The sequence below is a fragment of the Pyxidicoccus trucidator genome, assembly GCF_010894435.1.
Classification (GTDB): domain Bacteria; phylum Myxococcota; class Myxococcia; order Myxococcales; family Myxococcaceae; genus Myxococcus; species Myxococcus trucidator.
In genome coordinates this window covers 1-57,671 of record NZ_JAAIXZ010000006.1, presented here as the reverse complement: position 1 = coordinate 57,671, position 57,671 = coordinate 1, and the positions used below count along the sequence as shown (strand labels likewise).

At 70.2% G+C, this 57,671-nt stretch carries 41 protein-coding genes and 1 pseudogene (1 of these 42 running past the window's edge); 23 read left to right on the top strand and 19 right to left on the bottom strand.

The annotated features are described in order from the left end of the window. The 4 genes from G4D85_RS18550 to G4D85_RS18535 all read right to left on the bottom strand — a co-directional run. On the bottom strand, positions 1-833 hold the start of the coding sequence (locus G4D85_RS18550) for a serine/threonine protein kinase (RefSeq protein ID WP_240359394.1). The gene continues 1,189 nt to the left of window position 1, outside the view; the window shows 833 of its 2,022 coding nt (coding positions 1-833); it begins with the start codon at positions 831-833; its stop codon lies beyond the left edge, outside the window. Between the two features lie 353 nt (positions 834-1,186). Beyond that, complete coding sequence (locus tag G4D85_RS18545) at positions 1,187-2,647, bottom strand: glutamate synthase subunit beta (RefSeq protein WP_164013764.1); 1,461 nt, start codon at positions 2,645-2,647, stop codon at positions 1,187-1,189. Between the two features lie 2 nt (positions 2,648-2,649). Continuing rightward, positions 2,650-7,221 carry a glutamate synthase large subunit gene (gltB, locus tag G4D85_RS18540; protein ID WP_164013761.1) on the bottom strand — a complete coding sequence of 1,524 codons (4,572 nt, stop codon included), beginning with the start codon at positions 7,219-7,221 and terminating at the stop codon, positions 2,650-2,652. Positions 7,222-7,635: 414 nt separating this feature from the next. Beyond that, a complete protein-coding gene (locus tag G4D85_RS18535; protein WP_164013759.1) occupies positions 7,636-10,155 on the bottom strand; it encodes an RCC1 domain-containing protein in 2,520 nt (839 codons plus the stop codon). An 84-nt stretch (positions 10,156-10,239) separates the two neighbouring features. On the opposite strand from G4D85_RS18535, the gene G4D85_RS18530 reads away from it, so the two are divergent. The 5 genes from G4D85_RS18530 to G4D85_RS18510 all read left to right on the top strand — a co-directional run bounded on the left by G4D85_RS18530 (position 10,240) and on the right by G4D85_RS18510 (position 16,409). Continuing rightward, complete coding sequence (locus tag G4D85_RS18530; RefSeq protein ID WP_164013757.1) at positions 10,240-10,728, top strand: NUDIX hydrolase; 489 nt, start codon at positions 10,240-10,242, stop codon at positions 10,726-10,728. A gap of 191 nt (positions 10,729-10,919) precedes the next feature. After that, the gene (locus G4D85_RS18525; protein WP_240359358.1) at positions 10,920-11,714 is read left to right on the top strand and encodes an energy transducer TonB; all 795 of its coding nucleotides are present in this window, start codon (positions 10,920-10,922) and stop codon (positions 11,712-11,714) included. Between the two features lie 22 nt (positions 11,715-11,736). Continuing rightward, positions 11,737-13,197, top strand: a complete 1,461-nt coding sequence (locus G4D85_RS18520) for a PepSY-associated TM helix domain-containing protein (protein ID WP_164013753.1) — start codon at positions 11,737-11,739, stop codon at positions 13,195-13,197. Positions 13,198-13,348: 151 nt separating this feature from the next. After that, complete coding sequence (locus G4D85_RS18515; protein WP_164013750.1) at positions 13,349-15,682, top strand: TonB-dependent receptor; 2,334 nt, start codon at positions 13,349-13,351, stop codon at positions 15,680-15,682. A gap of 46 nt (positions 15,683-15,728) precedes the next feature. Then, positions 15,729-16,409: a Fe2+-dependent dioxygenase gene (locus G4D85_RS18510; RefSeq protein ID WP_164013748.1), complete on the top strand. Its 681-nt coding sequence runs from the start codon at positions 15,729-15,731 to the stop codon at positions 16,407-16,409. 52 nt (positions 16,410-16,461) lie between these two features. On the opposite strand, the gene G4D85_RS18505 is transcribed toward G4D85_RS18510, so the two are convergent. The 3 genes from G4D85_RS18505 to G4D85_RS18495 form a co-directional block, all read right to left on the bottom strand. Then, positions 16,462-18,180 (bottom strand): DEAD/DEAH box helicase, encoded by a 1,719-nt coding sequence (locus G4D85_RS18505; RefSeq protein WP_240359357.1) that lies wholly within the window; start codon positions 18,178-18,180, stop codon positions 16,462-16,464. A 104-nt stretch (positions 18,181-18,284) separates the two neighbouring features. Beyond that, entirely contained in the window at positions 18,285-19,124 is an 840-nt protein-coding gene (locus tag G4D85_RS18500) for a metallophosphoesterase (RefSeq protein WP_164013744.1), read from the bottom strand. 224 nt (positions 19,125-19,348) lie between these two features. Beyond that, positions 19,349-22,099 (bottom strand): phospholipase D-like domain-containing protein, encoded by a 2,751-nt coding sequence (locus G4D85_RS18495; RefSeq protein ID WP_164013742.1) that lies wholly within the window; start codon positions 22,097-22,099, stop codon positions 19,349-19,351. A 141-nt stretch (positions 22,100-22,240) separates the two neighbouring features. Between G4D85_RS18495 and G4D85_RS18490 the strand changes: the two genes are divergently transcribed. Then, complete coding sequence (locus tag G4D85_RS18490; RefSeq protein ID WP_164013740.1) at positions 22,241-23,131, top strand: formylglycine-generating enzyme family protein; 891 nt, start codon at positions 22,241-22,243, stop codon at positions 23,129-23,131. Positions 23,132-23,222: 91 nt separating this feature from the next. Here G4D85_RS18490 and G4D85_RS18485 read toward each other — a convergent pair whose 3' ends face one another. Genes G4D85_RS18485 through G4D85_RS18460 form a run of 6 tightly spaced genes read right to left on the bottom strand, consistent with a single transcriptional unit; the run spans position 23,223 to position 29,149 of the window. Next, complete coding sequence (locus G4D85_RS18485) at positions 23,223-24,233, bottom strand: MlaD family protein (protein ID WP_164013729.1); 1,011 nt, start codon at positions 24,231-24,233, stop codon at positions 23,223-23,225. Next, positions 24,226-24,984: an ATP-binding cassette domain-containing protein gene (locus G4D85_RS18480; protein ID WP_164013727.1), complete on the bottom strand. Its 759-nt coding sequence runs from the start codon at positions 24,982-24,984 to the stop codon at positions 24,226-24,228. The genes G4D85_RS18485 and G4D85_RS18480 overlap by 8 nt, the downstream gene beginning before the upstream one ends. An 8-nt stretch (positions 24,985-24,992) precedes the next feature. Then, the gene (locus G4D85_RS18475) at positions 24,993-25,739 is read right to left on the bottom strand and encodes an MlaE family ABC transporter permease (protein WP_164013725.1); all 747 of its coding nucleotides are present in this window, start codon (positions 25,737-25,739) and stop codon (positions 24,993-24,995) included. After that, positions 25,736-26,509, bottom strand: a complete 774-nt coding sequence (locus G4D85_RS18470; protein ID WP_164013724.1) for an MlaE family ABC transporter permease — start codon at positions 26,507-26,509, stop codon at positions 25,736-25,738. The genes G4D85_RS18475 and G4D85_RS18470 overlap by 4 nt, the downstream gene beginning before the upstream one ends. Beyond that, entirely contained in the window at positions 26,506-27,204 is a 699-nt protein-coding gene (locus G4D85_RS18465; protein WP_164013722.1) for an ABC transporter ATP-binding protein, read from the bottom strand. The genes G4D85_RS18470 and G4D85_RS18465 overlap by 4 nt, the downstream gene beginning before the upstream one ends. A 1-nt stretch (position 27,205) precedes the next feature. Continuing rightward, positions 27,206-29,149 carry a putative metal-binding motif-containing protein gene (locus G4D85_RS18460; protein WP_164013720.1) on the bottom strand — a complete coding sequence of 648 codons (1,944 nt, stop codon included), beginning with the start codon at positions 29,147-29,149 and terminating at the stop codon, positions 27,206-27,208. A gap of 200 nt (positions 29,150-29,349) precedes the next feature. On the opposite strand from G4D85_RS18460, the gene G4D85_RS18455 reads away from it, so the two are divergent. Genes G4D85_RS18455 through G4D85_RS18445 form a run of 3 tightly spaced genes read left to right on the top strand, consistent with a single transcriptional unit; the run spans position 29,350 to position 35,113 of the window. Further along, the gene (locus G4D85_RS18455; protein ID WP_164013718.1) at positions 29,350-30,768 is read left to right on the top strand and encodes a TolC family protein; all 1,419 of its coding nucleotides are present in this window, start codon (positions 29,350-29,352) and stop codon (positions 30,766-30,768) included. Between the two features lie 5 nt (positions 30,769-30,773). Next, complete coding sequence (locus G4D85_RS18450) at positions 30,774-31,988, top strand: efflux RND transporter periplasmic adaptor subunit (protein WP_164013716.1); 1,215 nt, start codon at positions 30,774-30,776, stop codon at positions 31,986-31,988. Then, entirely contained in the window at positions 31,985-35,113 is a 3,129-nt protein-coding gene (locus tag G4D85_RS18445; protein WP_164013714.1) for an efflux RND transporter permease subunit, read from the top strand. The genes G4D85_RS18450 and G4D85_RS18445 overlap by 4 nt, the downstream gene beginning before the upstream one ends. 67 nt (positions 35,114-35,180) lie before the next feature. Here the strand turns inward: G4D85_RS18445 and G4D85_RS18440 are convergent, their stop codons facing one another. Continuing rightward, positions 35,181-36,251: a right-handed parallel beta-helix repeat-containing protein gene (locus G4D85_RS18440; RefSeq protein WP_164013712.1), complete on the bottom strand. Its 1,071-nt coding sequence runs from the start codon at positions 36,249-36,251 to the stop codon at positions 35,181-35,183. 255 nt (positions 36,252-36,506) lie between these two features. Between G4D85_RS18440 and G4D85_RS18435 the strand changes: the two genes are divergently transcribed. The 3 genes from G4D85_RS18435 (at position 36,507) to G4D85_RS18425 (ending at position 39,999) form a co-directional block, all read left to right on the top strand. Next, positions 36,507-37,934, top strand: coding sequence for a CHAP and LysM peptidoglycan-binding domain-containing protein (locus G4D85_RS18435; protein WP_205525598.1), 1,428 nt, complete (start codon positions 36,507-36,509; stop codon positions 37,932-37,934). Between the two features lie 102 nt (positions 37,935-38,036). Next, a complete protein-coding gene (locus tag G4D85_RS18430; RefSeq protein ID WP_164013710.1) occupies positions 38,037-39,344 on the top strand; it encodes an amidohydrolase family protein in 1,308 nt (435 codons plus the stop codon). A gap of 190 nt (positions 39,345-39,534) precedes the next feature. Beyond that, on the top strand, positions 39,535-39,999 hold the full coding sequence (locus tag G4D85_RS18425; RefSeq protein ID WP_164013709.1) for a DUF2267 domain-containing protein: 465 nt from the start codon (positions 39,535-39,537) through the stop codon (positions 39,997-39,999). 37 nt (positions 40,000-40,036) lie between these two features. Here G4D85_RS18425 and G4D85_RS18420 read toward each other — a convergent pair whose 3' ends face one another. Together G4D85_RS18420 and nhaA are read right to left on the bottom strand one after the other, a co-directional pair. Continuing rightward, positions 40,037-41,734 (bottom strand): ABC1 kinase family protein, encoded by a 1,698-nt coding sequence (locus tag G4D85_RS18420; RefSeq protein ID WP_164013707.1) that lies wholly within the window; start codon positions 41,732-41,734, stop codon positions 40,037-40,039. 24 nt (positions 41,735-41,758) lie between these two features. Further along, positions 41,759-43,111 (bottom strand): Na+/H+ antiporter NhaA, encoded by a 1,353-nt coding sequence (gene nhaA, locus G4D85_RS18415; RefSeq protein WP_164013705.1) that lies wholly within the window; start codon positions 43,109-43,111, stop codon positions 41,759-41,761. Positions 43,112-43,262: 151 nt separating this feature from the next. Here nhaA and mutS point away from each other — a divergent pair, with 151 nt between their 5' ends. The 6 genes from mutS (at position 43,263) to G4D85_RS18385 (ending at position 50,997) form a co-directional block, all read left to right on the top strand. Further along, positions 43,263-46,028: a DNA mismatch repair protein MutS gene (gene mutS / locus G4D85_RS18410; RefSeq protein ID WP_164013703.1), complete on the top strand. Its 2,766-nt coding sequence runs from the start codon at positions 43,263-43,265 to the stop codon at positions 46,026-46,028. A gap of 109 nt (positions 46,029-46,137) precedes the next feature. Continuing rightward, positions 46,138-47,160: a DUF3616 domain-containing protein gene (locus tag G4D85_RS18405; RefSeq protein WP_164013701.1), complete on the top strand. Its 1,023-nt coding sequence runs from the start codon at positions 46,138-46,140 to the stop codon at positions 47,158-47,160. 178 nt (positions 47,161-47,338) lie between these two features. Then, positions 47,339-47,704, top strand: coding sequence for an ArsR/SmtB family transcription factor (locus tag G4D85_RS18400; protein WP_164013699.1), 366 nt, complete (start codon positions 47,339-47,341; stop codon positions 47,702-47,704). Beyond that, positions 47,701-48,168, top strand: a complete 468-nt coding sequence (locus tag G4D85_RS18395; protein WP_164013697.1) for an SRPBCC family protein — start codon at positions 47,701-47,703, stop codon at positions 48,166-48,168. The genes G4D85_RS18400 and G4D85_RS18395 overlap by 4 nt, the downstream gene beginning before the upstream one ends. A gap of 92 nt (positions 48,169-48,260) precedes the next feature. Next, positions 48,261-49,025, top strand: a complete 765-nt coding sequence (locus tag G4D85_RS18390; protein ID WP_164013695.1) for a DUF3592 domain-containing protein — start codon at positions 48,261-48,263, stop codon at positions 49,023-49,025. 85 nt (positions 49,026-49,110) lie between these two features. Then, complete coding sequence (locus G4D85_RS18385) at positions 49,111-50,997, top strand: N-acetylmuramoyl-L-alanine amidase (RefSeq protein WP_164013693.1); 1,887 nt, start codon at positions 49,111-49,113, stop codon at positions 50,995-50,997. A 99-nt stretch (positions 50,998-51,096) separates the two neighbouring features. Here G4D85_RS18385 and G4D85_RS18380 read toward each other — a convergent pair whose 3' ends face one another. Next, the gene (locus G4D85_RS18380) at positions 51,097-51,294 is read right to left on the bottom strand and encodes a hypothetical protein (protein ID WP_164013691.1); all 198 of its coding nucleotides are present in this window, start codon (positions 51,292-51,294) and stop codon (positions 51,097-51,099) included. 359 nt (positions 51,295-51,653) lie between these two features. Between G4D85_RS18380 and G4D85_RS18375 the strand changes: the two genes are divergently transcribed. Then, on the top strand, positions 51,654-53,297 hold the full coding sequence (locus tag G4D85_RS18375) for a tetratricopeptide repeat protein (RefSeq protein ID WP_275900303.1): 1,644 nt from the start codon (positions 51,654-51,656) through the stop codon (positions 53,295-53,297). Positions 53,298-53,482: 185 nt separating this feature from the next. Beyond that, complete coding sequence (locus G4D85_RS18370) at positions 53,483-53,842, top strand: hypothetical protein (RefSeq protein WP_164013687.1); 360 nt, start codon at positions 53,483-53,485, stop codon at positions 53,840-53,842. Between the two features lie 63 nt (positions 53,843-53,905). Here the strand turns inward: G4D85_RS18370 and G4D85_RS18365 are convergent, their stop codons facing one another. Both G4D85_RS18365 and G4D85_RS18360 read right to left on the bottom strand, forming a co-directional pair. Continuing rightward, positions 53,906-54,298, bottom strand: coding sequence for a hypothetical protein (locus G4D85_RS18365; RefSeq protein WP_164013684.1), 393 nt, complete (start codon positions 54,296-54,298; stop codon positions 53,906-53,908). A gap of 149 nt (positions 54,299-54,447) precedes the next feature. Further along, positions 54,448-55,491, bottom strand: a complete 1,044-nt coding sequence (locus G4D85_RS18360; protein WP_164013682.1) for a DUF4253 domain-containing protein — start codon at positions 55,489-55,491, stop codon at positions 54,448-54,450. Positions 55,492-55,509: 18 nt separating this feature from the next. Between G4D85_RS18360 and G4D85_RS50320 the strand changes: the two genes are divergently transcribed. From G4D85_RS50320 to G4D85_RS18350, 3 genes and pseudogenes are all read left to right on the top strand, one after another. Then, complete coding sequence (locus G4D85_RS50320; RefSeq protein WP_275900298.1) at positions 55,510-55,632, top strand: hypothetical protein; 123 nt, start codon at positions 55,510-55,512, stop codon at positions 55,630-55,632. A 114-nt stretch (positions 55,633-55,746) separates the two neighbouring features. Beyond that, entirely contained in the window at positions 55,747-56,634 is an 888-nt protein-coding gene (locus tag G4D85_RS18355; RefSeq protein ID WP_164013680.1) for a hypothetical protein, read from the top strand. 101 nt (positions 56,635-56,735) lie between these two features. Next, positions 56,736-57,545: pseudogene (locus G4D85_RS18350) on the top strand (RCC1 domain-containing protein); the annotation flags it as partial. Positions 57,546-57,671: the final 126 nt, after the last annotated feature.

The window sequence follows — 57,671 nt, the reverse complement described above, 5'->3', positions numbered from 1 at the left end:
CGGTCGAGATCGGCCTGGAACTCCCGACAGCTGCCGTAGCGCTTGTCGCGCTCCTTGGCGAGTGCACGAGAGAGGATGTGCACCAGCTGTTCGGGCACTCCCTGGCGGAAATTGCGAACGTCCGGCAGGGGGCTATTGAGGACCGCGTGGATCAGCCGGACATCGTTGTCGCTTCGGTAGGGACGGTTTCCGGCCACCAGCTCGAACAGCACCACCCCGAGCGCGTAGATGTCGATTCGAGCGTCGATGGCCTCTCCCATCAGATACTCGGGAGCCATGTAGGGCACCTTCCCCTTGAGCACGCCACTTTGCGTGCGGTGCCCTGCGTTGCTGGCCTTGGCAATGCCAAAATCCAATATCTTCAGGCCGCCCGTCTTGGAGGCAAAGATGTTGTCGGGGCTGATGTCTCGGTGAATCAGGCGCAGCGGCTTGCCTGTCTCAGGGTCCGTCAGCTCGTGAGCGTAGGCCAGCCCCTCGCAGGCCATCGCTACCAGTCGGGCGCAGAGGGGAAAGGCAATGGGGGTGCGCTGGTGGAACGCACGTCGCTTGAGCGTGCGGAGATCCACGCCGTCCACGTACTCCATGGCAATGAAGTACGAGTCGCCCTCCATTCCGAAGTCGAAGATCTGGACGATGTTGGCGTGGTTGAGTCTCGCTGCCAGCTTCGCCTCGGCGAGGAACATCTCGACGAACTGCGGATCCTCGGCCAGGTGGGGGAGGATCCGCTTGACGACCACATGCTTCTCGAAACCCAGAGGGCCTGAGGACTTGGCGAGGAAGACTTCTGCCATGCCACCTGTGGCCAGCTTGCGGAGCAGCTGGTATTTGCCCATCTGGTCCAACAATGTGCCCTCCGGCCAGGGCCGGAGACCGCCAGGTGGCTCCGGTGGCGGCGTAGTAGCAGAGCACGGCCGACGGGAACAACGTTCACTCTTGAGACCTGCGAGCGGAGCCTGGGATCAGGTGGGATTGGAATCCAAGCTCCCGGAACTCGTCACGACGCGGAGCGCATTTCTCCGGGTCTTGGCTGACCCTGTTCTATTGCATTGTGAGCGGGGCGGCCGGATTTGACGTCTGGGATTTCGGGCGGAACAGACCACCGGCGAAACCGGGTGCTCACCCGATTCCGCCGGCGAATCCGTCGCTACTCCTCGCTACAGGCTTGCATCCAGGGCCCTGCGCTCCATCAGAACGCGCAGTCCGCGCCCCGGGTCGGCAGCGCCGACCGGCCACCGGCCAGCCACGCGTCGACGGCCTTCGCCGCCTCGCGGCCGTCCGACAGGGCCCAGACGATGAGGCTTGCGCCCCGGCTCGCGTCGCCCGCGCAGAACACGCCGTCCGCCGAGGTGGCGAAGCGCGCATCCACCTGCACGGTGCCGCGGGGCGACAGCTTCACACCCAGCTCCTCCACCAGCCGCCCCGGCTCCGGGCCCGTGAAGCCCATGGCCAGCACCAGCAGGTCCACCTCGTGCGTCGTCTCGGAGCCGGGCACCTCGACGATGCGCGGCAGGGCGCCGGGCTCGCGGTGCACCTCCACCTGCACCGTGTGGAGCGCCTCCAGCCGCCCGTCCGTTCCGCTCAGCCGCTTCGTCTGCAACGCGAAGGCGCGCTCGCCGCCTTCCTCCTGGCTCGACGAGGTGCGGAACACCACCGGCCACCGGGGCCACGGGTTGCCCGCGGCGCGCACGGCGGGCGGCGCCGGCAGCAGCTCCACCTGGACCACGCTCTTCGCGCCCTGCCGCAGCGCCGTGCCCAGGCAGTCCGAGCCCGTGTCGCCACCGCCCAGAATCACCACGCGCCGGCCCGCCGCATCCAGCCGCGCGTCCTTCTGTCCCTGGCCCGCGACGAGCCGGTTCTGGTGCTCCAGGTACTCCATCGCCTGGACCACGCCGGACAGCTCGCGCCCGGGCACCTCCAGCTCCCTCGGCCTGCGCGCGCCCATGGCCAGCACCAGCGCGTCATGCTTCGAGCGCAGCTCCCGGAAGCTCAGGGCTCCGCCCACGTCCACGCCATTGACGAAGGTGATGCCCTCCGCCTCCATCACCGCGAGCCGCCGGTCCAGCACCGACTTCTCCAGCTTGAAGTCGGGAATGCCATAGCGCAGCAGCCCACCGGGCCGCGCGTCGCGCTCGTACACGGTGACGGTGTGCCCTGCCGCGTTGAGCTGCGCCGCCGCCGCGAGTCCCGCGGGCCCCGAGCCCACCACGCCCACCGTCTGTCCGGTGCGCCGCGTCGGCGGCTTCGGCTTCACCCAGCCCTCGGCGAAGGCTCGCTCGGCGATCTCCTTCTCCATCTGCTCAATCGTCACCGCGTCCCGGTCGATGGCCAGCACGCACGCCGCCTCGCAGGGCGCGGGGCACAGGCGGCCGGTCATCTCCGGGAAGCCGTTGGTCCGGCTGAGCAGCTCGTACGCCTCGCGCCAGCGGCCCCGGTACACGGCCTCGTTGAAGTCGGGGATGAGGTTCCCCAGGGGACAGCCCTGGTGGCAGAAGGGCACGCCACAGTCCATGCACCGGCCCGCCTGACGCTTGGACTCCTCGGGCGCGAGGGGAAGGTGGAACTCCTTCCAGTCCCCCAGGCGCTCGTCCTTCGCCCGCTTGGGCGCGTGCTCGCGGGGCCACTCCATGAATCCCGTTGGCTTTCCCATGCTCAGGCCCTCCCGCCGGCGCCGGCCGTCTGTTGAAGCTGCTCCGCGAGTTGCTCCGTCGGCCGCCTGGCCGCGCGCCGTGCCTGGAGCACGCGCTTGTAGTCCGTGGGCATCACCTTCACGAACCGCGGCACCATCAGCTCCCAGTTGTCCAGCACCCGCTTCGCCAGCGTGCTGCCCGTGTGGCGCAGGTGCCGCTCCACCAGGCCGTGCACGAGCCAGATTTCGGACTCGTCCACCAGTGACTCCAGCTCCACCATCTCCAGGTTGCACCGCTGCCGGAAGGTGGCCTCCCGGTCCAACACGTACGCGGTGCCGCCGCTCATGCCGGCCGCGAAGTTGCGCCCGGTGGGGCCGAGCACCACCACCACGCCGCCCGTCATGTACTCGCAGCCGTGGTCGCCCACGCCCTCCACCACTGCCTGCGCGCCGCTGTTGCGCACCGCGAAGCGCTCACCCGCGAGCCCCCGCAGGTACACCTCGCCGCCCGTGGCGCCGTAGAGCGCGGTGTTGCCCACCAGCACGTTCTCCTCCGGCACGAAGCGCGCGGCCTGCGGCGGGTAGACGATGACGCGCCCGCCGGACAGGCCCTTGCCGACGTAGTCGTTGGCATCGCCCTCCAGCTCCAGCGTGACGCCGGCCACCAGGAAGGCGCCGAAGCTCTGTCCCGCCGAGCCCTTCATCCGCACGTGGATGCGCCCGTCCGGCAGCCCCCGGCCTCCGTGCCGCCGGGCAATCTCGCCCGACAGCATGGCGCCCACCGCGCGGTGCGTGTTGCTCACCGGCTGCGTCAGCAGCAGGGGCGGCCCGCCATCCAGCACGTGGCGTGCGTCGCGCAGCAGCGTGTGGTCCAGGTGGTCCGACACGTCCTTGCTGCGCGGCACCTTGCAGTGACGCGGCTCGCTGGCCGGAGCGGCGGGGGCCGCCAGCAGCGCGGACAGGTCCACCCGCTTCGCCTTCCAGTGGTCCACCGCCGGACGCTGCCGCAGCAGGTCCACCCGGCCCACCAGCTCCTCCACCGTGCGCGCGCCCAGCCCCGCCATCTTCTTGCGCAGGTCCTCCGCGACGAGGAGGAAGTAGTTCACCACGTCCTCGGGCTTCCCCTGGAAGCGCCCGCGTAGCTCCGGGTCCTGCGTGGCGATGCCGGCCGAGCAGGTGTTGAGGTGGCACTTGCGCAACATGATGCAGCCCACCGCCACGAGGCTCGCGGTGGCCATGCCGAACTCCTCGGCGCCCAGCAGCGCGGCCACCAGCACGTCGCGCGCGGTGCGCAGGCCACCATCCGCCTGCACCCGGATGCGCGAGCGCAGGCCGTTGTGCACCAGCACCTGCTGCGTCTCCGCCAGCCCCAGCTCCCACGGCAGGCCCGCGTGCTGGAGGCTCGACAGCGGCGACGCGCCCGTGCCGCCCTCGTACCCGGAGATGACCACCGCCCCCGCGCCCGCCTTCGCCACGCCCGCGGCGATGGTGCCCACGCCCACCTCGCTCACCAGCTTCACGCTGACCCGCGACTGGGGGTTCACCGACTGCAAGTCATAGATGAGCTGCGCCAGGTCCTCGATGGAGTAGATGTCGTGGTGCGGGGGAGGGGAGATGAGCGTCACGCCCGGCGTGGACCAGCGCACCTTGGCAATCCGCTCGTCCACCTTGTGCCCGGGGAGCTGGCCGCCCTCGCCGGGCTTGGCGCCCTGGGCGACCTTGATCTGCAGCTCGTCCGCGTTGACGAGGTACTCGGTGGTGACGCCGAAGCGCGCGCTGGCCACCTGTTTGATGGCGCTGCGGCGCGAGTCCCCATTCTCGTCCGGCGTGTAGCGGCGCGACTCCTCGCCACCCTCGCCGCTGTTGGAGCGCCCGCCGAGCCGGTTCATCGCAATGGCCAGCGTCTCGTGCGCCTCCGCGCTGATGGAGCCGAAGGACATGGCCCCGGTGACGAAGCGACGTGCAATCGAGAGCGCCGGCTCTACTTCCTCCAGCGGCACCGGCGTGCGGCCCTCCGTCACCACGTCCAGCAGGCCGCGCAGGTTGCTGTGCTCGCGCGTCTCGTCGTCCGCCAGCTTCGAGTACTCCGCGAAGAGCGTCGCGTCGTTGCCCTTCACCGCCGCCTGGAGCTTCGCAATCGTGGCCGGGTTCCACTTGTGCCGCTCGCCCAGCCGGCGCCACCGGAACTGGCCGCCCACGGGCAGCAGGCCGACCTCCGCGTCTGCCTCGGAGCCGAAGCCGCGCGTGTGCCGCTCCCGTACCTCGCGCCCCAGCTCCGGCAGCCCCACGCCTTCCACGCGCGAGGACGTGCCGGTGAAGTGCCGCTCCACCAGCGAGCGCTGGAGCCCCACCGCCTCGAAGAGCTGCGCGCCGCGGTACGACTGCAGCGTGGAGATGCCCATCTTGGACATCACCTTCAGCAGCCCTTCCTCCACGGCGTGGATGAAGCGCTCCTGGGCCTTCTCCGCGTCCACCGCCAGCTCGCCCGAGTCCGCCATGGCCCGCAGCGTGTCCAGCGCGAGGTACGGGTTCACCGCCGAGACGCCATAGGCGAAGAGGCACGCGAAGTGGTGCACCTCGCGGGCCTCCGCCGTCTCCAGCAGCAGGCCCGTGTACATGCGGATGCCGTCGCGGACCAGGCGCTGGTGGACCGCGGAGACGGCGAGCAGCGCGGGAATGGCCCCGTGCGCCGCGTCCACGCCGCGGTCGCTCAGCAGCAGGATGCTGGCGCCCGCGTCCACCGCGTCCACGGCCGCCGTGCACAGCCGCTCCACCGCCACGTCCAGCGCGCCCTCGCCCGCGTCCAGCGGGTAGAGGAGCGACAGGCGCTTCGTCTCGAAGAGGCCCTCGCCGTGGATGACGCTGAGCCTGGCGAGCTGCCCGTTGGTGAGGATGGGGCCCGGGAGGGACAGGCGGTGGCACTGCTCCGGCGTCTCCTCGAAGGTGTTGCTCTCCGGCCCCAGCGCGGTGGCCAGCGTCATCACCAGCGACTCGCGCAGCGGGTCGATGGGCGGGTTCGTCACCTGCGCGAAGAGCTGGTGGAAGTACGAGAAGAGGCTCGGGGCCTGGTCGCTGAGCACCGCCAGCGGCGTGTCCGTGCCCATGGAGCCCACCGGCTCCTTGCCCGTCTCGGCCATGGGCGACAGCACCGTGCGCACGTCCTCGGCGGTGAATCCGAAGGCGCGCTGGAGCCGCCAGAGCTCCTCGCCCCGGAGCCGCTCCGGCGCGGGGATGGAGGGCAGGTCCTCGAAGGTATAGACGTTGCGCTCCAGCCAGCGGCGGTAGGGCCAGCGCGTGGTGATGTCACGCTTGACTTCCTCGTCCTCGAGGATGCGCCCCTCGGTGGTGTCCACCAGCAGCATGCGGCCCGGCGTCAGGCGGCCCTTGCGGCGTACCTGCGAGGCCGGCACGTCGATGACGCCTGCCTCCGACGCGAGAATGATGCGGTCATCCTCGGTGACGAGGTAGCGCGCGGGCCGCAGGCCGTTGCGGTCCAGCGTGGCGCCGATGAGCTGCCCGTCCGTGAAGGCAATCGCCGCGGGGCCGTCCCACGGCTCCAGCAGCGCGGAGGAGTACTCGTAGAAGGCGCGGCGCTCGTCGGCCATGTGCGCGTCGCCCTCCCACGCCTCGGGAATCATCATCATCAGCGCGTGCGGCAGCGTGCGCCCGCCGAGGTAGAGCAGCTCCACCATGTTGTCGAACTGCGCCGAGTCGCTCTTGCCGGGGACGATGATGGGCTGGAGCGGCTCCAGGCTGCCGCCCAGGCGCGCCGTCTGGAGCAGCCCGCGCCGCGCGTTCATCCAGTTCCGGTTGCCGCGCAGGGTGTTGATTTCGCCGTTGTGCGCGATGAAGCGGAACGGCTGCGCCAGCTCCCAGGTGGGGAAGGTGTTGGTGGAGAAGCGCGAGTGCACCAGCGCCAGCGCGCTCACGAAGTCCGGCTCCCGCAGGTCCAGGTAGAAGCGGGGCAGGTCCACCGGCAGCATCAGCCCCTTGTAGATGAGCGTCTCCGACGACAGCGACGCCACGTGGAAGCGGCCCGTCGGGGCCACGCCGCGCGCGGTGACGCGGTTCTCCGTCAGCTTGCGGATGCGGTACAGCTTGCGCTCGAAGGCGCTGGGCACCACGCGCCGCCGCGCGATGAAGACCTGGCGGATGACGGGCGCGGCCTCGCGGGCCACGGGGCCCAGGTGCTCCGGGTCCACCGGCACGTCGCGCCAGCCGAGGACTCGCTGGCCCTCCTCGGCCACCACCTCCTCGAAGGCCGCCTCGCACGCCGCGCGCGCCTCGGGCTCGGGCGGGAGGAAGACCTGTCCCACGCCGTAGTGGCGACGTGGGGGGAGCTCGAAGCCGAGCCCCGGCACCACGCGCTCGAAGAAGCGATGGGGGAGCTGCACCAGGATGCCCGCGCCATCTCCCGTCCGGGGGTCCCTGCCCGCGGCCGCCCGGTGGCTCAACCGGTTGAGCAGCTCCAGGGCGTCCTCGACGATGCCTCGGGAGCGCTCGCCGCGCAGGTGGGCGACGAAGCCCACGCCGCAGGCGTCATGCTCGGTATCAGGCTCGTAGAGGCCGTACCGGCCGGGGAGGATTGCGGACATCAACTTCCCCCTTTCCCGCTGACGCGGGCAGGTATGTGGATGACGCATCATGCTAACGCGTCGCGTTGGATAAAGGTAGGGAAGACACGTCCGTTCAGGCCGTCGGGTGGGGGACCGAGTGGTCTGGCGGACCCCGGGGAGGGGTGGGCGTCTTCTTCCGGGCAGGAGGCCTGGACGAATGGCGCGGGGTGAGGCCCACGTCGTGGGTTTGACAGTCCTCCGCCCCGTGGCATTCCGCCGGGGCGGGAGGCGGCCCACGGCTGGTGCCGTCGCCGCACCGCGCAAGGAGCGCTCGGCGGCCCGGGCCCCCGCGCACGAGGGCCTCACTCCCATGTCCACCCCGGGGAGCGCGCGCGGAGTTCAGCGCGGCTCACCCGGGGAGGGCGAGGTGGTTGCGTCAGCCGCCGCGAGCGCTCAAGGGAGCAGGGCGGGGGCGGGGATGGGATTGGAGGCAGAGGTGCCGTCCCCGACCTGCCCCAGCGAGTTGGAGCCCCAGGCCAGGAGGGTGCCGTCACCCCGCCGGGCGACGGAGTGGTTCCTGCCAGCGGCGACGGCGGTGATTCCGGAGGCCCCGGAGTGCCGGACGGGGATGGGGCGCTGACTGCCGCTCCCATCACCGAGCTGCCCCGCGCCATTGCTCCCCCAAGCCCAGACGCCGCCATCGGCGCCCACGGCCAGACTGTGGGTATAGCCGGCGAAGATGGCGGTGATGCCCGTCAGCCCGGAGACCTGGACGGGCGAGGCACGCTGGGTGGTGCTTCCATCGCCGAGCTGGCCGGCGTTGTTGAAGCCCCAGGCCCAGACGGTGCCGTCGTCGCGCAGGGCCAGGGTGTGCCCCAGCCTGGCGGCGACGGCGGTGATGCCCGTGAGGCCGGGCACCTGGGCGGGCATGGCCTGGTTGCCGCCAATCGTCCCATCCCCCAACTGGCCGTTCTCGTCATTGCCCCACGTCCACACGGTGCCGTCTTCCCGCACGGCCACGCTGTGGATGAGCCCCGTGGAGATGGCCACGACGCCCGTCAGCCCGGAGACCTGGACCCGGGTGTCGCGCTCCTCCGTCGTCCCGTCGCCCAGCGCGCCGGTGCTGTTGTCCCCCCAGGCCCAGACGGTGCCGTCGTCGCGCAGGGCCAGCGAGTGGAGGCGGTCCGTCGCCACGGCCCGCACTCCCGTCAGCCCGGAGACCTGGACGGGGCTGGCGCTTCGGGGGTTCGCGGAGTTGCTTCCCCAGGTCCAGACGGTGCCGTCGTTGCGCACGGCCAGGGTGTGGTCCCCGCCAGCGGAGACGGAGACGACTTCCGTCAAGCCGGGCACCTGCACTGGCTGGCTGCGAACGCGGACGCTGGTCGCGTCGCCCACCTGCGAAGCCGTGTTGCTTCCCCAGGCCCAGACGGTGCCGTCGTCGCGCAGGGCCACGGTGTGATGGTCACCCGCCGCGAGCCGGGTGACGTCCGTGAGCAGCGCCACCGGCACGGGAGTGAAGCGGTTCGTGGTCCTTCCATTGCCAAGCATGCCCCCGCTGTTGTCCCCCCAGCCCGGGACGGTGCCGTCTTCGAGGAGGGCCAGGTTGTGGGCGATGCCCGCGGAGATGGCGGTGACACGCGTGAGTCCGGAGACCTGCACGGGGGCGGGGTGCACGCCGGCGGGCACCGCGTCGCCGAGTTGACCGGTGTCATTGCTTCCCCACGCCCAGACGGTGCCGTCCCCTCGAAGGGCCATCGAATGACCACCGCCGGCGTCCGCGGCCAGCACTCCCGTCAGCCCGGACACCTGGACGGGGGCCTCGACACCGAAGCTGGCGGGAGCCCCGTCGCCAATCTGCCCCGCGCCGTCGAGTCCCCAGGCCCAGAGGGTGCCGTCGTCGCGCACGGCCAGGCTGTGGCCGAAGCCCGCGGAGATGGCGGTGATGCCCGTCAGCCCTGTCACCGGGACGGGGGTGAAGCTCCAGAGGGGGCCTTCCGCCCCATTGCCGAGCTGGCCGTAGCCGTCGGTGCCCCAGACCCAGACGGTGCCGTCCTCACGCAGCGCCAGGGAGTGTTCGGTGCCGGCGGAGATGGCGGTGACGCCGGACAGCCCGGACACCTGGACGGGCGTGTCGCGCTGGGTCTGCGTGCCGTCGCCGAGCTGGCCGACCTGGTTGCGGCCCCAGGCCCAGACGGTGCCGTCCTCACGCAGCGCCAGGGAGTGGTGGGTACCGGCGGAGATGGCGGTGACGCCGGACAGCCCGGACACCTGGACCGGGGAGGCGCTCTGGGTGGACGTGCCACCGCCGAGCTGGCCATATGCATTGCTGCCCCAGGCCCGGACGATGCCGGTCGTGTCCAAAGCCAGGGAGTGGGTACCGCCAGCCGCCAGCGCCGTGGTGCCAAACAACCCGGCGACCTGCACGGGCGTGGGGCGCGTGGCGGTGGTTCCGTCCCCGAGCTGGCCGTGCGAGTTGTTTCCCCAGGCCCAGACGGTGCCGTCCTCGAGTCGAGCCAGGGAGTGCGCGTCGCCGCTGGCGACGAGGAGGGCCCGGCAGCGGGGGATGGACACGGCAAAGGCCCTGGAGACGGAGTCGGTCTTCGTGTCGGTGGCCGTGACGCTGATGGAGGGGTCGCCGTCTCCGCGGTCAGCGCAGTCCGGTGCAACCCACCGCACCTCGCTGGTGGTCTCCGTGTTGCTCGGGGGCAGGAAGCTGCCTGAGGAGGACTTCCAGGTGAAGCGCAGGGAGCTCGCGCCGGCGTTCCGCACCGCCACCCGGAAGGTGATGCTCTGCTGGACGCGCACGCTGGTGGCGGACTGCGTGCCCTCGTCGAACGTGAGGAGGCGGGGATTCCGGTCCGGTGGAGGAGGGGACGTGTCTTCGTCTCCACAGCCCACTGCGAGGGTGAGCAGAAGCACGGCCAGACACCGCGGGGACCGCGGCTTCTTCCACGACCACAGCTTCTGGTGCATTGATGCCTCCAGGGACAGCGATGACGCCCGGCCACGAAGCAGCGCTTTATATTCAATTGCAACTGCCACCGCGAGGAGCGCCGAATGCCGTACACCCCCATCATCGGCACGCTCGGCTACGTGATGTCGCCGGACGGCCAGCGCGTGCTCCTCATCCATCGCAACGCGAGGCCCGACGATGCGCACTACGGCAAGTTCAACGGCCTGGGCGGGAAGATGGACCGCGATGAGGACGTGGCCGCCTGCATGCGCCGCGAGATTCGCGAGGAGGCAGGCATCGAGTGCGTGGAGATGTCGCTGCGCGGCACCATCTCCTGGCCCGGCTTCGGCAAGCAGGGTGAGGACTGGCTCGGCTTCATCTTCCGGATCAACCGCTTCGAGGGCACTCCGCTGGAGCGCAACCCGGAGGGCTCGCTCTCCTGGGTGGCCGTGTCGGAGCTGCCGCGGTTGAACCTGTGGGATGGAGACCGGCACTTCCTGCCGCTCGTGTTCGACGCGGACCCGCGCCCCTTCCACGGCGTCATGCCCTACGCCGGTGGACGCGCAGTGAGCTGGTCCTTCACCCGGCTGTAGCCCGCCGGAATTCCAGGGCTTTCAGCCAAAAGAGACTGGTGGCGCACGACAGCCGGGCCCGAAGCCCGCGCGGGCCCAAGTCAGCCGTTGACGGGTGGCCTGCCGAGGGGATATCCATCGCAACGGTGAAAGTGAGAACGATTCGCAATTTCGATTACTCGGCGGTGGTGGCGGAAAGTGCCGCCCCGGTCGTGCGGGCGAAGTCGTCCTCAGGGCTGTTCCGCATGGGCGAGTCGCCCGCGGGAGAGGGGACCTGGGAGCGCTGGGCCCCGGCTGTCCTGCTCGCCGTGGCGGTGCACGCGGGCCTGCTCGGGCTGGCGGTGGCGTTCCCGTCCTCCCAGCCGGAGAAGGCGCCCACCGCGCCGGAGCCGGAATTGGTGTTCATGACCTTCGCTCCCCCGCCGCCCGCGCCTTCCGCCGGTGCCTCCGCCGCGCCCGTGGAGAAGCCGACGCGCGCCCGCGCCGCGCGGCCGACCGAGCGTCCGCTGACGGTGCCCGTGCCCAAGCCGGTGCCCGAGCCCGTGGAGACGAAGCCCGAGCCGGTGCCGGAGCCGCCCGTCGATGTCGCGCCGGTGCCGGACGCTCCGGCCGCCGAGCCCACGGGCGTCGGGGCCGTCGTGGGTGGCGTGGTGGGCGGCGTCGTGGGTGGACAGCAGGGCGGGGTGTTGGGGGCTTCGGGCGGGACGGGCGAGGCGGTGGGGCTGAAGCAGGTGTCGCGTCCGCCGGGCGTGCTGAAGCAGGTCACCCCCGAGTATCCCCGCCGCGCGCGCTCGGATGGCATCCAGGGGCGGGTGGTGGTGCGCATCATCATCGGGACGGACGGGCGCGTGGAGCCCGAGAACACGCGGGTGATCCGCTCCGTGCCCGCGCTGGACGCGGCGGCCATGGACGCGGTCAACCGGTGGCGCTTCTCGCCGGCCATCGGCCGTGACGGCCGGCCGGTGCGCGTCATCATCGAAGTCCCCGTCGAGTTCTCCCTGAAGTGAAGCGCCAGCACGAGCCACTCCCATGACCAGCACCTTTCGCAAGATTCTCTTCTGGATCCACCTGGTGGTCGGCCTCGTCGCCGGGCTCGTCATCGCGGTGATGTCCGTGACGGGCGTGGCGATTGCGTTCGAGCCGCAGCTGCTCGAGTGGGCCGAGCGCGACGCGCGCCATGTCCAGGTGCCCGCGCCGGACGCGGCCCGGCTGTCGGTGGACGAGCTGCTGACCCGCGTGCGCGCCGCGCGTCCGGACGCGCAGCCGTCGGGCGTGACGGTGTACCCGGAGCCCGACGCGGCGGTGCTGGTGAACCTGGGCCGCGAGAGCCTGGCCTACGTGAATCCGTACACGGGCGAGGTGCGGGACGGAGGCGCCCAGGGGTGGCGCGACTTCTTCCACGTCATGGAGGACCTGCACCGGTGGCTCGCCGCGCACGGGGACAACCGCCCCGTGGGCAAGGCGGTGACGGGGGCGAGCAACGCGGTGTTCCTCTTCCTCGCAATCTCCGGCCTGTACCTGTGGTGGCCTCGCAAGTGGACGCTGCGCGCGATGCGGCCGTCCCTCTGGTTCCGGCGCGGGCTGAAGGGCAAGGCGCGGGACTGGAACTGGCACAACGTCATCGGCTTCTGGTCGCTGCCCGTGCTCATCGTCCTGACTGCGTCGGGCATGGTCATCTCGTACAAGTGGGCGTCGGACCTGGTGTTCAAGGTGACGGGCAACACGCCTCCCGCGAGCCAGGGCCCGCCGGGCCAGGCGCAGGTGAAGCTGCCGCCGCCGCCTCCGGGGGCCGAGCGCCTGGGGTTCGAGGCCCTCTTCGCCGAGGCCCGGAAGGGGACGCCCGGGTGGAAGTCCGTCTCGCTGCGCCTGGGTGGAGCACCGCGCCCGGGAGGCGCGCCGGGTGGAGCGGGACAGGACGGCCGACCGGGGGCGCAGGGCCCGCGAGGCCAGGCTCCAGACGCCGCGCGAGGGCAGGGGCAGCAGGCGCAGGCTCCCGCCGCTCCGCGAGCGCAGACCCCGGAAGGGCAGCAGGCCCAGGCTCCGGGGGCCCAGGCTGCCGCCGCTCCGCGAGCGCAGGCCCCGGAGGGCCAGCAGGCCCAGGCGCAGCAGGGACAGCCCCCGGGCGGCGGTGAGCGTGGCGGAGGCGCCGCGGCCCTCACCTTCACCGTGCGCGAGCAGGGCGCCTGGCCGCTCTTCGCGTCCACGCAGGTCTCCCTGGATCCATTCACCGGCAAGGTGGCGAAGCAGGAGGGCTACGCCGACTTCAACAGCGGCCGGAAGCTCCGCACGTGGCTGCGCTTCCTGCACACGGGCGAGGCGCTCGGGTGGCCCGGCCAGCTCATCGCGGCCATTGCCTCGCTGGGTGGCGCCGTCCTCGTGTGGACCGGCTTCGCCCTGGCGTGGCGCCGCTTCTTCCCGCGCCGGCAGGCCCGCACCGCCGCAGAGGTGCAGCCCACCTCCGTTCAGCCGGAGCAGGAGACGGCCGCGTGAGCGGGGACTCCACCTTCCGGTCGTGATGGGCGCGGGTGCTCGTCACGACCGCCACGGCCCCTCTGGGCCTTCTTGTTGATTCTGCGTATCAAAATCACCTTCAAACAACACGTCGAACAGGCCTCCCCCGGCCAGGAGCACGAGAGCAGCCATGTCCCCCAAGAATCCCCGTACCCCAGGCATCCGCTCTGCAGTCGGTCACTCCGGAGGCCTGCGCTCCGCGCTGCGTCCCCTGGGACAGGCCGCGGTCGGTCTCGCGTCGGCGCTGGCGGCCAGCGGCGCGGTGGCGCAGGAGCCCGCGAGCACCCCTCCGGCTCCGGCGCCGCAGGTGGTGGAAGGGGCGGAGAACCCCGGTGCGGCCGGCGCCGCGGCTCCCGGAGCGGAGACGGGCACGGCCACGCAGGAGTCGGGACAGGGCGCCGAGGACACCTTCGTGCTGCCCACGGTGAAGGTGGAGGGCGAGGCCGAGCAGGGCTACAAGGCCCGTGAGAGCAGCCTCACGCGGCTGCCTAAGCCGCTGGTCAACACGCCGCAGTCCGTCACCGTCGTCCCCGAGGCGGTGCTCGAGGAGCAGCAGGTGACCACGGTGCGCGAGGCGCTGCGCAACGTCTCCGGCATCACCATGAGCGCGGGCGAGGGCGGCCGCCAGGGTGACGCCTTCATCCTCCGTGGCTTCTCCGCGCAGAACGACATCTCGCGCGACGGTGCCCGCGACCTGGGCTGGTACTCGCGCGACACGTTCAACCTGGAGGGCGTGGAGGCCTACTTCGGTCCGTCCGCCGTCCTCTTCGGGCGCGGCTCCACCGGCGGCGCCATCAACCTCGTCACCAAGAAGCCGAAGAAGACCTCCTTCCAGGAAGTCTCCCTGAGCGGTGGCACCGCCCCCTCCGGCCGCATCGCGGTGGACGTCAACCAGGCGCTCTCCGAGAACCTCCAGGTCCGCCTCAACGGCATGGGGGAGCTGGGCGGCGCCGCGGCTCGCGACGTGGTGAAGGACAACCGCGCTGGCCTCGCGCCGTCGCTGCGCTTCCAGGCGAGCGAGAACACCGCCTTCGAGCTCGACTACCTCTTCCAGCGCGAGGACGGCGTCCCGGACTACGGCGAGCCGTACTTCAACAACTACCCTGTCTCCACGAGCCTCGACGTCCCGCGCGAGTCCTTCTACGGCGTGGAGGACTCGGACGAGACGCGGGTGGATGCCCACGTCGCGAGCGGGCGGCTGCTCCAGCGCTTCGGCGAGAACATCCTCTTCACGAACACGCTGCGCTACGGACGGGTGGACCGCTTCGCCCGCCCCACGGCGCCGCGCGGCCTCACGCCCGCCCCGGCCCCGACGACCATCGGCCGGCAGCGCTTCGAGACCGAGACGGACAACTCGTACCTCGCCAACCTGGCGGACGTGCGGGGCTCGTTCCAGACGGGCTTCCTGAAGCACACCACCAACGCTGGCGTCGAGCTGACGTGGGAGAAGCGGGGCCAGAGCCGCTTCAACCTGAACGCGGTGGGCCTGCCCACCGGGCCCAACCTCCCCGCCGACCTGTTCGACCCGGACCCCCAGCCGGACCTGTCCGGAGTGGAGCGCGTCTTCGGCAACGCCAACGTGGGCGTGCAGCGGACGCTGGGGCTCTACGCGGCGGACCAGATTGAAATCGGAAAGTACGTCGAGGTGCTCGGCTCCATCCGCTACGACGTCTTCAACACGGACTACACCGCGACGGCGGCCTCGGGCGCCAAGACGCGCCTGCAGAACAGCGACAAGCTGTTCAACTGGCGCGCGGGCGTCGTCGTGCACCCGATGGAGAAGACGAGCGTGTACGGAATGTACGGCACGTCCGCCAATCCCTCGGCGGAGGCCGGCTCGCTGTCCGCGGACACGGTGAGCCTGGACCCGGAGAAGAACGCCATCCTCGAGGTCGGCGCGAAGGGCGAGTTCCTCGATGACCGGCTGGGCCTCAGCGGCGCGGTCTTCCGTATCAGCAAGACGGACGCGCGCGTGCCGAACACGGACCCGGAGGGGCCGCCGCAGATTCTGGCCGGTGAGCAGCGCGTCCAGGGCTTCAACGTGGGCGTGGCCGGCACCCTCATGACGGGCTGGCGGATGCTGGCGAACTACACGCTGATGGACTCGGCCATCACCGAGCACACCAACCCGTACCTGGTGGGCCAGCGCCTGCCGAACACCCCGAGGCACAGCATCTCCCTCTGGTCGACGTACCAGGTGCTGGAGAACCTGTCCGTGGGCGGCGGCGCCGTCTACCAGGACGTGACGAGCGTCAGCAACCCGGCTTCGGCGGCCGCGTCGACCAACAAGGTGCCCAACTTCTGGCGCTTCGATGCCTTCGCCAGCTACGAGTGGGGCAAGGCCCAGCTGCAGCTCAACCTCTACAACCTCACGGACGCGCTCTACTATGACCAGTACTATGCCGGTCACGCCGTCCCCGCTGACGGAGTCTCCGCGCTGCTGACCGCGCGCTACCGCTTCTAGCGGAGGGCCTGGCGGCACCAGACACCGTCCCTCAGGAGCACTCTCCATGATGGTCCACATCCCCAACGTCTTGACGGCCGAGCAGGTGGCGCACTGCCGTGCCGTCATGGAGAGGGCCTCCTGGGCGGACGGCCGCGTCACCGCCGGCTACCAGTCCGGGCAGGTGAAGCGGAACCTGCAGCTTCCGGACACCGGGCCGGAAGCGCGCGAGCTGGGGGACGTGGTGCTGGCGGGGCTGGAGCGCAGCGCGCTGTTCGTCTCGGCCGTGCTGCCGCAGCGCGTGTTCCCCCCGCTGTTCAACCGCTACGAGCCGGGCATGACGTTCGGCTCGCACGTGGACAACGCCATCCGTCCGCTGACGGGGACGGCCGTGCGCCTGCGCACGGACGTCTCGGCCACGCTGTTCCTCTCCGAGCCGGACAGCTACGACGGCGGCGAACTGGTGGTGGAGGACACCTTCGGCAGCCATGCGGTGAAGCTGCCGGCGGGGGACCTCATCATCTACCCGGCGACGAGCCTGCACCACGTGACGCCGGTGACGCGTGGCGTGCGGCTGGCGTCGTTCTTCTGGGTGCAGAGCCTGGTGCGGGACGTGTCGAAGCGCGCGCTGCTCTTCGACATGGACACGTCCATCACCCAGCTCAACCGGGAGGTGCCCAGGAGCCCCGCCCTGGTCATGCTGACGGGCGTGTACCACAACCTCCTGAGGCAGTGGGCGGAGCCCTGAGCCCCGTCCCCTGACGCGCCCCCGGCGTCACGCACCGGGGGCGGCCGTCGTCTCAGCCCTTGTCCTTGCGGACGATGACCTTCTTGCCGCGCAGGGTGGTCTCCTTCAGCGCGGCGATGATGCGGTTGGCGTCCGGCTCCGGCACCTCCACGAGGGAGAAGCTGTCGCCAATCTGGATGGCGCCGATGCGCGATGAGTCGAGCCCCGCCTCACCGGCGATGGCGCCCACCAGGTCCGCCGGCCGCATGCCCATGCGCCGGCCGGCGCCAATCCACAGGCGGGTGATGTCCCACGTCGGAGGGCCTCCGCGCGGCTTCCGGGGCCCCCGGTCCGGGCCTCCGGGGCCGGGCCGGGCGCCGGGAGCTCCGGGCCTGGCGGGGCGGTCCTGGGGCGGGGAGACGGTGGGGATTTCCTCCTCCTTGCCCTCGCGGCCCTCGTCCTGGGCGTCCTGGAGCAGCTTCACGGCGGCGGCGGCGATGTCCATGGCGTCGAACTCGGAGGCCAGGTCCTCCACCACGCTGCGCAGCGGGTCCAGCTCTCCGGCCACCAGGGCCTCGCGCAGGGAGGAGCGGAGCATCTCCTTCCGCTTCTCGCGCAGGTCCGCCACGGTGGGGACGGTGGACACCTCGATGCGCTGGCCGGTGACGCGCTCGATGTTGCGCAGCAGCCGGTGCTCACGCGGCTCCACCAGGGTAATCGCCACACCCTCGCGGCCGGCGCGGCCCGTGCGGCCGATGCGGTGGACGTAGGCCTCGGGCGCGTTGGGCACGTCGAAGTTCACCACGTGCGACAGCCGGGGGATGTCGAGCCCGCGCGCCGCGACGTCCGTGGCCACGAGCAGGTCCGTGCCCTGCGACTTGAGCTGCTTGATGACCCTGTCGCGCTGCTCCTGCGTCATGCCGCCGTGCAGGGCATGGGCGCGCCAGCCGCGACCGTTGAGGGACACGGTGAGGTCGTCCACCTCGGTGCGGGTGCGGCAGAAGATGATGGCGGCGGTGGGCGACTCCACGTCGAGCAGCCGGCCCAGGGTGGCAATCTTGAAGGCGCGGGGGACGACGTAGGCCGTCTGGCGGACGCGGGGAATCTCCCCCTGCTCCACCTTCTCGCGGGCAATCTTCACGCGCACGGGCTGGCGCAGGTGGCGCTCGGCGATGGCGGCGATGCGCGGGGGCAGGGTGGCGGAGAAGAGGGCGGTCTGCCGGTCCTCGGGCGTCCCGGAGAGGATGGCCTCCAGGTCGTCGGCGAAGCCCATGTCGAGCATCTCGTCGGCCTCGTCCAGGACGACGGTGCGCACGTCGTCGAGCTGGAGCGTGCCCCGGCGCAGGTGGTCCAGCGCGCGGCCCGGGGTGGCGACAACGACGTCCACGCCGCGCTTGAGCACGCGGAGCTGCTGGCCGATGACCTGCCCGCCGTAGAGGGGCAGCACGCTGACGCCGAGCTTCTGGCCGTAGCGGTGGATGGCCTCGGACACCTGCATGGCCAGCTCGCGCGTGGGGACGAGCACCAGCGCGGCGGTGGTGTTCGGGCGGCTCTTGCCCGCCGTCAGGTGCTGGAGGAGGGGCAGGGCGAAGGCGGCGGTCTTGCCGGTGCCCGTCGCGGCGATGCCGAGCAGGTCCTTGCCGGCGAGGAGCGGCGGGAGGGCCGCGGCCTGGATGGGCGTGGGCTCCTCGTAGCCGAGCGCACTGAGCGCCTCGACGAGCGCGGGCTTGAGGCCCAGGGAGTCGAAGGTGGGGTTGACGGGGGCTTCGGGGGGAGGCGGAGAGGCTTTCACAGGCCGGCTTGTACCACTGGCACCTCCCGAATGGCCGCGAAGAATGTCCGTTCTGTCCCACACCCGAAAACAGCCCGTCCTGGAGGGCGTCCCGGGGGAGGCGGTCAGTCCCGCCCGGTCAGGAACGTTTCGTGGAACGACTCGCCCTTGAAGTGGAAGACGCCATAGGCGCCATCCCCCTGTCCCACGCTGCCGAGGCAGCGCACCTCGGTCGTCTTCCCGGAGGGGTGCTGGATGGAGGTGCGATAGGCCTTGTGCAGGTGGCCGCAGAGCACGAGCCGGGGCTGGAGCGCGTCCACGAGCAGCCGCGCGTACTCGTTGCCCACGGTGTCGTGGCTCGGGCTCCGGCGCTGTCCCTCGAAGTCGGCGGCATCTCTCGGGTCGATGATGCCGGAGGGCCAGTCGTGGAGCAGCAGCACGTCCGCATGCCCCAGCTCCAGGGCCTGCTCGACGTCGCGCTCGTTGAAGTACGTGAAGTCCTTGTTGGAGACGGAGCCCAGCGCGGAGAGGGGCGGGCGCTGTGCGCGGAAGCGCTCCTCGCTGTGGATGCCGGACAGGCCCACCACGCGCAGGCCGTGCAGGTCCACGACGCCGACGCGGCCGAGGTAGTGACAGTTTCGGACCAGCTCGAAGCCCTCGGGGTGGGTGTCGAGATAGCCGTAGGGCTCGTGGTTTCCGCCGATGAAGTAGACCTGCCAGGGGAAGCCCCGCCGGGCCTTGTCATAGGCCGAGAAGTCGCCGAGGTGCCGGTACTTCGCCGGGGCGGCCATGGTGGCGAGGTCGGCCTCGTCGCGGTGCGGCTCGAAGTCGCCGACCTGGAGGACGAAGTCGAACTGCCGGTGGCGGACCTCCGCCTGGTGCCGCAGGTCGTTCACCATCCGGTTCATGTTTCCGTGGACGTCCCCCACGGCGGCGAAGACGACTTCGTTGGGGGAGGCGGACATGGGTGGCTCCTGAGCCAGGGCCCGAGGTTACAGGAGGCTTCTGGGGCCGGGCGCGGGCAGGGACGGAGGGTGGGAGTCGGGACTGACCGGAGCCGGGACCGGTGGGCCTTCCGCGTTGACGGGCAGGGGAGGGAGCGTGCGTGAGAGGTCCGCGTCGAAGTCCTCTCCGCGGCGCCGGGTTCGAGGGGCGGTGATTGCATTCACCGTGCCTGCTGGATGGAGGCTCAGCCGACCAGCGAAGGCCAGTTGCGGCCGACCCATGCTCGTTGCTCGGCCTCGGCGCGCCACTGGCTGTCCTCACGGTCGATTCTGTGTGAGCGGGCGAGCAGCGGCTCCAGCGCCGCGAGCATGCGGTCGGCGAAGGGCGCGTCATGCACGACGAGCAGGGCCTCGCTCTCCCAGTAGGCGGCGGTGACGTCCAGGTTGGCGCTGCCCACGGCGACGGCCTTCGTGTCGCAGACCAGGAGCTTGGCGTGCACATGGGGGAAGACCCGCTCCAGCTCGGGCTCCCATCCGGGGGCGGGCGGCATCGCGAACTCGTAGGCGATTCCGCCCGCGTCAATCACCGCGTCCAGACGGCTGCGGACGTACCGGTCCGCGACCTCTCGCAGCGTTCCACCAGGGAAGTGCTGCTGCTGACCGAAGTGGGGGCGGACGCTTCCGAAGAGGACCTCGACGCGCACTCCGCGATGAAGGGCGGCGACCAGCGCGTTCTGCAATTCGAGGAGCAGCGGGAAGGTGTTCACCAGGACCAGGCGCGACTTCGCATGGCGGATGAGCGCGAGCTGCGTGTCCAGCGTGTGCGTGTCCGCGAGCCCCTCGTGCAACACGAGCCGCGCCGACATGGATCCAGTCGGAAGCGCGGAGGGTACCGGGTAGGCCGCTCCGCCCGCGCGGCTCCACTCGACGAGGAACGCGCGTTCCAGCTCTGAGACCAGCGGGCCGGAGAGGCGCGCGCCACAGTCCAGCCAGGGGACCTCGCGGTAGTTCGAGGTCCGGGTGAGGGTGACCTCGTCGAAGCCCGTGTAGTAGGGCGCGCCCATGTTGCGTCCGGTGACGAAGGCCAGCTCTGTGTCGATGAGGATGAGCTTCCGGTGGTTGCGCTGCTTCAGTTCCTGGAGATTCGGCACCCCGGACAGCGGCGCGATGGCGCGCACCTCGACGTTGGGAGTCTCGGCCAGGTGGACGAGCACCGGATTCATCGCGCCGAAGGAGTCGTGCCCGCTGTAGAGCGCATCGGCGAGCAGGCGCACGCGTATGCCTCTCTCCGCTGCCTGCTTCAGGGCTTCCGCGAAGCGGGCTGTCACCGCGTCGTCCTCGATGATGTAGCACTGCCAGTGGACGGTGCTCTGGGCGCCCTGGATGGCGGAAATCACTGACTCCCGCCCTCGTGCGTTGTCGAACTCGAAGTCGATGGCGTTGCCTCCGACGCACTGGCTGCCCCCGGCGAGCGCCAGTTCACGGGAGAACGGCTCCTGCTCGTCCGGCACGGAGAGGGGCTCCGGCGCGTGCCCCTCCTGAAGGAACAGCAGCTCGCTCGGAGTCAGCGTGCGGAGGAACGGGTGGACGGGCTTGTGCTCGTCGCGGGTGACCACCGCGGAGATGGAGGCGCCGGCAATGCAAAGGCGGACGGCCACCCTCAGCAGGCGCTGGGCATCGACCTGGCGCGGGACATCATCGGCGCGGGCGTCGTCGAGCCAGGCGCTGGCGTCGATGAGGAGCGGTGGGCCGAGGCCTGGAAGGAGCTTGCACAGGCGCTCCCGGTGCGTGTCGAGCGGCTCGGTGTCGCGCAGTCGGACGAAGACGGGATGGCACGTGTCGCCCATGGCCGTCAGCGCGTCCTGGAGCTGCGGCAGGGCAAGGTGGCTGTCGATGAGCAGCAACGGACGCTCGGGAGCGAGCACGTGGCAGGGGACGAGCTCCCTCGTAGCCGAGTCGCAGGCGAAGGCGAGGGGACGGGTATGGCCTGCACGGATATGGGTGAACCAGGACGCTGGCAGGGCCGCGGTGCCGCCCTGGTGCTGGGCGCCTCCCAGGGGCACGCCTCCCTCGAAGACCGTCAGGATGCCCGGTGGCGGCACCGCGACATTGGAGAGGAGTCCGACCCGCTCGACGGCGAATCGGGGCTCCAGTCCTGGTAGGAGCAGCGAGTCGGAAACGGCGTAATGCTCCTCGAACATCGGGGTGGTCGGGAGCGTGCGCGGCAACAGCAGCGTGGGGACGTGCGCGTCCTGCATCGCCCTGGCGCCAAAGAGGCCGAGCATGAGCGCATGCATGTCATCGACCGCATCCGTGGGAGCAATCAGGAGGTCGACTCCACAGCGTTGCGCGGCCGCTTCGAAGGCCTCCGCCCGGCCCCAGACTCCCTGGGTGAGGGCTTCAATGCGCAACGTCTCGGAGATGCCCAGCGCACGGGCGAGGGCCTGGAGCCCACTGGCTTTCTCTGGCTCCTCGGGCGTGGTGAGCGCGATGAGCTCGGCGGGGAGGGCACGCTTCCTGAGGAAGTCCGCCGAGGAGCCGAGCCCCCTGCCATCAGGAGCCACGGCGATGGCAAGACGGGCGGTAGGGGAGGGTGTACGGGGACTGTGCGCACCGACCGAGAGCACATGCAGCCGCTCGCGGATGGCGAGCGCCAGGATGGCGGCAATCCGGGCCCGTGGCGAGGTGGCGAGCAGCGGGCCTACGACGACGAGCTCGGAGCCGTGCTGCCGGGCCGTCGTGGCGACGGCGTCGGTATCAAGGTGGTCTTCGAGCTGGTGGCCGACACTGGTCCCCACGTGCCAGTGGCGCACACCGTCCCAGAGTCTATCGAGGGCGGTGAGGCTCAGCGGGCGTGGCGCTTCGAGGTCCCGGCGCTCGGGCGACAGGGCATAGAGGTGCACGCTGTCGGGCGCTGGGGCGAGCTGCCGTGCCGCGGTCAGCACCTGCTCCGGGTCCGTGCTGGCATCAAAGAGGATGAGCAGGCGTCGGAACATGGCGGTCGGGGCGGTACCTCAGTCCTTCCAGAGAATCTTCCACTATCACTTCCTCACATATCAGCGCGCTGAACACTGTCTCATCAGGGCGACCAGTCGGTGGTCCTTGATGGGGACGGCCGTCAGCTGCCTGTAGCAAGGGTGCTCCGGAATCTGCTGAAACACACGAGGAGAGGCATGAGGATGATAAAATTGTTGAAGGTAGGCTGTGCGGTGGCTGCGGTCTCCGCGGCGGCGCCGGCAGTGGCGGTCACGACCGCTCAGGCGGAGCCGCTCACCGAACGGCGTTGCAGAGGGAACAGCCCAGCCGACATCATGGTCAGAGTGGGCCCGCTCTGCGTGGATAAGTACGAAGCTTCAGTCTGGTCCAACCCCAACGGTACAGGCACTCAGTATGCCCAGGGGTCTCCCCGCTTTCCCGCAACCTTCCCCGTGAATGGCAACTGGACGGAAAAGTTGTATGCCGTGTCCAAGAAGGGCGCGTACCCGACAGTGTTCCTGACCTGGTTTCAGGCCCAACAGGCGTGTGCGCTGTCAGGGAAGAGGCTGCTTACGAACGCCGAATGGCAGATGGCCGCCGCCGGGACGCCGGACCCCGGTCTCGCCGGTGACGGACTGACGACCTGTAACACAAACACGACGGGTCCGCGCCCTGCGGGGGCCTCGGCCAACTGCGTCTCCAATTGGGGCGTCAACGATATGGTCGGAAACGTCAAGGAGTGGGTTGCGGACTGGATTCAGGGACCTGGGAGCAGCTCCGGCAGAGTCGTCAACGACTGGATACCTGGGGCCTTCGCCGTCGCGACGCCGACCTACGGGAAGGATTCGATCATGGGGATCAATGATGCCTTCCACGGGGAATCGCCACAGACCGGAGGGGTGGGTGACGACACTACCGTCGATGGCCTTCCGTCAGCCATCGCCCGTGGCGGCATATGGACGTCCCGTGAAGGCGGCGGGGTCTTCATGCTGTTCGCGGAGCACACCCCCTCGTCCCTGAACAACGCCACCGGGTTCCGATGCGCTCGCTAGTGTGACCGGCGGGCCAGACGCCACTGCGCGCCGGCCCGCTTCCAACTTGTTCTCAGGCAACCGACAGGGGTTGAGGCGCGGGCCTGGTGACTCAGTCCTTCCAGAGAATCTTCCACGGATGCTTGCGCAGGTCCGTCACCAGCGTGCGCAGTTCGTTGTACAGCGTGGGGTCCTGGAGCACGGCCCCGGCCGTGCCCTCTCCACCTTCAATCTTCGCCAGCACCCGGTCCGCCCGCGCGGCAATCCCTTCCAGTTGCCCCGCCGCGTTCGTGAAGCGCTCCAGCGCCACCTTCACGCGTTGCCCGTCCTCCGGCCCCAGCGACCCCGTCACCGCCGCCAGTCCATCCAGCGTCGTCCCCGCGGACTTCGTCAGCCCAGGCAGCTCGCTGCGCATCACCGCCGCCGTGGCCGCCGCGTCATCCAGTAGCCGCGCCCCCTTGCCTCCGGGTTGGAACGACTCGCGCGCGAAGGCCGCGAGTTGACGCAGGTCCTTCGACGCCGCAGAGAGCTCCGAGGCCAGCACCTTCACGTCGCCCTCGTTCTCCGTCAGCATCCGGTCCAGCGTCTTCGTCAGCCGCGACACGTTCGACGCAAGCTCCGTCACCGCCTCCGGGTCCTTCTCCAGCATCGCGGACAGGATCTCCACGAAGCGCGACAGTTGCTCCGCCAGTAGGTCCAACCGGGGCGCATCCGTCCCACGCACTGCCTCGCCCGCGCCCAGTGGCTTCTCCGCCGCGCCAGGGTTCAGCTCCAGGTACGGCTCACCCAGCAGACCCACCGTTGCCACCGTCACCCGCGCATCCGTGCGCAGCGCTCCCAGCGACTCCGGAGACACCGCCAGCTCCATGCGCACCGGCATCGGCCGCCCCTGTGAATCGCGTCGCTCCGGCATCAGTCGAATCGCCTGTACGCGACCCACCTGCACGCCGCCGAGCTTCACCGGCGCCCCCTCCACCACGTTGCCCGTGTGGCCGAAGTCCACCGCCAACCCCGCGTCGGAGCCCAGCGTCAGCTCGCCCATCAGCCACAGCAGCGCGAGCACGCCCACCACCGTCGCCAGCACCAGGGCGCCCACCTTCAGCTCCAACCGTCGCTCATCCATCCGTCGCGCCCTCCATGAACGGCGCCGTCAGCACCCGAAGCTCGGGCGCGGCGGACTCCAGGAACCCGGCCGGCGGGCCCAGGTAGGCACACCGTCCTCCCGCCACCACCAGCACCCGGTCCGCCAGCCCCTTCAACTGCCGGTAGTCGTGCGTCACCACCAACCCGCCCAGCCCTCGCGCCTTCAGTGACGCCAGCACTTCCTCCACCTGCGACGCCGCCCTCCGGTCCAGCCCCGTCGTGGGCTCGTCCAGCAACAGGTAGCGTGGCTTCAGCACCAGCGCTCGCGCAATCGCCGCGCGCTTCTTCGCTCCGGGCCCCAGCTCCGGCGGTAGCCGGTCCGCCCACTCCTGCAACCCTACCTGGGCAAGCGCCGCTTCCACCGCCTCGGTCGGCGCCTTCGGGTCCGCCAGCTGCACATTCTCCCGCAGCGTCCGCCAGTCCAGCAGCGCCGGGCCCTGCACCAGGTACGGAGCGCTCCGCCTCAGTCGCACCAGCTCCCGCTCGGGCTGCGTGTCCACACGCGCACCCCACAGCTCCACCTGGCCCGCGTCCGGCCGCAGCAGCCCCACCGCCATCCGGCACAGCACGCTCTTCCCCGAGCCACTCGCGCCCGCGATGAACGTCAGCTCCCGCGTGGACACCTCCGCCGTCAGCCCTTGCAGCACCTGCCGCCCCGTTTCGAACGCGACGCGCACGTCCGTGAAGCGCAGGGCGTCGTTGGCGGAAGCAGGGGAGGGGCTCACCGTCATGCTCGGGCTCACAGGCGCAGCAACTGGAAGGCGAGGGACACCGTGAAGTCGATCAACAGGCACCCCAGGCTCGCGGCCACCACTCCGGCCGTGGTGGCTTCTCCCACCGCCTCGGCCCCGCCTCGTGCCTTCAGGCCCGCCACCGCCGCCGCCAGGGGAATGTACAGCCCGCAGCCCACCGCCTTCAGCCCCGCCGCGAGCAAATCCCAGCCGTCCACATAGCGCGGGTCCATGAAGGCCCGTCCGTCCACGCCGAAGGCGTACCCCGCCACCGCCACCGCGGACAGCGTCGCGGCCACCGTGCCCAGCACGCTCAGCAGCGGCACGCCGAGCACTCCCGCCACCACCCTGGGCGCCACCAGGTCCGCGTACGGGTCTCCGGCGGACATCTCCAGCGCCTCCACCTGCTCGTTGACGCTCATGGTGGACAGCTCCGCGGCGTGGCTCGCGCCCGCGCGGGACGCCGTCAGCATCGCGGACATCACCGGGCCCAGCTCGCGGATGAGCAGCTCGAAGTATGCCGGCCCCAGCACCGCCACGTTGCCCACGAAGCGCGTGGCCTGGCTGTTGGCGATGGTCACCAACACCGCGCCGAAGAAGGCCATGCCGGACATCACCAGCCAGACGCTGCGCCCGCCCAGTTCGTGCAATTGCGCCAGCGACTCGCGCCAGGGCACTCCGTCCCGCAGCGAGGCCCGCACCGTGCGCGCCAGCATCACCGCCGGTGCTCCGAAGAAGGACAGCACCGCGCTCATGCCATCCACCCCGCGAGCAGCGCGGTGAGCAGGAAGTCCAGCACGAAGATGGCCGCGCATCCTCGCACCACTGCGCTCGCCGCGGCCTGTCCCACGGCCCTCGCTCCGCCTCGCGCGGACAGGCCCACCGCCGTGGACAACAGGGCGATGGCCAGCCCGAAGGCGCCCGTCTTCACCACGCCTCCCAGGATGTCCAGCGGGCTCAGCATGTCCGCGAACGTCCCGTAGAACACTCGCAGGGGCAGCCCCAGCGTGAGGAGCGCCGCCACTGACTCGAAGAGGATGGCCACCAGGAACGTGAAGGTGCTCAGCGCGAGCATGCTCAGCTCCATCGCCACCACCCTCGGCGCCACGAGGATGGCGAACGGGTCCAGCCCGATTCCACGCAGGCCTTCAATCTGCCCGCCCACCTGCATGGTGGCCAGCTCCGCCGCGTTCCTCGCGCCGATGCGCGCGGACATGATGAGCCCCAGCAGCAGCGGCCCGAACTCCCACAGCACGCCGTACCCCGAGGCCCACCCCAGGAAGGCGCGCGCCCCGAAGCGCTGGATGTAGAGCCCCGCCTGCAACACCACGATGACGCCCGCCAGCGCCGCCGTGGCCAGCGCCAGTGGCAGCGAGTCATGGCCGAACTGCACCAGCGCCCGCGCCAGCTCGCGCCGCTCCAGCCTCGGCAGCGCCAGCACCGTGCGTCCCGCCACCAGCCCCAATGCGCCCGCGCCGCGCACGACGTCGAGGCCCATGCGCCCCAACCACGCGAGCATCCTCATGCCAGCACCTCGTCCGGCGCGTGCTCCAGCTCGGGTGCGGGAGGCCCGTCATGCACCAGCTTCCCGCCGCGCAGGTACAGCCAGCGGGGCAGGGGAAGGTCCACCGGAGCCTCCGGTGCCGCCACCAGCAGCGTGCCGCCCGCGGACACTTGCAGCAGCACCCGCGCCACCTGCCGCGCCGTGCCCGGATCCAACCCCGCGAACGGGTCATCCGCCAGCAGCACCGAGGGCCGCGCCGCCAGCGCTCGCGCCAGCCCCGCGCGCTTCTTCATTCCTCCCGACAGCCGCTCCGGCATCGTGTCCGCCGCGTCCGCCAGCCCCACCGCGCGAAGGACTTCCTCCGCCCGCGCCCGGGCCTCGGCCTCCGGCACGCGGCGGCGCGTCAGCGGCAGCAGCACGTTGTCGCGCACGGTGAGCGAGTCGAAGAGGGCGTCCGTCTGGAACACCATGCCGAAGGACGCCTGACGCGTCCGGCGCTCGGTGGCGGACAGTCGCGCCGCCTCCTGTCCGTCCCACAGCACGCGTCCTTCCGCCGGCACCACCAGCCCCGCCAGCGCCTTCAGCAGCGTCGTCTTCCCCGCGCCCGAGCGCCCGAGCACCAGCGCCTGGGTCCCCGGTGGCAGCGCGCAGCTCACGCCTGCCAGCACCGTGCGCGCTCCGTACCGCACCGTGAGGCCGTCGGCGCGCAGGTCCATGTCAGGGTTGCCAGCGGACGAGCGTGCCCGTGAAGCCGACGCCCCAGAGGTCGCCCGGACCGGTGGCCTCCAGCGCGTTGAGCGTGCCCGGGGCCTCCGCGACGCTGCTCCAGGTCGTGCCATTGAAGAAGTGGATTTCGTTGGGGCCGGAGCCCACCGCGTAGAGTGCGGTGCGTCCGAAGGCCAGTAGCGCGCGCACGTTCACCGCGCCGCTGCCAGCCACGGTGAGCTGAGGCTTCACGGTCCACGCTCCGCCCGAGCGCTCCATCAGCAGTCCGCCATCGCCCGCCGCGTACGCAAGCCGCGGCGTCAGCACCCGCACCGCTCGCAGGTACCCCGTGGTCCCCGTGCTCCCGAGGTTCTCCTTGGGCCAGGTGCCTCCACTCGCGGGCGCACTCCAGGCGGAAGGAACGGTCGTTCCATTCTCCTGGCCCACCACGAGCAAGGTCTCCGGGCTCAGGCCGTGGATGGCGCGCAGGTTGGCGGCCAGCTGGGTGACGAGCACCGGGGCGGCCTGGGGCTGGGCGCCCTCGACATACTCCCAGCGGATGATGCGGCCCTGACTGTCCACCGCGAAGAGGCGCACGGTGGTGCCGTCCTCGAAGCCCACCAGGCCGTTGATGCTGCTGGTGGCGACGCCCGCCACCTCCGCACAGGTATCGAGCGCCGCCGGCAGCACCGTGGCCAGCCGCCCCGCGCCGGAGCCGAGGAACACGCGCCCGTTGCTCGCCACCCATGCGGCCTTCCAGTTGCCGGGGCAGGTCATCACCGGCAGCTGGATGTCTCCATTCACGTGGGTGACCAGCCCTCCTTCGCCCGCGAGCCAGCCCCGGTTGCCGCCGTACGGAGCCACCGCGTTCCAGGTCGCCGCCCCGCCCACGGTCGTCTCCGTCCACTCCGTCGTGGCGCAGTCGGCGAGGTCCTCGTCCACCTGCTCGTCACAGTCGTTGTCCAGCCGGTCGCACACCTCGGTGGCGACGTTGGACGCGTAGCGCGAGCTCTCGTCGCAGTCCGAGCGCGTGGTGGTGGCGCTCTGCTCGGGCTCCGTGCACCACAGTCCCGCCGCCGCGCCCGCGCTGCCATCCCCATCCGCGTCCACGTACCACTCCACGGGCTGCTGGGCGCTGACGCACGTGACGGCGGAGACGCCCTGGCATGTGTTCACCCCCGGACACGCCTGCGCCGTCATGCACGTGGCGCCCACCGCGAAGGCGTCATCGTCCACCACGCCGTCACAGTCGTCGTCCTCGCCATCGCAGCGGGACTCCTGCTGTCCGGGACGGATGGTGGCGTCGTTGTCATCGCAGTCTCCGCCCTGCGTGGCGGTGCTGGCGGGCGGGACGCACGAGGGAATGGGCTCGACGCTCGAGTCCCCGTACCCATCCGCGTCCCGGTCCGGGTAGTAGTTCCGGGCGCCGGGTGCGTCGCCCTCGCCATTGCGGCAGTTGTTGTCGATGCCGTCGCACTGCTCGGTGGCCAGCGGGTTGACGGCCGGGTTCGCGTCGTCGCAGTCGGTGCCGGGGCGCGGGCCCTCGGCGGTGATGAAGGTGTCGTCGTCCAGGTCCTCGGCGCGCAGGGCCAGGCCCACCTCGGTGACTCCCACCACCGGCACCTGGGCGTCCGCGGACTGCTCCGCCACCAGCGCCCCGTTGCAGGAGCGCTCGTGCGCGGTGGCCGTCAGCCGCAGGTTCCGGCTCCAGCCTTCTCGGCCCAGGATGGCCACCGTCCGCGTGTCACTGCGGACGCCGGGCACCACCTGCACCTGCGTCGAGTCCGTGCGGGACGGCGCGTCCTGATCCACCACCGTCAGCGTCAGGCACTGGGGTTGGAACGTCGCATAGGAGATGGACACTCGCAGTGCGCCCGCGGCCGGAGGAGACTCCTCCTTCGGACAGCCCGACGCGAAAACCGCCACCAGAAGCGTACCCAGCAGGAATAAACGCATCGCCTGTGCATTCCCGGGCGCACTCGGGCGCCCGCCATCATGACGCAGTGAGGTCAAGAACCCGGAGACCTTGAACAGACCCCATAGTCCGCCGCGCTGGCCACCGTCCAGACGCGCGAATGGCGATAGCCCCCCTCCGTCACCTCCGTTATATGGCGCGCCGAATCACTCTCCCTGGCTCGAGTCCTCTCCGCCCGCCCATGCCCACCCCCCGTCCCGTCCTCGCCGCGCCCCTGTGTGCCTGGCTCGCCCTGACCGCGCCCCAGGCCCTGGCGCAGGACGCCGGAGCCAGCGGGGCCACTCCCGAGGCTCCCGCACCCGGCGTGATGCCGACGGCACCTGCCGTACCCCCCGCCCCGGGGAGCAGCACCCCCGCCGAGGCGGCCCCGCTGACGCTGGAGCGCGCCGTGTCCCTGGCCGCCGAGCGCAACGAGGCCGCGCTGGCGGCCCAGCTGCGTGCCGAGGCCGCCTCGGCCCGCGTGGCCCGGGCCCGCTCCTTCTTCTTCCCGGAGCTGTCTGCGACGGGCACCTACACGCGGCGCTCCAACCAGTCGACGCGGGAGGTGGGGGGCCAGCAGGTGGTCCTCCAGCGGTTCAACGCCTTCGGCGCCAACATCGTGGCGCGCGTCGCCCTCTTCGACGCCCGGGGCTTCCCCCTGTACCGGGCCGCGCGGCTGGAGGGTGAGGCCTCCGGGCTGGACGCGGTGGAGGCCCGCCGCCAGGTGTCCTTCGAGGCCGCCAACGCCTTCCTCGTCTCGCTGGCGGACCAGCAGGTCTTCCAGGCCGCCGGCCACCGCCTCGCCTATGCCCGCCAGGCGCTCGAGGACGCCCGGGCGCGCGCCCAGGCCGGCCTGGCGAGCACCAACGACGTGACGCGCGCGGAGCTGGAGGTCGCCAGCGCCGAGGTGCAGCTCACCAGCGCCCGCAACACCGCGCAGACGAGCCGCCTGGAGCTGGGCTACCTGCTGGTGGAGCCCGTGGAGGGCGCCCTGGCCCCGCCGGCCACGCTGCTGACGGACGCCTCCCGGCCACTCAACGTGTACGAGGCGCTGGTCCAGGGCGCGGCGGATCGGCGCCCGGACATCCTCTCCTCGCGGCTGCGGGTGGAGTCGCTGGAGGCCAACGCGCTGGAGCCGCTGGCCCGGCTGCTGCCCTCGCTCGGCGCGTCGTACACCTACCGGCTCACCAACGAGGCCGGCCTCACCGGCCGCACCGGGGACGGCTTCTTCACCGTGGACCTCTCCTGGAGCCTCTTCGACGGCGGCGAGCGCTACGCGGAGCGCCGCGAGCGCGTGGCGCTGGCCCGGGCCGCGAAGCTGGAGGAGCAGGCGGGCACGCGCCGCGTGGACGTGGACATCCAGCGGGCACGGGTGGGGTTGGAGAACGCGCAGGCCGCGCTCTCGCAGAGCGAGCTGGCGGTGCGCGCGGCACGACAGAACGCGGAGGAGCAGGGGATTCTCTACCGCCAGGGCCTCTCCACGGCGCTGACGGTGGCGGACGCCACCGTGAGCCTGTTCGAGGCCGAGGTGGCCCAGGCGCAGAGCCGCTACGCGCTGGGCGTGGCGCTGCTGGGACTCAGGGCGGCTGTGGGACTCGATCCGCTGGGGAAGGAACCGTGAAGGTGATGCGACACGCAGGAACGCTGACCCTGGCTGTGGCAGTGCTGGCCCTGGGAGCCGGTTGCAAGAAGGACGCGGAGGCGCCGAAGGGCGGCCCGGGCACCGCGGCGGCTTCCCCGGGCGGGCGCCCGGGAGGCGGCGCTGGAGGCCGAGGGCCCATCCAGTTCCCCGTCGAGGTCGCGCCCGTGGAATCGCGGGACGTGGAGTACGTGGTGAGCGCGGTGGGCTCCGTGGAGGCCTTCGAGCGCGTGCAGATCACCGCGCGCGTGCCGGGCGCCGTGGAGCGCGTGCTCTTCGCGGAGGGGCAGGTGGTGAAGAAGGGCGACACCCTCGCGGAGATCGAGCCCGCGCGCTACGCCATCGCCGTGCGCTCCGCGGAGGCCGCGCTGGCCAAGGCCAAGGCCACCCTGGAGGAGGCCCAGGCGGGCGCCCAGCGCCGCGCCGCCGTCAACGAGGCCAGCCCCGGCCTGCTGCCGGCCGAGCAGCTGGAGACGTACCAGACGCGCGCGCGCACCGCGGAGGCCGAGGTCGCCTCGGCGAAGGCGATGCTGGACCAGGCGCAGCTCAACCAGCGGGACGCCTATGTGCGCGCCCCCATGGACGGAGTGCTGCAGACGCGCACCGTGCAGACGGGCCAGTACGTGCAGCCGGGGCTCGTCATGGCCACGCTGGTGCGCCGCGAGCCGCTGCTGCTGCGCTTCACCGTGCCGGAGGCGGACGTGGCGCGCATCCAGCCCGGCATGCCGGCGCGCTTCACGGTGCGCACGGGCAGCGGCAGGTTCACCGCGAAGATCACCCACGTGGCGGCGGCAGCGGACGATGCCAGCCGCATGGTGCCGGTGACGGCCGAGGTGTCCGGCGACGAGGCGAAGGCGCTCCGCCCGGGAATCTTCGCCACGGTGTCGGTGCCGGTGGCGACGCGGGGCGGCAGTCCGGTGATTCCCCAGACGGCGGTGCGCCCCAGCGAGCGTGGCTTCCTCGCCTTCGTGGTGGAGGGCGACAAGGCCCGCGAGCGCGTGCTGGAGCTGGGCATGCGCACGGCGGACGGCCTGGTGGAGGTGCTCGACGGCCTGAAGGCCGGAGAGGTCCTGGTGGTGCGCGGCGCCGAGGCGCTGCGTGACGGGGCCGGGGTGCGCGTGGCGGCGGGCCCCAAGCCCAGCCTCCAAGGCGAGCCGGGTCCGCGGCCTGAAGGTTCCAACGGCGGAGGTGCTCGCAGATGAGCCTCACGGAAGCCTGTATCAGGAAGCCCGTCTTCGCCTGGATGATCATGGCGGCCACCATCGTCTTCGGACTGGTGGCGGCGCAGCGCATCGGCATCAGCCAGTTCCCCGACGTCGACTTCCCCACCATCAACATCTCCGTCAGCTGGGAGGGCGCCAACCCGGAAGCGGTGGAGAGCGACCTCATCGAGCCGATTGAAGAGGCCGTGACGCAGGTGGAGGGCGTCAAGAGCATCACCTCCAACGCGCGCCAGGGCGGCGCCAGCATCACCGTGGAGCTGGACCTGTCGCGCAACGTGGACCTCGCGCTGCAGGACGTGCAGACGCGGGTGAGCCAGGCGCAGCGCTCGCTGCCGCGCGACATCGACCCGCCCGTGGTCTCCAAGACGAACCCGGAGGACCAGCCCATCATGTGGGCCGGCGTGTCCGGGCCCTTCTCCCAGCAGGCGGTGAGCGATTTCGCCCGCTACCGGGTGAAGGAGCGCCTGCAGACGGTGCCGGGCGTGGGCGAGGTGCAGCTGGGCGGCTCGCTGGAGCGCAACGTGCGCATCTGGGTGGACTCGCAGAAGCTGGATGCGCGCGGGCTCACCGTCACGGACGTCATCGCCGCGCTCCAGCGCGAGCACGTGGAGCTGCCCGCCGGCCGCATCGAGACGGAGGGCCGCGAGGTCAACGTGCGCGTCATGGGCGAGGCGCTCGATTTGGAGACGCTGCGCGGCCTGGTGGTGCGCGAGCAGGACGGGCAGGCGGTGCACCTGCGCGACGTGGCGCTGGTGGAGGACGGCTTCGAGGACATCCGCCGGATGACGCGCGTCAACGGCCAGCCGGCGCAGGGGCTGGGCATCCGGAAGCAGCGCGGCGCCAACGCGGTGGCCGTGGCCCAGGCCGTGCGCGCGGAGCTGGCGCAGATCCAGAAGGACGCGCCCGAGGGCATGGAGGTGGGCGTCCGCTTCGACTCGACGAAGTTCATCGAGGAGAGCGTCCATGAAATCGAGTTCGAGCTGCTGCTGGCCTGCATCCTCACCGCGTTCGTGTGCTGGGTGTTCCTCGGCTCGCTGTCGAGCACGATGAACGTGGTGCTCGCCATCCCCATGTCGCTGCTGGGGACGGTGGCCGTCATCTACTTCCTGGGCTTCACGCTCAACACCTTCACCCTGCTGGGACTGGCGCTGGCGGTGGGCATCGTGGTGGACGACGCCATCATGGTGCTGGAGAACATCTTCCGGCACGCGGAGGAGGGGAAGGACCGGGTGCGCGCCGCGCGCGAGGGCACCGCGGAGATCACCTTCGCCGCGCTGGCGGCCACGCTGGCGGTGGTGGCCATCTTCCTGCCCGTCGTCTTCATGAAGGGCATCATCGGCAAGTTCTTCCTCCAGTTCGGCGTGACGCTGTGCGTGGCGGTGCTGCTGTCCTACGTGGAGGCGATTACGCTGGCGCCGGCGCGCTGCGCGCAGCTGCTCAAGACGTCGCGCGAGGGCCGCAGCAAGGTGGGCGTGTGGGTGGACCGGGCCTTCTCGAAGCTGGAGCGCGTGTACGAGCGGGCGCTGGGCTGGGGCCTGAAGCGCCCCTGGTGGGTGCTGGCCTCGGCGGTGGTGCTCCTGGGCCTCAGTGTGTTCGCCTTCCGCGCGCTGCCGGGCGAGTTCGTGCCCTCGCAGGACCAGAGCCGGCTGACGGTGCGCCTGCAGACGGCGGTGGGCAGCAGCCTGGAGGAGACCAATCAAATCTTCCAGAAGGCGGAGGCCATCGCCAGCTCGCGGCCGGAGGTGCAAAGCGTCTTCGCAGTCGTGGGCGGAGGCGGCGGCAACTCCAGCGTCAACGCGGGCATGATGATGCTCACGTTGACGCCGCCGGACCAGCGCATGCCGCAGTCGGAGCTGCAGCAGCTCTTCCGCAAGGAGCTCAACAGCATTCCCGGCCTGCGCGCGGTGGTGCAGGACATGTCGCAGGCGGGCTTCACCGCGCAGCGCGGCTTCCCCGTGGAGTTCAGCGTGCGCGGCTCGGACTGGGACCAGCTGGTGTCGGCCAGCCAGGAGATGCGCGAGAAGCTCCAGGCCACCGGCAAGGTGGTGGACGTGGACACCGACTACCAGCTGGGCATGCCGGAGCTGCGTATTACGCCGGACCGGGCGCGCGCGGCGGACCTGGGCGTGCCCATGGAGGCGGTGGCGTCCTCCATCAACGCGCTGGTGGGCGGCGTGCGGGTGGGCAAGTACAGCACGGGCGGCCGGCGCATCGACGTGCGGCTGCGCCTGCTGGCCGGGCAGCGCTCGCGGCCCGAGGACCTGTCGCTGCTCAAGGTGCGCACCTCCAGCGGCGCGCTCGTGCCGCTGTCCTCGCTGGTGACGCAGGAGGAGCGCCCGGCGCTGCAGGCGATTACCCGGAGAGACCGTGAGCGCGCCATCAGCGTCTTCGCCAACGTGGCGCCGGGCTCCAATCAGGAGGAGGCGCTGGCCACGGTGGACCAGCTCTCCAAGGACATGCCGGGCGGGGTGCGAGTGGTGCCAGGCGGCGCGAGCGTGGCCTTCCGCGACTCGATGAGCAGCCTGTTCTTCGCGCTCTTCCTCGGGATTGGCGTGGCGTACATGGTGCTGGGCGCGCAGTTCAACTCGTTCCTGCACCCCGTCACGGTGCTCACGATTCTTCCGCTGTCGGTGGCGGGCGCGGCCTTCGCGCTGCTGGCCACGGGCAGCACGCTGAACATCTTCAGCATGATTGGCCTGCTGCTGCTGATGGGCATCGTGAAGAAGAACTCCATCATCCTGGTGGACTACGCGCTCCAGGAGCGCGAGCGCGGGGCGGATGCAATCCAGGCCATGCTGCGCGCGGGCCCGGTGCGGCTGCGGCCCATCCTGATGACGTCCACCGCGACGATGATGGCGGCGGTGCCGGCGGCGCTGGCGCTGGGGGCGGGCTCGGAGACGCGCGCGCCCATGTCCATCGCCGTGCTGGGCGGCCTGTCCGTATCCACGGTGCTCAGCCTCGTGGTGGTGCCCGCCTTCTACGTGGTGGCGGACCGCATGAAGACGCGGCTGGGGACGATGATGGGCAAGAAGCCGGACGACGAAGCCAGGCCGCCCGCGCACCCGCCTCGCACCGACGAGGCCCGGCCCGCCACGCACGGCTGACGCGGAACGGAGCTTCCGTTCCACCGCGCCGCCAGCGCCCCCGCGACTTCCAGCGGGTGGGGGTACTTCAGGGCGTCACGAGCCCCAGGCCCTCGAAGGAGACGTCGCCCAGGCACTCCGCGTGCTTCAGCGGGGAGTCGGGGTGGAGGCGGAAGTCGCCCGCGTCGGGGTCCCTGAAGAGCGGATCCACCTCGACGTTGCCGTTCTCGCCCAGGACGACCCGGGACGGGACGGCATGGGTCTCCACGACGGAGCTCTCGTTCAGCAGGAAGACGTTGCAGCGGATGTCGCCCGTCTGGACGTACATATGGGCGAGGCCCACGGACGAGCCAGCAATGACATTGCGCTGGATGTCGACGTAGCCCGCCTGCACGCCGATGCCGAGCGCGGTGTTCTTCCAGAAGACGTTCCCTTCCACGCGCCCCGTGTCCTGGAGGTAGCTGAACGCGAGCGCATGCTCGTTCCTCCAGAACAGGTTGTCGCGCACGTCCGCGAGCGCGTGGAAGTAGAGCCGCACGGCGGTGCCGTTGTCCTCGAAGATGTTGTTCGTCACGAGCGCGGACGTCTGCGCGTCATGCCCGTCCGCGTAGATGGCCGAGGCGTACCAGTTGCCGCCGCACCAGCGGTACAGGTCGTTCGTCATCGTGCACCACGTGTCGGAGCCCACGTTCCGGAAGGTGAAGCCGGAGATCTCCACGTCGCTCGCGCCCGAGTAGTCGATGAGGTTGCGGGGCTCGCCCTGGCCGTCCCAGAGGGTGATGGGGGCGCCCGCGCCGAGCAGCCGGATGCCGCTCTTGAGGACGACGTGCTCGGAGTAGACGCCCGGCGCGACGTACACCGTGTCCCCGGCCTGGGCGGCGTCGATGGCCCCCTGGATGGTGGCGTAGTGCTTGGGCACGACAATCGTGCGCGGCGCGCGGGGCTCGGGGAGCGGGGGCACGGGCTGCCCGGCCACGGGGGGCGGGGGCAGGCTCTCACTGGAGGCCGGGGGCGGGCTCTCATCGACTGCCGGGAACGGCGTGTCGGGTGTTTCGAGCGCCGCGTCCTCGGCGTCGAGGGACTCATTGCCAGCGGGGCTTCCGCAGGCGGCGAGGCAGAGCGTGAGCAGTGTGAGTGAGCCAGGGTGCTTCCAGGACATGTTTCCCCCTCCATCTGGAGTCATGAGACAGCCGGCCCCTGCGCCACGAAGTGTTACTTCAAGTCGGAGAGGATTGGCTCCTCGAAGATCTGAGGTGTTGTGTCCGTGGAAGTGTCAGAGCTCTGAGGGGAGGGGCCCCAGGCGGGCCGCCCGGGCGGGCCCATTTAATTCGGCTTAATTCACCCGCCTCCTTCGGGCATCCGACAATTCAGGCGTACCCGGCACGCTCTACAGAGACGCACGAGGGGGAACACCATGGGGAACACCATCCAGCCGAATCAGGGTATCGACGCCGCGCGCATCGCCGCCGAGCTGGCCGCCCGCCAGGCCGAGGAGGCCGCCAGACGCGAGGCCCTGAAGCGCGCCACGGAGCAGGCGGCGCCTCCCAAGGGGTCCGGCAAGCCCCAGGGCCCCCAGGATGGCTTCACCGCGGATGCCACCCGCACGCCGGTGGCGCTCGATGGCGCGTCGGGCACGGCGCCGGCGACCAACCTCCTCACGGAGAACATCCGCGACGGGCAGCGCAACTGCCTGGACGCGGCGGGCGACTACCTGGCGATGCTGCCCCCGTCGCAGCAAGGCCGCGCGGAGCTGCTCCTGCTGGACGATGGCCGTGCGGGCACCGCGGGGCATGCCCTCATCCGCCAGGGGGACTCCCTCTATGACCCGCTCTCGGGCCAGCGCTACGACAGCCTGGAGGCCTTCAACGCCAGCACCGGGAGTGACTACCGCCTCGCCGCGACGGTGAATGGCCGGGACGCCCTGAAGATCCTGAGCGCGCCGCCCGGCTCGCCCGAGCGTCAGGCCGCCATCGACCGGGCGAAAATCCCGGACAGCGCCGCGAAGCTGCTCGTGGCGCAGGACACCTCGGGCACGCCCACCCCGACGCCCATCCCCACCGTGACGCCCACGGAGACGGCCACTCCGCCCGAGACCTACACCGTAGTGGCGGATGACAACGTCACCGTCATCGCCGCGAAGCTGGGCGTGAGCGTCCAGGCCCTTCGCGAGGCCAACCCCGACGTCGGCGGGCTGCATGGCGTCCGGGGCGAGTACATCCACCCGGGGGACATCCTCATCGTCCCGCCGCCGCCTCCTCCTCCGCTCGACGCCGCACCCGAGGGCTCCGCCGACCTGACCGCGTCGGAGGGCATGGTGGATGCCGCCGACACGAACCTGGCGACCTATGGCGAGGGCGAGACCGAGGAGACTCGCTACAACGGCCGGTGCCTGGAGTTCGTGGCCGCCACGACCAGCCAGGCGAACGGCGTCGTCGACCCCATCCTGAGCCAGGGCAACGCCGACGCCGCGCTCTACGAGGCGCAGCGCCAGGGCCGCCTCTACTCGGACTTCTCGCAGATGCCGGCGGGCGCCATCGTGTTCTGGGATGCCACCGGGGCGAATGGCGACCAGGGCCACGTGGCCATCTTCACGGGGCGTTTCGCCGAGAACGGCGACCCCATCATGGTGACCACCACCGGCTTCGGCGAGGACGCCGACGGCAACCCCATCGTGAGCGGCGTGCAGGAGATGACGCTGTCGGAGCTCAACGGCTACGAGACGGTGAGCGCTTCGGGGTGGATGATGCCACACGGCGCCGAGACGGAAACGCCCACTGCCACGGCCACTCCCACGGAAACGCCCACGGCCACTCCCACGGAAACGCTCACGGCCGAGGGCTGAGTGGGACGGCGGTGGGCGGCAGGGCCCTGAGCAGAATGGCCCTGGCCGTCGCACCCCTCCGGGCTACGCTGCGCCTCGTTCCTGGCTCCCACCGGAGGCGTCGTGAAGCGGCTTGCCCGTGTGTTGTCCCTGCTCACCTTCGTTGTCGCCGCGCCTGTCGCCGCCCAGCCAGCCGCTCCCACCACGGCGCCCCGCCGCGTGGCCGTACGTGCCGCTCGGATGCTCGACGTGAAGAGCGGGAAGTACGTGAGTCAGCCGGTCATCCTCATCGAGGGTGACCGCATCGTGAAGGTGGGCTCCGGGCTGCCAGTCCCCGAGGGCACGGAGGTGGTGGACCTGGGGACGGCCACGGTGCTGCCGGGGCTCATCGACTGCCACACGCACCTGATGGCCCGGGAGGCGGAGACGCCGAACGCCTACGCGCTGACCCTGCTCACCAAGTCCCAGGCCACCCGTGCGCTGGAGGGCGCGGCCAATGCACGGGCCACCTTGCGCGCCGGCTTCACCACCGTGCGCGACGTGGAGAACGAGGGCAGCGGCTTCGCGGACGTGGCCCTGCGCGACGCCATCCGCCAGGGGCTGGTGGAAGGGCCTCGCATGCTGGTGGCCACGAAGGGCATTGCCGCGGTGGGCGCGTACCACCCGTTCGGCACCTCGCCCGAGGTGAAGGACCTGCCCACCGGTGCGCAGCTCGTGAGCGGGGTGGAGGAGGCCCGCCGCGCCGCGCGCGAGCAGCTGGGGCAGGGCGCGGATCTGCTGAAGATCTACGCGGACTGGGCCCAGCCCACGCTCACGGTGGACGAACTGCGCGTCATCATCGACGAGGCGCACAAGGCGAAGCGCAAGGCGGCCGTTCACGCCAACACCCCCGAGGCCATCCGCAATGCGCTCACGGCGGGGGCGGACTCCATCGAGCACGGCCACGACGCGGACCGGGCGGCGCTGGAGCTCATCCGGCAGAAGGGGGCCTTCCTGGTGCCCACCCTCGGCATCCTCGAGGCCATGGTGCAGCGTGCGCCCGACGAGGCCGCGCGCCGCCGCTTCGAGGAGCGGCTGGGCGGTGCACGGAAGATGGTGGCGCTGGCCCACCAGCTCGGCGTGAAGCTCGCCAGCGGCTTCGACGCGAGCACGGCGTGGCAGCAGGGCCGCAATGCCATGGAGCTGGTGGCCCTCCACCGCGCGGGCCTGCCGTCCATCGAGGCCATCCGCTCGGGCACGTCGCGGGCGTCGGAGCTGCTGGGGCTCCAGCAGCATTCAGGCACGCTGGAGCCGGGGCGCTACGGAGACCTGGTGGCCGTCTCCGGAGATCCGCTGGCGGACGTCACCGAGCTCCAGCGCGTCCGGTTCGTCATGAAGGGCGGCGTGGTGGTCCTCGATGAGCTGACCCAGGCGGCTCCGCCAGCGAAGTAGGCATGCCACTCGCTTTTTCGTCAAAAGCAGGCGGCTCCGAGGGGACAGGGGCGGGCGTCCTGACGGGCACCCGTCCCTGGGCTCGCGGCGGGAGGTGCCGTCTTCGCCTCGCTGATGGCCGTGCGTGTCATGGCCACCGTGACTGGGGCAGGTGGCGCCAGTGCGCCCTTCGCGAGCAAGGAGACAACCCATGGCGCAGCACACGCAACCCCCTCGCGACGTCTCCAACGAGCCGGTGAAGGAGCGGGACGAGCCCGCGGACCTCCAGCCCTTCCTGGACGAGCTGCAGAACAGTCAGGAGCTGCGGGTGAACAAGCTGGATGCGAGCAGGGCGGCCGAGGCCGTGCTCTGCACCCTGGCGCGGCGTCTGTCGGACGGCGAGGACGTGAAGCTGATGCGCGCGCTGCCCGGAGGCATCGGCCGCATGCTTGGCACCTGCTCCATCCACCGGGGCACCTCGCATGCGAAGCGGATGGGACGCGACGAGTTCATCGGCGACGTGGCGGACCACCTGCGCATCCCCGTGGACCAGGCGTTTCGGGTGCTGACGGTGGTGTTCACCGCCATCCGAGATCGCATCCCCGAGGACGAGGTGGCGGCCGTGGCCTCGCAGCTCCCCGCGGACCTCGCCGACTTGTTCCGCCGCCCGGTGTAGCCGGTGGAGAGGGCAGGGGGGCGTCCGTCCGTCCGCCCTACCGGCGCTTCTTCTGCGGCTTCTTCAGCCAGCGGCTCAAGCGCACCTTGCCCAGCCGCCGCCCGCCGAAGAGGTACCAGGTGAAGACGGCGCCGAACAGCGCCGCCGCCACGGCGATGCCCACCACACCCAGCACCGGCACGTTGCCGTACATCCACGGCTTGGGCGCGAAGGCGATGAACGCCCCCACGATGAAGCCACACGCGCACAGGCCCAGGAAGGCAATCACCGCCGCGCTGCGCAGATTCTCATTGAGCTTCTCGAACTGGTCCGCGCGGACCGTGACGGTGAACTTGCCGGACTCCATGTCCAGGAGGATCTGCGACAGCTGCGTGGGCAGGTCCGCCGCCATGGACTGGAAGCGCAGCATCGTCCGCATCAGCCCGCCCTGGAGCTGCGACGGGTCATACCGTCCGGCCAGCAGCTCCTTCGCGTACGGCAGCGCCACCTCGATGATGTTCATCTCCGGGTAGAGGCTGCGCAGCATGCCCTCGGTGGACACGGACGCGCGGCTCAGCAGCGCATACTCCTTCGGAATCCGGATGCGGTACTTCACCGCCAGGTCCAGCAAGTCGCGCAGCAGCGAGCGCGTGTCCACCTGCCCCAGCGTGGTGGCCAGGTGCTGGCCGAGAATCGCGTCGATGTCGTTGCGGAAGCCCACCAGGTTGGCGCGCGCGTCCGGCACGCCCACGCGGTAGAGGATGCGCGCCACCGAGTCGCTGTCCTTCAGCGCCACCGCGAGGCACAACATCACCAGCGTCTCCTGCATGGGCCGCGTCAGCCGCCCCACCACGCCGAAGTCCAGCAGCGCCAGCCGGTTGCCCTCCAGCAGGAGGATGTTTCCCGGGTGCGGGTCGCCGTGGAAGAGCCCGTCGTCGAAGAGCTGGCGGAAGGAGGCCTCCAGGATGTTCTTCGCGATGGCCTTCCGGTCCTCCTCCGGAAGCTGCGCCTGATTGATCTTCACCCCGCGGATGAACTCCAGCGTCAGCACCGTCCGGCTGGACAGCGCGGCGTAGACGCGCGGAATCTTCATGAAGGGCCGCTCGCGGTGGTTCTCCAGGAAGGCGCGGACGTTGTCCGCCTCGTTGAGGAAGTCGAGCTCCTCGTGGATGGCCCGGTCGAACTCGTCGACGAGGCCGATGGGCGTGTACACGCCCGTCTCCTCCACCACCGCCTCCAGCAGGCGCGCCAGGCTGCGCAGCACGCCCAGGTCCGAGTCGATGCTCGCGGCGATGCCCGGCCGCTGCACCTTCACCACCACCTCTTCGCCTTCGAGCGTAATCGCCCGGTGCACCTGGGCGATGGAGGCGGCGGCCAGCGGGGTGGGGTCTATCTGCGCGAACAGCTCCTGCACCTCCTTGCCCAGCGAGTCGCGAATCTGCGCGTGCACCTGCTCCAGGGGAATGGGGACCACGTGGTCCTGGAGGAGGGACAGCTCGTCGATGTACTCGGCGGGCAGCAGGTCCGCGCGGGTGGAGAGCACCTGGCCCAGCTTGATGAAGGTGGGGCCCAAATCACTCAGCAGCATCCGGAAGCGCCGGGCGGTGGAGGCCCGCTGGAGCTCCGGAGAGACTTCCACCTTCTCCTTGCGGCCCAGGATTCGCCACAGGCCGGCGCGCTCGGCCAGCTCGCCAAAGCCGTGGCGCGCCGCGATGACGGAGATCTGCCGAACGCGGTTGAGGTCCTGGAGAATCACGAGCGCCGCCCTTTGGGCCCTACGTTACGCCGGGGCCACCGGCTTCGCCACGAACCGCAGGAGGACGTAGCCCACCACCGCCGACAGCAGCGAGCCCACCAGGATGCCCAGCTTGGCCTCCCTCAGCAGCTCCGGCTCCCCGAGGAAGGCCAGCCCCGCCACGAAGAGGGCCACCGTGAAGCCGATGCCCGCCACCACCGCCACGCCGTGCAGCAGCCCGGGCCCCGCCCCGCCGGGCATGGCGGACACCCGCGCCTTCACCGCCACCCAGGTGAAGGCGAAGATGCCCAGCTGCTTGCCCACGAACAGGCCGACGATGATGCCCAGGGGCAGGGGGTTGAGCAGGTCCCCCCAGCTCATGCCCTCCAGGGAGATGCCGGAGTTGGCCAGGGCGAACAGCGGGACGATGCCGTAGGCCACGTACGGGTGCCACAGGTGCACGAAGCGGTTGAGGGGCGGCTCCAGGTCCTCCAGCCGCTCCTCGATGTAGAGCAACTGCGCCCCGCGCACCTGCTCGTCGCCCGCCTCCCGCACGCATTGGGCGGCGAAGCCGGCCAGCTCCTCCAGCACCTCGCGGCCGCTGCGCGTGGGGAGCGAGGGGATGCACAGCCCCAGCACCACGCCGGACAGCGTGGCGTGGATGCCCCCGTGGTGCATGCCGTACCAGAGCGCCGCCCCGGCCACGAGGTACGCCATGCCGTTGCGCACGTAGAAGCGGTTGAGGACGGCCAGCACGGCCAGCACGCCCGCGCTCGCCAGCAGCCACTCCACGTGCAGCCCGGTGCCATAGAAGAGGGCGATGACGAGGATGCCGCCGATGTCGTCGAAGATGGCCAGGGCGGTGAGGAAGACCACCATCGCGTGGCCCACCCGGGCCTTCACCAGGGTGAGGCAGCCGATGGCGAAGGCGATGTCGGTGGCCATGGGAATGGCCCAGCCGGCCATGGCCGGAGTCCCCATGTTGAAGGCGACGTAGAGGAGCGCGGGCACCACCATGCCGCCCAGCGCGGCGATGAGCGGCAGCAACGCGCGGGAGAAGGTGCGCAGCTCCCCGGCCGTCAGCTCCCGCTTGATCTCCATGCCCACCACGAAGAAGAAGAGCGTCATCAACCCATCGTTGACGAACTCACGGAAGGTGAAGCCCGCCCGGACTCCGTTCAGCCCGAGCTCCAGGTGGGCGTCGAACAGGGTGTTGTAGGAGGCGGCCCAGGGCGAGTTGGCCCACACCATGGCCAGCACCGCGGACAGCGCCAGGAGGATGCCGCTGCTGGCCTCCAGCCGGAAGAAGGCCTGGAGGGGGAACAGGGCCGCGCGGAAGAGGGCGGGGACGGGCGGCGGTGGCGGCGCGCGCGGAGCGGAAGGGGTGGGCGTCTCCATGGTGCCGGCAAGATGCCCGCCCGGGCAGGCGGGCGCACCCGTTTTCGGCCGGCGGCGGGCCGCAAGTGTCGGTGGCGGATGATAAAGAAACGCGGCAGGTAGGGTGGCGGGTTCGTTGATCCACAGGTCGGGTCATGAGAGAAGGGCAGGGATGGCCGTGACGCAGCAGGCGAAGGCAGCGAAGGCAGCGGTGGACCTCCCCGGGGACCTGACTCCGGACGTCGGGACGGGGGCGGGCGAGGGAGCGGGCGCGCGGGAGATTGCCTCCCTGACACCGATGATGCGGCAGTACCTGGAGCTGAAGGCGCTCCACCCGGACTCGGTGCTGTTCTTCCGGCTGGGGGACTTCTACGAGATGTTCTTCGAGGACGCCGTCCGCGCCTCGGAGATCCTCCAGATCACCCTCACCGCGAGGGCCAAGGGTGCGGACAAGGTGCCCATGTGCGGGATTCCGTACCACTCGGCGCGCCGCTACATCGCCCGCCTCATCAACGAAGGCCTGAAGGTGGCCATCTGCGAGCAGGTGGAGGAGGCCGGCAACGGGCCCGGCATCGTCCGGCGGGAAGTGACGCGGGTGATTACGCCCGGCATGGTGCTGGACGACGAGGTGCTGGAGCCGCAGGCCAGCAACTTCCTGGCTGCCGTGTGCTGGGGCGAGCGGGGCTGGGGCGCGGCGCTGCTGGAGGCGTCCACCGGCGAGTTCCTCGCGCTGGAGGCGGCCACGGCCTCGGAGCTGGCGGAGGCGCTGTCGCGCGTGGAGCCCCGGGAGCTGCTGGTGCCCCAGGGCCAGCGGAACTCGGCGGAGCTGGCGCAGCTGTGCGGCCGGCTGACGCGCACACCGGCGGTGGCGGAGGGAGAGCCGGCGGGCTTCGAGCCGACGCGGGCCGCGGGCTACCTGCGCAGCCACTTCTCCGTGCAGTCGCTGTCCGCCTTCGGACTGGACGACGCGCCCCTGGCCACCGGGGCGGCGGGCGCGGCGCTGCGCTACCTGAAGGACACGCAGAAGACGGCCGCGGCGCACGTGGACCGGCTGAGCCGCCAGGAGCGCGCGGGCCACCTCCTGCTGGACGAGTCCTCCCGGGCCAACCTGGAGGTGCTGCGCTCCCAGCGGGACGGCGGGCGCAAGGGCTCGCTGCTGGGCGTGCTGGACAGGACGGTGACGAGCCTGGGCGCGCGCAAGCTGGCGCGCTGGCTGGCGTCGCCGCTGGGCTCGCTGCCGGAAATCCACGCGCGGCTGGACTCCGTGGAGGAGCTGTCCGGGCGCAGCGTGTGGCGCGAGGAGCTGGCCACCCTCCTCAAGGAAGTGGGGGACCTGGAGCGGCTGTGCGGCCGGCTGTCCCTGGGGGCGGGCAACGCGCGGGATTTGCGCGCGCTGGGCCTGTCGCTGACGGGGCTGCCCCGGCTGGGGGCGGCGCTGGCGCGGTGCCAGTCCGCGCTGCTCCAGTCGCTCGCCGGGCCGCTGGGTGCGCTGCCGGAGCTGGCGGAGCTGCTGGGGCGGGCGGTGGCGGACGAGCCGCCGGTGACGCTGAAGGAGGGCGGGATGATCCGCCCGGGCTTCAACGCCGAGCTCGACAGGCTGGTGGCGCTGTCCACGTCCGGCAAGGACGTGCTGCTACAAATCGAGCAGCGGGAGAAGGAGCGCACCGGCATCTCCTCGCTGAAGGTCCGCTACAACAAGGTCTTCGGGTACTACCTGGAGGTGACGAAGGCGAACCTGCACCTCGTCCCTCCGGACTACATCCGCAAGCAGACCACGGTGGGCTCGGAGCGCTTCGTCACGCCGGAGCTGAAGGAGTACGAGGAGCAGGTGCTCACCGCGGAGGAGCGGCGGTGTGTGCTGGAGGTGCAGCTCTTCGAGGAGCTGCGGGCGAAGGTGGTGGCCGAGGCGCCGCGCATCCGCTCCGCGGCCGAGGCGGTGGCCACGGGTGACGCGCTGCTGTCCTTCGCGCGCTGCGCGGCGGAGTACGGCTACACGCGCCCGGAGGTGGACGCCTCGGAGGTGCTCCAGATTACGGCCGGGCGGCACCCGGTGGTGGAGCGCATGCTGGGGGCCAACGACTCCTTCGTCCCCAACGACGTGCGGATGGACCCGGAGGACGCGCAGCTGCTCGTCATCACCGGCCCCAACATGGCGGGCAAGAGCACGGTGATGCGGCAGGTGGCGCTGACGGCGCTGATGGCGCAGGCGGGCTCGTTCGTCCCGGCGAAGGCGGCGCGCATCGGCCTGTGTGATCGCATCTTCACGCGCGTGGGGGCGGCGGACAACCTGGCGCGCGGGCAGTCCACCTTCATGGTGGAGATGACGGAGACGAGCCACATCCTCCACCACGCCACTCGCAGGAGCCTCATCATCCTGGACGAGATTGGCCGGGGCACGTCCACCTTCGACGGGCTCTCCATCGCCTGGGCGGTGGCGGAGCACCTGCACGACACGGTGGGCGCGCGGGCGCTGTTCGCCACGCACTACCACGAGCTGGTGGACCTGGCGCGCGAGCGGAACCGGGTGAAGAACCTGTGCATCGCGGTGAAGGAGCAGGGCGGCAAGGTCATCTTCCTGCGCAAGCTGGTGCCGGGCGGGGCGAGCCGCTCGTACGGAATCGAAGTGGCGAAGCTCGCGGGCCTTCCGCCGGAGGTGGTGTCCCGGGCGCGGGAGCTGCTGCAGAACCTGGAGTCCGGCGAGCTGGACGACGCGGGCCGGCCCCGGGTGGCGGTGCGGCAGTCGGGGCGGAAGGGCTCCACGGCGGGGCAGCTCGGGCTGTTCGTGGCCGAGCCTGCGCCCGCGCTCCAGGCCTCGGCGACGGGGCTGACGCCGGTGCAACAGAAGGCGCTGGACACGCTGAAGGCCGTTACCGTTGACCGGATGACGCCGCTGGATGCGCTGAACCTGCTGGCCCGGCTGCAGCGCGAGCTGGAGTAGGCCCGCTGGCCGGGGGGAGAAGCGGGGACGGACGGCGGGCCTGTCGGTCAGATTACAGACCGCTTCGTCCCACTCCCCTCGGGCTTCCGTCGTGCAGAAGAGTGGGCCCATGAGGCTGGCATTCATCTGCGTAGGAGTCCTGGCCACGGGCTGTGCCGCCCGTGGTGTGCCCGAGCAACCCGCCGCCGTTCTGGTGAGCAGCACGGGGGCTCACGCCCCCATCCTCTTCGAGGGGATGTGTGATGCCTCGGGCGCGGTGGCGCTCGGCGGGGGCATGTTCGTGGTGGGGGACGATGAGGACAACATCCTCCGCGTCTATGACGCCCGGCGTGGCGGCGCCCCGGTGCGGAGCGTGGACCTGTCGCCGGACCTGGAGCTGCCCGCGAAGAAGAAGCCGCCGGAGGCGGACATCGAGGCGGCCACGGGGCTGGGCTCGCTGTCCTTCTGGCTCACGTCGCACGGCCGGAACAGCTCCGGCAAGAAGCAGCCGAGCCGCCTGCGCTTCTTCGCCACGGAGGAGACGGACGAGGGCCCGAAGCTGGTGGGGCACCCGTATGCGCACCTGCTGGACGACATCCTGGCGGACCCGCGGCTCGCCGCCTTCGCGCTGACGGAGGCCGAGGCGCTGCCCCCGAAGTCCGCCGGAGGGCTGAACATCGAGGGCATGACGGCGACGGCGGATGGGAGCGCGCTCCTCATCGGCTTCCGCAGTCCGGTGCCCCGGGGGCGGGCGCTGGTGGTGCCCGTGCTGAACCCGACGGAAATCATCCGGGAGGGGGTCCGGGCCCGCCTGGGCGAGCCGCGGCTGCTGGACCTGGGCGGGCTGGGCATCCGCTCCCTGTCATGGTGGCGCGGGCGCTACCTCATCATCAGCGGGGGCACGGCGAGCGAGGCGACCTCGCGCCTGTTCACCTGGCGCGGTGGGGATGATGCGCCCGTGCCCGTCTCGGACGTGGACCTCACCGGGCTCAACCCCGAGGCCTTCTTCACGCCGGAGCAGGCGGAGGACATCCTCCTGCTGAGTGACGACGGCACCGTCCCGCTCGACGGCGTTGAGTGCAAGCGGCTGAAGGACCCATCGCGCAAGCGCTTCCGGGGCGTGTGGGTCCGGCTTCCGCCCGAGCAGACCTGAGTCGAGACAGGAGGCGTCTTCCGGAGCCGGACCGGCTCGGAGCACGGGCGGCGCTGCGTTGGCGGCGCCAGCCGGCCAGGGTTGCGCCTGGCTCGCGGCCCGTCGCTCCTCCCAGCAGCGCACCCTGATAGTTAAGTGACGGCTTGACTATTGGGCGCGGAGCCTTAAAGTTAAGCCAATGCTTAACCAACGCGAGCCCATCGACCGGGTGTTCCACGCCCTGGGAGACCCGACCCGGAGAGTCCTGCTGGAGAGGCTGAGCCGGGGCCCGGCCTCGGTCAGCGAGCTGGCCCGGCCGCTCGGCGTGACGCTGGCGGCCGTCGTTCAGCACCTCCAGGTGCTGGAGGACAGCGGCGTCGTCCGGACGGAGAAGGTCGGCCGGGTCCGTACGTGCCGGCTTGAGCCCACGGGGCTGCGCGCGGCGGAGCAGTGGCTGGAAGAGCGGCGCACCCTGTGGGAGCGCCGGTTCGACCGCCTGGGCGCGCTGCTCGAAGAGCAGGACGCGTCCGAAACCCCCACCGAGAAGAAGAAGGAAGAGCCATGACCCAGCAGCCAGTCATCCACAGCACCTTCACCATCGACCGCGTCTACAAGAACGCGTCCCCCCAGCGTGTCTTCGCCGCCTTCTCCACACCTGCCACCAAGCGTCGGTGGATGGTCGAGGGCGAGGGCTGGGAGGTCCTCTCCTTCGACATGGACTTCCGCGTCGGAGGCCTGGAGCAGAGCCGCTTCCGCTTCAAGGGTGGGCCGGAGATCCGCAACGACACCGTCTACCAGGACATCGTCCCCAACCAGCGCATCGTCATCGCGTACACGATGGGGATGGGCGACAACCGGTTCTCCGCCTCGCTCGCCACCATGGAGTTCGTGCCGGCCGAAGGGGGCACGCGGCTCGTCTTCACCGAGCAGGGCGCCTACTTCGACAACGCCGACGCACCGAAGAACCGTGAGGAGGGCACGCGGCAGTTGCTGGAGGCGCTCGCCGAGGAGCTGAAGAAGTCCCAGTAGTCCAGCACAGGCCCGGCCCCCCACGCGCCAATGCCTGTCCCGTGCCTGAGCGCGGACGGGCTGGCCCGCGGGTAGGGTAGGCTGCGGGCCGCATGCAGCTCGCCATTCCCCATGCTCCCCGGAAGGTCCTACTGACGCAGGTGCCCGGCGCGGTGGGCCGCCTCGTGCGAGGCGTGGTGCTGGGCCTCGCCGCCATTGCCCTCGTCGGAGCCGGTGCGGCGTGGGCCGGGCGCTTCTTCGTGGAGGAGCAGGGCTTCGCCGTGCGCGCCGAGGAAGTCGAGGGGCTGCTGATGGCCACGCGGCTGCCACCTCTGGACGCGCGGGACGGGGCGGAGGGGACGCTGGAGGTGCTCTACACCTTCCAGGACCGGGAGCACTCGGTGGCGGGCGTGCGCACCTTCGCCGAGTACGCGGAAGGGCTGGGCCATGGCGCGAAGGTGAAGCTGCTGGTGGACCCGAACCAGCCGGACCGGCCCCGGGAAGCGGGCTTCGCGCGGGCACGGGCCTCGCGGGTGGGCCTGCTGCCCTGGGGCCTGGGACTGGGGACGCTGCTGGCGGTGGGCTTCTTCGCGTGGGAGGCGCGTCGGCTGTGGCGGGCGGAGGTGGAGCCGCTGCGGCTGGGCGCGCTGGTGTGGCTGACGCCGGAGGGGCCGCTGCCGGAGACGCGCCGCGAGGTGGTGTTTCCCGCGCACTACTTCCGGCAGGACGTGAAGCACGCGGTGCGCGCGCGAGTGCGGCCCGGGCGGGCGCCGGTGCGCAACGGAGACAAGGTGCTGGCGGCGGTGGTGCCGCGGCAGCCGGGCTGGGCGCGCGTCATCGACCAGGACCTGGCGAAGGTGCTGGGCTGGGTGCGCTGAGGTAGACCGTTGGGGGCCGAAAATTTGCCGGTGGGTTGGGGCCGTGTGACACACGCCTGTAGCTCCCAGTCCGCCGGAGGAACCCATGCGCCTCGCCCTCGTGCTGCCCCTGCTGCTGCTGCTCGTCCCGGGCGCGGTGGGAGCGGCGAAGCGGAATGAGGCCGAGGAGGCCTACCAGGGCGCCCGGCGCGCCTACTACGCGCTGAAGGACGACGCGGCCCGGCGCAAGCTGCGCCACCACTGGCTCAACGTGGTGCGCAAGTTCGAGACGGTGGCCAGCAAGCACCCGAAGTCCGAGCGCGCGCCGGATGCGCTCTTCACCGCGGCAGAGCTGCTCCAGGAACTGAGCCGCGCCTCCTTCGTCGAGGAGGACCTGAAGTCGGCCATCTCCCACTACAAGCAGGTGTGCGACGGGTACCCGAAGCACCGGCTCGCGGATGACGCGGCGCTGGCGCTGGCGCGCATCCAGGTGAATCGGCTGGACCAGCCGGATGCGGCGCGCCGCACCCTGACGGAGGCGCTCGCCACCAACGGCAAGGGAGACCAGGCGAAGGACATGAAGGCGCTGCTGGCCTCGCTGCCGGGGGCCAAGGTGGCTCCGGCGAGCCGGCCCGCGCCGACGAAGGCCGCGCCCTCCGACGAGCGCGCCTCCGCGGTGGCCCAGGTGTCACCGCCGGCCGAGCGCAAGGGGCCCACGCTGGTGGAGGCCATCGAGAAGCTCGCGCGCGAGCCGTCGCCGATGATTCCCCGGTTGGACCCGAACGCGCGCAAGGCCGTGGAGGACGAGGAGCCGGGGCTGGACTCCGCGGTGGTGGCGGCGCTCGCGGCGAAGAAGGCCTCGGAAGACGCGCAGGTGGCCAGGGACGCGAAGTCCGTTGCTCCGGCGCCGAGCACCGTGGCCTCGGCGCGGAAGCAGCCCGCCGCCGAGGAGCCGCCGGCCCGGGACACGAAGGCGCCCGGGGTCGTCGCGGCCCGGGACGTGAAGCCGGAGCCCGTGTCGGCGCCGAAGTCCGGCGCGTCCGTCCCGGAGTCGAAGCCCGCGGCCGAGCCGTCCTCCGCCGTGGCGGTGGCGGAGAAGTCCGCGCCCGTCCGCGAGAAGGACGAGGCGAAGGGGCAGGGGAGCGCGAAGGCCTCCGAGGCGCCGTTCCACATCGCCGTCGCTCCGCCGGAGCCGCCGAAGCCGATTACGCGCCCGGTGGACGACCAGGTGGCGCAGGCGCGGCTGAAGGCGGTGGCGAAGCAGTCGCGCAGCGCGGAGCTGACGCTGGCGGAGCAGCTCGGGCTCAAGGTGCGCCGCGTGGTCATCGACCCGGGGCACGGCGGGCATGACACGGGGGCCATCGGCAAGGAGGGGACGCGTGAGAAGGACGTGGCGCTGTCCATCTCCAAGAAGCTGGCCGAGGCGCTGCGGGAGAAGGGGCTGGAGGTGGTGCTGACGCGCGACGACGACCGGTTCATCCGGCTGGAGGACCGCGCGAAGTTCGCCAATGCCGAGCACGGCGACTTGTTCATCTCCGTCCACTGCAACGCGGCGGCGAAGCGGAAGCTGCGAGGCGTGGAGACGTACACGCTGAACACGTCGGCGGACCGCTACTCCATCCGGCTGGCGGCGCGGGAGAACCAGTCGTCGGAGAAGGGCATCAGCGACTTGCAGTTCATCCTGGCGGACCTGGCGACAAAGGCAAACACCGAGGAGTCGTCGCGGCTGGCGAACCAGGTGCAGCGCAACCTGGTGTCGGGCCTGGCGCGCAAGTACACGGGCATCAAGGACCTGGGGCACAAGGAGGCGCTGTTCTACGTGCTGCTGGGCGTGAAGATGCCGGCCATCCTCGTGGAGACGTCCTTCCTCTCCAACCCGGAGGAGGAGGAGCGCCTGGCCTCGGGCGCGTACCAGTCCGAGGTGGCGAATGCCATTGCCCAGGGCGTGGAGGCCTTCCTCGACGACCGCAGCCGCGTGGCGAAGGTGGACTGAGGTTCCCGCGCGCTATTGCACGAGCAGCTCGCTGAACGTGGAGTACTGCACGCCGTGCGCATTGCTGGGCAGCGTGAGCACTGCGCTTTCGATGGGAAGCTAAGCCGGGTCGAGCGGAATGTCGGTCACTTCGACCTCGTCGCCTGCCGTGAGGCCAAGCTGCCCGGCGAGTTCCAGCAGTTCGGAGAGGTCCACCTCATACCTGCCGTTCACCAGTAGCGAGTGCGAGTCCAGGCGCCATGGCGAATACTCGCTGTCGATGCTGATGTTGCGCGTCCCGGTGGGGCGGCGATTCAAGGGGGTCGACCTCGAACAGGCAGAGGGAGCAGGGATTCTTGCTCGCCTGCGGGTTCGTCCAGGTGACTGGTACAGTCAGGGCGTGTGCCGCGTGAATCCGGGTAACCTGAAAGGTTCGCGCGGGTCGCAAAGCTGATGAAGGAAGAGGGTGGAGGGGGCCTTGCGCGCCGACTTTAAGTACTCATCAAGCCACCGGAGGACCAGCCGGTGCTGGGATTCGCCGCATAGGCGGAGCCATTGGACATGGTGGCCGAGCGCCAGTCTAATTTGGTTCAAGAGCAGTAGCCCCTTTCCAAGAGGAAACGAAAATCTGTGGGTGAGAGAAGACGTCCCTGGGGAAATTGGCTATACTCCCATGTATGGGAACAGCCCCATCGACACCCAAGCGACTGATTCACGTCTTCATTGCGTCACCGGGGGACTTGGCAGAAGAACGCCGGGCATTCAAGGAGACAATTGACGAGCTAAATAAGGGCTTTGGTCGTGGCGCAAACGTTGAGTTTGTCCCGCTCGGATGGGAAGACGCACTTGCGCTAGTCGGTCGACGTTCGCAGAGCGTAATCAATCAGGACGTCGATACGTGCGATGCTTTTATACTGGTCATGTGGCGTCGCTGGGGCCAAGAGGCCCCAGATGCCGCTCCATACTCGTCCTATACCGAGGAAGAGTTCTATCGAGCATTGAGGCTGTTTGAGAACGCAGGACGCCCAGAGATTTTTGTCTTCTTCAAGCACATTGATCCGGGGCAGATGGCAGATCCTGGTCCACAACTCACAAAGATCCTTGAGTTCCGCAAGAAGCTCGAGTCAACTCGCCAAGTACTCTATCGTGGATTCAAGACGATTGAGGAATTTAGGAACGAGATTGATACGCACCTTGTCGCTTTCGCAACCGGGAGGGTCCCAACTCCAGGGGGGATGACGCGTGTTCCGCTCCTGCCTGACTCTGTTGCGTTGGAAGTAGAGAAACACAAGGGAGATGCGCAGCGCGCTGTCAATGAGATTGAGAAGCTCAAGGCTGAGATGCAGCGCCTTATGGAAGAGGCAGAGCGGGCACGAGCAGAAGCAAAGAGCGCGTTGGCGCGAGCCGAGGCGGCCGAGAACGTGACGGAAGCCAAGGCAGCACGACGGTCAGTAGAACTGGCCGAGCAGGCAGCCAGGGCTGCTTTGGAGGGGAATGTCGAGGAGGCCCGTCAGGATTTCGCAAAGGCGCTCGATGGAACAACGAACCTACGTGTGCTTGGCCTTGGGGCGGAGTTCTTCGCAAGAATTGGTGAGCACGACGAAGCCGAGAGGCTGGCAAGACGCCGCTTGGCAATTTGTGGCCCCGATGCGGAAACGGCCGATACTGCTGAGGCATATAGCGCGCTTGCTGATATTATTTGCGGAAGGCCTGGTGACCTCAGTCAGGCCGAGGAGATGTACAGAAAGGCGCTGGGGATAGCTGAGTTGCTGAAAGATCCTGAGCGCATGAGCATTGAGTATACGAACCTTGGAATATTGTTTGAGTTGCGAGGTGAGTTGGAGCAGTCGGAAGAAATGCACAGAAAGGCCATGGTGTTAGACGAGGCGCTTGGTGACAAGTATGCACTGGCTAGAGATTACTCCAACCTTGGGACCATATATCGAAAAAGAAAGGAGTTTGACAATTCCGAGGGTGTGCTCAAGAAGGCGCTAGAGCTTGATGAGGGGCTTGGGTTGGAAAGTTATGTTGCGACGGATTATCTGAGCCTCGGAGCCCTTGAGGTGAATCGGGGGGAGCTTGATAAAGCGGAAGAGTTACTCCGGAAGTCTTTGGAGGTTTCTCTGCGAGGCAATTTAAAGCAGTTTTCCGGACGAGCATATGAGGCTCTTGGAGTTGTGGCCTTAAGGCAGTCTCAGCCGGACAAAGCCCGGGAGTTGATGAGGCAGGCGGAGGCGATATATAGGCAGCTGTCCATGTCCAAGGATCGGGATCGTTGTGCCTCGTTAATCGCCAGGCTTGATAGGCCGCAAACCCAATAGCTCGTTAGGTTAGATCAGCTTCACGCCGCGTTCGTCCCAGAGTCGCTCATCAAGCCTGTCGCCTGTCGCGGGAGTGGATCCGATCCTGAGCGTCGGATGAACTATCAAGGCAGCAACAGGTAGGCGGGGATGGCTGTCGGCAGAGGAAGAAGAATCTGGTGGGTTCCGCCACCGGAGGTCTGCCGATGCCGAAGGTGATTCTGGATGTGCCGGAGGAGGTTGCGGAGAAGCTGCGCTCCATGGAAGCAAAGCTGAAGGCGATGGTGGCCGCAGCTCGGGAGGGGGCGGCGGAGTTGGACGTGGACAGCGCGCTGGTGGCCGTCGACGAGGCGGTGGATGCGACGGCCCTGGAAATGAAGCGGAGGGTGCTTCAAGGGCTCGACACCGACGCGCCCCGCCTCCTCATCGACGGAGAACTCCACGCCCGCGTCGGCCGCTACACGGCGACGTACAAGACGAGGCAATGTGCCGGCGCCCAGGTCCAGGTACTGGTGCGTGGGCCGCACGTAGCAGCACGCGCCAATGCGGCGGGGCGCACGGCATGAAAAAGGGGAACCCCTGGAAGGGAGCTCCCCGGACGCGCCATCAGGATGGCGTGCCTGTCGTGCTCAGTAGGACCAGGCGTCCAGCGTCTGGTTGCCCACGATGGTGCCGTCGTTGCGGATGTACAGGCGCGCCCCGAACCAGTTGCACAGCAGGCTGTTGTAGACACTCTGCCGGGGCGCCAGCAGCCCCGACGTGGAGTTACCGCCACAGTAGGCCGTGTACCGGGTGTTGTGGGTGTAGGACAGGTTCATGACCTGGAAGGTCGTGGTGCCCGTCAGCCACGTGGAGAAGTCCCGCGTCTGCATGGCGGGAATCTGGTTGTACTCGATGGCCTGGGCCACCTCGCCCGTCTCCGGCGTCTCCACGGGCTCCCCCGCCGCGTCGAGCTCGCCGCCACAGCCCGCGGCCACCAGCGCGACAGCTCCCAGCATCCCAAACTTGTTGAGCATCTTCATGACTTCCCCCTCAATACGAGTTGTCCCTGAATTGAGACGGGCCGGATGTATAGGGGTTTCCACGCAGTGTAAATGGTGTGTATTTGACACCGTGATGCAGTGCGGGAGGACCCAGGGGTCACGCGCGAACGCGGGCCGGTAGGCGGCCCTCAGTCCCACCAGAGGTACCACGTGGTGGACTGCATCAGGGCGGTGGCCTCCTGCGCGGCCGTGCCCATCTCGGAAGGCTCCAGCGCCAGCTGCTCCCGCGCGAGCGCCAGCGCGGCGTCCCGGTCCTTCGCGGGCCGGTCCATCACCCACTCGACGATGCCCGGGCGGACGGAGGCGACGCGGGCGCCATGGCACTCCTCCCAGCGGCGCGACAGGGCCGTCACCTTCACCAGGGACGGCGTGGACTCTCCCGCCTGCATGAGGACGGGCAGATGGGCCAGCGTCTTCCACGCGGCGTCGGTGGGCACCAGCGCCAGACGCACACGCGCATGGGGCTCGCCGGACAGCGGTTCGAGCACGGCCTCCAGCGACGTGCCGACCCGGCTCGGCTCTCGCTCCTCGCCACCGTCCGACGCGGAGGCTCGGGCCTTCGCGACCAGGGCGTCCACGTCCAGGCGCTCGGCGTGCGCCAGCACCGTCGCGGGGTCATCCATCGGGTCCTCGTCCCTGGGCAGCCCGATGTAGTTCGGAGCCCGCCCCTCGGGCGTCGGCAGCTCGTCGCGGTACTGCTGCCACGCGAGCGGCATCGCCTTCATCTCACGCTCATCGCCGCCGAGGAGCACGGGGCGGTAGCCGGTGCGGGACGCCTGGGCATCCAACGTGTGCCACAGCCGCTCCGCCTCCTCGCCGGGCACGTCCACGTAGAGAACGCCGTAGCCCTCCGGGTAGAGCGCATGCAGCGGCCCCAGCCCCAGGCCCTGGAGCGACGCGGGCGTAGGCACCTCCGGGACCAGCTTGCGCAGGAGCTCGAAGCCCCGGACATCCAGTGCGGGTGGGGGGTAGCGCTGGCGGGGCTGCAGCGCCCCGGGACGCAGCTCATCCAGGACGAAGGTGAGCACCTCCCCCGGCGAAGGGGCCCTCACCTTGGCCCCCACTGCGAGCGACGGGTCCAATAGCCGCGCCTCTCTCAGGGACAGCTGGCCGTACCGGTTGGTGACGGTCTCCACCACCTCCAGGGCCGGCCCCTCCCTGTTCGGGGACACGGGTATCCGGGCCCACGGGTGGCCATTCAGCGTGCGCGCCTCCAGGTCCAGGCCCTGGTGGGGGCGCGGGTGGGCCTGTGGCTCTGGAAGGAGCTCCCGCCCTCGGTGGAGGACTACCTCTCCACGAAGCGGGGCTACTAACGGTGTGCGGTGGGCCACGTGCCCAGACCGTTTTTCAGGCATCATTCGCCCTCGTATGCGGGTTGTACTGCTTCTGCAACGGGACGGTGCTTTCATGCGCGCGTGGGGACTTCCATGAACACGCAGGACATTCATCGTGAGTGCCGAGCATCACGTCTCGCACCTGCTCGGCGGAGCCGCATCGCCGCGGCGCTGCTGCTGCTGGGATTCAACACCCTTCCTCTGGCGGGTCAGGCCCAGGAGCGGGGGCGGGGGCGGGTGCAGGACTATCTGCTTTCCGCGCGCCGCCTCTACGACGAGCTCGAATATGAAAGCGCGCTGGAGCAACTCTCGCTGGCACGGCGCTTCTCGGGTGGTGCAGAGGACGATGTGCTCCTTTCCCTTTACGAAGGGGTCATCCAGGCGGACCTCGGCAAGACGGACGCGGCCGCTGCGGCGTTCAAGGCGGCCCTCCTCCTTCAGCCCGAGGCGAAGCTGCCTGTACTCATCTCTCCCAAGGTGAAGCAGCAATTCGAGTCCGTGCGTCAGCAGGTGAAGCACGAACTGGATGCAGAGGCACAACGCCGTATGGCTCATGGAGGGCCTCCCGCGACGCCGGCTCAAACGGTCGCTGAGATACAGCCTCTCCCAGAGGTGTCGCATTCTTCTTCCGGCATTCAAGTGGCCGATAGCCGCGGGACACGCACTCGTGCGTGGCTGCCGGCCACGATTGGCGGAGGGCTGCTTGTGGGCGGTGGGGTGTCATATCTGCTGGCCCGTGGCGAGCAGTCCAAGCTGCGCGGCAATGAGGCGAGCCTCGCCACGCTGGAGGACGTAAAGCGCAGTGCCTCGCGCGGGCGGACGTACCAGTGGGTAGGCCTCGGCCTGGCGGGTGCTGGCGTGGTGGGGCTGGGAATCTCCGCAAGTATGTACCTGCTGGGGCAGCCCTCGAAGTCACAGCATCTGGGGATTGACGTGAGCACGGATGGGACGTCCGCATTTCTGCTCGGGACGTGGCCGTGAAGACGCGCACCCATTCCCTGGTGCTGGTGGGACTGCTGACCGTCCTCTCCGGCTGTATCGACTTCGGGCAAGAGCAGAGTGGGTTCTGCCAACGCAACCCGGTGCGATGTGGCGCGCAATCGACTGGGAGCGAGGACGCGGGCAGCACCTCCGACTCCGGTACGACGGGTGGCGAGGACGCGGGTCCGACCGTCGACGGAGGCTTCGTCGAGCCTCAGGTCTCCGCTGGCGGTGGCTTCAGCGTGGCACTGAAGGCGGACGGCACCGTCTGGGCCTGGGGCGACAATGAATATGGCCAGCTGGGCGATGGGACGACTACCGAGCGGCTGACGCAGACGCAGATGCCTGGCCTCACTGGCGTGGCAGCCGTGGCCGCGGGCGGAAGCCACTCGTTGGCGCTGAAGGCGGACGGCACCGTCTGGGCCTGGGGCAACAATGGGTCAGGCCAGCTGGGCGATGGGACAAACACCCAGCGGCTGACGCCCACGCAGGTGCCCGGCCTCACTGGCGTGGCGGCCCTGGCCGCAGACTCACGCCACTCGCTGGCAGTGAAGGCGGACGGCACCGTCTGGGCCTGGGGCAACAATGGGTCAGGTCAGCTGGGCGATGGGACGACCACCCAGCGGCTGACGCCCACGCAGGTGCCCGGTCTCACTGGCGTGATAGCCGTAGCTGCAGGCACAAATCATTCGTTGGCGGTGAAGGCGGACGGCACCGTCTGGGCCTGGGGCGACAATGAGTATGGCCAGCTTGGCGATGGGACGACTACCGAGCGGCTGACGCCGACGCAGGTGCCCGGTCTCACCGGCGTGGCGGCCCTGGATGCGGGCTTCGCTCACTCGCTGGCAGTGAAGGGGGACGGCACCGTCTGGGCCTGGGGCGACAATGGGGCAGGCCAGCTGGGCGATGGCCCCCTGTGTCAGGGAAGATGTCGCCTCGGCTAACTCGCTGAGGTGACACCGCCCAGGGGGCGAGGACAGGCAGACACGCCGTGCCGTACTCGGAAGTTTTCAAGCAGCAGATGGTGAAGAAGATGC

Excerpts from the sequence above, each read along its gene's own strand:
- G4D85_RS18405 (WP_164013701.1), top strand. The coding sequence starts at position 46,138 with ATGAGGCTGGCATTCATCTGCGTAGGAGTCCTGGCCACGGGCTGTGCC.
- G4D85_RS18355 (WP_164013680.1), top strand. The coding sequence starts at position 55,747 with ATGAACACGCAGGACATTCATCGTGAGTGCCGAGCATCACGTCTCGCA.
- G4D85_RS18545 (WP_164013764.1), bottom strand. The coding sequence starts at position 2,647 with ATGGGAAAGCCAACGGGATTCATGGAGTGGCCCCGCGAGCACGCGCCC.
- nhaA (WP_164013705.1), bottom strand. The coding sequence starts at position 43,111 with ATGGAGACGCCCACCCCTTCCGCTCCGCGCGCGCCGCCACCGCCGCCC.
- G4D85_RS18425 (WP_164013709.1), top strand. The coding sequence starts at position 39,535 with ATGGCGCAGCACACGCAACCCCCTCGCGACGTCTCCAACGAGCCGGTG.
- G4D85_RS18400 (WP_164013699.1), top strand. The coding sequence starts at position 47,339 with ATGCTTAACCAACGCGAGCCCATCGACCGGGTGTTCCACGCCCTGGGA.
- G4D85_RS18510 (WP_164013748.1), top strand. The coding sequence starts at position 15,729 with ATGATGGTCCACATCCCCAACGTCTTGACGGCCGAGCAGGTGGCGCAC.
- G4D85_RS18515 (WP_164013750.1), top strand. The coding sequence starts at position 13,349 with ATGTCCCCCAAGAATCCCCGTACCCCAGGCATCCGCTCTGCAGTCGGT.
- G4D85_RS18500 (WP_164013744.1), bottom strand. The coding sequence starts at position 19,124 with ATGTCCGCCTCCCCCAACGAAGTCGTCTTCGCCGCCGTGGGGGACGTC.
- G4D85_RS18465 (WP_164013722.1), bottom strand. The coding sequence starts at position 27,204 with ATGGACCTGCGCGCCGACGGCCTCACGGTGCGGTACGGAGCGCGCACG.
- mutS (WP_164013703.1), top strand. The coding sequence starts at position 43,263 with ATGGCCGTGACGCAGCAGGCGAAGGCAGCGAAGGCAGCGGTGGACCTC.
- G4D85_RS18375 (WP_275900303.1), top strand. The coding sequence starts at position 51,654 with ATGGGAACAGCCCCATCGACACCCAAGCGACTGATTCACGTCTTCATT.
- G4D85_RS18370 (WP_164013687.1), top strand. The coding sequence starts at position 53,483 with ATGCCGAAGGTGATTCTGGATGTGCCGGAGGAGGTTGCGGAGAAGCTG.
- G4D85_RS18460 (WP_164013720.1), bottom strand. The coding sequence starts at position 29,149 with ATGCGTTTATTCCTGCTGGGTACGCTTCTGGTGGCGGTTTTCGCGTCG.
- G4D85_RS18390 (WP_164013695.1), top strand. The coding sequence starts at position 48,261 with ATGCAGCTCGCCATTCCCCATGCTCCCCGGAAGGTCCTACTGACGCAG.
- G4D85_RS18365 (WP_164013684.1), bottom strand. The coding sequence starts at position 54,298 with ATGAAGATGCTCAACAAGTTTGGGATGCTGGGAGCTGTCGCGCTGGTG.
- G4D85_RS18485 (WP_164013729.1), bottom strand. The coding sequence starts at position 24,233 with ATGGATGAGCGACGGTTGGAGCTGAAGGTGGGCGCCCTGGTGCTGGCG.
- G4D85_RS18520 (WP_164013753.1), top strand. The coding sequence starts at position 11,737 with ATGACCAGCACCTTTCGCAAGATTCTCTTCTGGATCCACCTGGTGGTC.
- G4D85_RS18470 (WP_164013724.1), bottom strand. The coding sequence starts at position 26,509 with ATGAGGATGCTCGCGTGGTTGGGGCGCATGGGCCTCGACGTCGTGCGC.
- G4D85_RS18455 (WP_164013718.1), top strand. The coding sequence starts at position 29,350 with ATGCCCACCCCCCGTCCCGTCCTCGCCGCGCCCCTGTGTGCCTGGCTC.
- G4D85_RS18385 (WP_164013693.1), top strand. The coding sequence starts at position 49,111 with ATGCGCCTCGCCCTCGTGCTGCCCCTGCTGCTGCTGCTCGTCCCGGGC.
- G4D85_RS18530 (WP_164013757.1), top strand. The coding sequence starts at position 10,240 with ATGCCGTACACCCCCATCATCGGCACGCTCGGCTACGTGATGTCGCCG.
- G4D85_RS18450 (WP_164013716.1), top strand. The coding sequence starts at position 30,774 with ATGCGACACGCAGGAACGCTGACCCTGGCTGTGGCAGTGCTGGCCCTG.
- G4D85_RS18440 (WP_164013712.1), bottom strand. The coding sequence starts at position 36,251 with ATGTCCTGGAAGCACCCTGGCTCACTCACACTGCTCACGCTCTGCCTC.
- G4D85_RS18475 (WP_164013725.1), bottom strand. The coding sequence starts at position 25,739 with ATGAGCGCGGTGCTGTCCTTCTTCGGAGCACCGGCGGTGATGCTGGCG.
- G4D85_RS18495 (WP_164013742.1), bottom strand. The coding sequence starts at position 22,099 with ATGTTCCGACGCCTGCTCATCCTCTTTGATGCCAGCACGGACCCGGAG.
- G4D85_RS18395 (WP_164013697.1), top strand. The coding sequence starts at position 47,701 with ATGACCCAGCAGCCAGTCATCCACAGCACCTTCACCATCGACCGCGTC.
- G4D85_RS18535 (WP_164013759.1), bottom strand. The coding sequence starts at position 10,155 with ATGCACCAGAAGCTGTGGTCGTGGAAGAAGCCGCGGTCCCCGCGGTGT.
- G4D85_RS18435 (WP_205525598.1), top strand. The coding sequence starts at position 36,507 with ATGGGGAACACCATCCAGCCGAATCAGGGTATCGACGCCGCGCGCATC.
- gltB (WP_164013761.1), bottom strand. The coding sequence starts at position 7,221 with ATGTCCGCAATCCTCCCCGGCCGGTACGGCCTCTACGAGCCTGATACC.
- G4D85_RS18480 (WP_164013727.1), bottom strand. The coding sequence starts at position 24,984 with ATGACGGTGAGCCCCTCCCCTGCTTCCGCCAACGACGCCCTGCGCTTC.
- G4D85_RS18445 (WP_164013714.1), top strand. The coding sequence starts at position 31,985 with ATGAGCCTCACGGAAGCCTGTATCAGGAAGCCCGTCTTCGCCTGGATG.